This is a genomic window from Niallia laureatilytica (assembly GCF_046613985.1).
Lineage (GTDB): Bacteria > Bacillota > Bacilli > Bacillales > Cytobacillaceae > Niallia.
In genome coordinates, this window is the sequence record NZ_JBKKHP010000002.1 from 1 (window position 1) to 57,671 (window position 57,671).

The 57,671-nt window shown below is 38.9% G+C and carries 50 protein-coding genes, 9 tRNA genes and 1 riboswitch (1 of these 60 running past the window's edge); of the genes, 47 read left to right on the top strand and 12 right to left on the bottom strand.

Features of this window, described 5'->3' with window-relative positions; translation table 11 throughout:
- Window positions 1-18 precede the first annotated feature (18 nt).
- The 15 genes from ACLIJJ_RS05210 to ACLIJJ_RS05280 all read left to right on the top strand — a co-directional run bounded on the left by ACLIJJ_RS05210 (window position 19) and on the right by ACLIJJ_RS05280 (window position 10,106).
- Window positions 19-94 (top strand) — tRNA-Phe (locus tag ACLIJJ_RS05210).
- 8 nt (window positions 95-102) lie between these two features.
- Window positions 103-186, top strand: a tRNA-Tyr gene (locus ACLIJJ_RS05215).
- A gap of 9 nt (window positions 187-195) precedes the next feature.
- Window positions 196-269, top strand: a tRNA-Trp gene (locus tag ACLIJJ_RS05220).
- A gap of 13 nt (window positions 270-282) precedes the next feature.
- Window positions 283-358: transfer RNA gene (locus ACLIJJ_RS05225), tRNA-His, on the top strand.
- 44 nt (window positions 359-402) lie between these two features.
- A tRNA-Gln gene (locus ACLIJJ_RS05230) sits at window positions 403-477 on the top strand.
- A gap of 4 nt (window positions 478-481) precedes the next feature.
- Window positions 482-556 (top strand) — tRNA-Gly (locus ACLIJJ_RS05235).
- Between the two features lie 10 nt (window positions 557-566).
- Window positions 567-640: transfer RNA gene (locus ACLIJJ_RS05240), tRNA-Cys, on the top strand.
- A gap of 12 nt (window positions 641-652) precedes the next feature.
- Window positions 653-733 (top strand) — tRNA-Leu (locus ACLIJJ_RS05245).
- A gap of 595 nt (window positions 734-1,328) precedes the next feature.
- Complete coding sequence (locus ACLIJJ_RS05250) at window positions 1,329-2,186, top strand: type II toxin-antitoxin system SpoIISA family toxin (protein ID WP_233319443.1); 858 nt, start codon at window positions 1,329-1,331, stop codon at window positions 2,184-2,186.
- Between the two features lie 79 nt (window positions 2,187-2,265).
- Entirely contained in the window at window positions 2,266-2,487 is a 222-nt protein-coding gene (locus ACLIJJ_RS05255) for a hypothetical protein (RefSeq protein ID WP_251645037.1), read from the top strand.
- A 64-nt stretch (window positions 2,488-2,551) separates the two neighbouring features.
- The gene (locus tag ACLIJJ_RS05260) at window positions 2,552-2,704 is read left to right on the top strand and encodes a hypothetical protein (RefSeq protein WP_233319440.1); all 153 of its coding nucleotides are present in this window, start codon (window positions 2,552-2,554) and stop codon (window positions 2,702-2,704) included.
- Between the two features lie 341 nt (window positions 2,705-3,045).
- On the top strand, window positions 3,046-6,828 hold the full coding sequence (locus tag ACLIJJ_RS05265; RefSeq protein ID WP_411410636.1) for a SpaA isopeptide-forming pilin-related protein: 3,783 nt from the start codon (window positions 3,046-3,048) through the stop codon (window positions 6,826-6,828).
- 60 nt (window positions 6,829-6,888) lie between these two features.
- Complete coding sequence (locus ACLIJJ_RS05270) at window positions 6,889-8,379, top strand: SpaH/EbpB family LPXTG-anchored major pilin (RefSeq protein WP_411410637.1); 1,491 nt, start codon at window positions 6,889-6,891, stop codon at window positions 8,377-8,379.
- 60 nt (window positions 8,380-8,439) lie between these two features.
- Complete coding sequence (locus tag ACLIJJ_RS05275) at window positions 8,440-9,270, top strand: class C sortase (protein WP_233319433.1); 831 nt, start codon at window positions 8,440-8,442, stop codon at window positions 9,268-9,270.
- Entirely contained in the window at window positions 9,267-10,106 is an 840-nt protein-coding gene (locus ACLIJJ_RS05280; protein ID WP_233319432.1) for a class C sortase, read from the top strand. The genes ACLIJJ_RS05275 and ACLIJJ_RS05280 overlap by 4 nt, the downstream gene beginning before the upstream one ends.
- Before the next feature lie 14 nt (window positions 10,107-10,120).
- Here ACLIJJ_RS05280 and ACLIJJ_RS05285 read toward each other — a convergent pair whose 3' ends face one another.
- On the bottom strand, window positions 10,121-12,319 hold the full coding sequence (locus tag ACLIJJ_RS05285) for a choice-of-anchor I family protein (protein WP_411410638.1): 2,199 nt from the start codon (window positions 12,317-12,319) through the stop codon (window positions 10,121-10,123).
- A gap of 292 nt (window positions 12,320-12,611) precedes the next feature.
- Here ACLIJJ_RS05285 and ACLIJJ_RS05290 point away from each other — a divergent pair, with 292 nt between their 5' ends.
- Window positions 12,612-18,866 carry a lamin tail domain-containing metallophosphoesterase family protein gene (locus ACLIJJ_RS05290; RefSeq protein WP_411410639.1) on the top strand — a complete coding sequence of 2,085 codons (6,255 nt, stop codon included), beginning with the start codon at window positions 12,612-12,614 and terminating at the stop codon, window positions 18,864-18,866.
- 33 nt (window positions 18,867-18,899) lie between these two features.
- Here ACLIJJ_RS05290 and ACLIJJ_RS05295 read toward each other — a convergent pair whose 3' ends face one another.
- Entirely contained in the window at window positions 18,900-19,694 is a 795-nt protein-coding gene (locus tag ACLIJJ_RS05295; protein WP_233317389.1) for a formate/nitrite transporter family protein, read from the bottom strand.
- A 423-nt stretch (window positions 19,695-20,117) separates the two neighbouring features.
- Between ACLIJJ_RS05295 and ACLIJJ_RS05300 the strand changes: the two genes are divergently transcribed.
- Entirely contained in the window at window positions 20,118-21,593 is a 1,476-nt protein-coding gene (locus ACLIJJ_RS05300; protein WP_411410640.1) for an MFS transporter, read from the top strand.
- 234 nt (window positions 21,594-21,827) lie between these two features.
- A tRNA-Gly gene (locus ACLIJJ_RS05305) sits at window positions 21,828-21,901 on the top strand.
- Between the two features lie 199 nt (window positions 21,902-22,100).
- Here ACLIJJ_RS05305 and ACLIJJ_RS05310 read toward each other — a convergent pair.
- Window positions 22,101-22,766 (bottom strand): B3/B4 domain-containing protein, encoded by a 666-nt coding sequence (locus tag ACLIJJ_RS05310; RefSeq protein WP_237940739.1) that lies wholly within the window; start codon window positions 22,764-22,766, stop codon window positions 22,101-22,103.
- A 96-nt stretch (window positions 22,767-22,862) separates the two neighbouring features.
- Between ACLIJJ_RS05310 and queG the strand changes: the two genes are divergently transcribed.
- From queG to ACLIJJ_RS05355, 9 genes are all read left to right on the top strand, one after another.
- Window positions 22,863-23,996: a tRNA epoxyqueuosine(34) reductase QueG gene (queG, locus tag ACLIJJ_RS05315; protein WP_233317386.1), complete on the top strand. Its 1,134-nt coding sequence runs from the start codon at window positions 22,863-22,865 to the stop codon at window positions 23,994-23,996.
- A gap of 107 nt (window positions 23,997-24,103) precedes the next feature.
- Entirely contained in the window at window positions 24,104-24,976 is an 873-nt protein-coding gene (locus tag ACLIJJ_RS05320; protein WP_237940741.1) for an amidase domain-containing protein, read from the top strand.
- Window positions 24,977-25,050: 74 nt separating this feature from the next.
- On the top strand, window positions 25,051-25,536 hold the full coding sequence (gene trmL / locus ACLIJJ_RS05325; protein WP_233317384.1) for a tRNA (uridine(34)/cytosine(34)/5-carboxymethylaminomethyluridine(34)-2'-O)-methyltransferase TrmL: 486 nt from the start codon (window positions 25,051-25,053) through the stop codon (window positions 25,534-25,536).
- A gap of 130 nt (window positions 25,537-25,666) precedes the next feature.
- Window positions 25,667-26,416, top strand: a complete 750-nt coding sequence (gene nfsA, locus ACLIJJ_RS05330; protein WP_233317383.1) for an oxygen-insensitive NADPH nitroreductase — start codon at window positions 25,667-25,669, stop codon at window positions 26,414-26,416.
- A gap of 174 nt (window positions 26,417-26,590) precedes the next feature.
- Window positions 26,591-28,486, top strand: a complete 1,896-nt coding sequence (locus ACLIJJ_RS05335; RefSeq protein WP_233317382.1) for a PrkA family serine protein kinase — start codon at window positions 26,591-26,593, stop codon at window positions 28,484-28,486.
- Between the two features lie 238 nt (window positions 28,487-28,724).
- Complete coding sequence (gene yhbH, locus ACLIJJ_RS05340) at window positions 28,725-29,900, top strand: sporulation protein YhbH (RefSeq protein WP_233317381.1); 1,176 nt, start codon at window positions 28,725-28,727, stop codon at window positions 29,898-29,900.
- A 114-nt stretch (window positions 29,901-30,014) separates the two neighbouring features.
- Window positions 30,015-30,572, top strand: a complete 558-nt coding sequence (locus ACLIJJ_RS05345) for a sigma-70 family RNA polymerase sigma factor (protein WP_233317380.1) — start codon at window positions 30,015-30,017, stop codon at window positions 30,570-30,572.
- Window positions 30,565-32,121: a hypothetical protein gene (locus ACLIJJ_RS05350; RefSeq protein WP_411410641.1), complete on the top strand. Its 1,557-nt coding sequence runs from the start codon at window positions 30,565-30,567 to the stop codon at window positions 32,119-32,121. The genes ACLIJJ_RS05345 and ACLIJJ_RS05350 overlap by 8 nt, the downstream gene beginning before the upstream one ends.
- Window positions 32,122-32,160: 39 nt before the next feature.
- Window positions 32,161-32,496 carry a GNAT family N-acetyltransferase gene (locus tag ACLIJJ_RS05355; RefSeq protein WP_233317378.1) on the top strand — a complete coding sequence of 112 codons (336 nt, stop codon included), beginning with the start codon at window positions 32,161-32,163 and terminating at the stop codon, window positions 32,494-32,496.
- 58 nt (window positions 32,497-32,554) lie between these two features.
- Here ACLIJJ_RS05355 and ACLIJJ_RS05360 read toward each other — a convergent pair whose 3' ends face one another.
- The gene (locus tag ACLIJJ_RS05360; protein ID WP_233317377.1) at window positions 32,555-32,761 is read right to left on the bottom strand and encodes a DUF5348 domain-containing protein; all 207 of its coding nucleotides are present in this window, start codon (window positions 32,759-32,761) and stop codon (window positions 32,555-32,557) included.
- Between the two features lie 185 nt (window positions 32,762-32,946).
- On the opposite strand from ACLIJJ_RS05360, the gene ACLIJJ_RS05365 reads away from it, so the two are divergent.
- Complete coding sequence (locus tag ACLIJJ_RS05365; protein WP_411410804.1) at window positions 32,947-33,468, top strand: uridine kinase family protein; 522 nt, start codon at window positions 32,947-32,949, stop codon at window positions 33,466-33,468.
- Window positions 33,469-33,564: 96 nt separating this feature from the next.
- Here ACLIJJ_RS05365 and ACLIJJ_RS05370 read toward each other — a convergent pair whose 3' ends face one another.
- Both ACLIJJ_RS05370 and ACLIJJ_RS05375 read right to left on the bottom strand, forming a co-directional pair.
- A complete protein-coding gene (locus tag ACLIJJ_RS05370) occupies window positions 33,565-33,711 on the bottom strand; it encodes a hypothetical protein (protein WP_233317376.1) in 147 nt (48 codons plus the stop codon).
- A gap of 44 nt (window positions 33,712-33,755) precedes the next feature.
- Window positions 33,756-34,133 (bottom strand): hypothetical protein, encoded by a 378-nt coding sequence (locus tag ACLIJJ_RS05375; protein ID WP_233317375.1) that lies wholly within the window; start codon window positions 34,131-34,133, stop codon window positions 33,756-33,758.
- Between the two features lie 272 nt (window positions 34,134-34,405).
- Here ACLIJJ_RS05375 and ACLIJJ_RS05380 point away from each other — a divergent pair, with 272 nt between their 5' ends.
- Window positions 34,406-34,672, top strand: coding sequence for a DUF896 domain-containing protein (locus ACLIJJ_RS05380; protein ID WP_233317374.1), 267 nt, complete (start codon window positions 34,406-34,408; stop codon window positions 34,670-34,672).
- Window positions 34,673-34,734: 62 nt separating this feature from the next.
- On the opposite strand, the gene ACLIJJ_RS05385 is transcribed toward ACLIJJ_RS05380, so the two are convergent.
- Window positions 34,735-35,349, bottom strand: coding sequence for a cupin domain-containing protein (locus tag ACLIJJ_RS05385; RefSeq protein WP_233317373.1), 615 nt, complete (start codon window positions 35,347-35,349; stop codon window positions 34,735-34,737).
- Window positions 35,350-35,665: 316 nt separating this feature from the next.
- Between ACLIJJ_RS05385 and ACLIJJ_RS05390 the strand changes: the two genes are divergently transcribed.
- The 4 genes from ACLIJJ_RS05390 (at window position 35,666) to ACLIJJ_RS05405 (ending at window position 37,292) form a co-directional block, all read left to right on the top strand.
- Window positions 35,666-35,938 carry a CD3324 family protein gene (locus ACLIJJ_RS05390; RefSeq protein ID WP_233317372.1) on the top strand — a complete coding sequence of 91 codons (273 nt, stop codon included), beginning with the start codon at window positions 35,666-35,668 and terminating at the stop codon, window positions 35,936-35,938.
- A gap of 109 nt (window positions 35,939-36,047) precedes the next feature.
- Window positions 36,048-36,695: a FusB/FusC family EF-G-binding protein gene (locus ACLIJJ_RS05395; RefSeq protein ID WP_251645051.1), complete on the top strand. Its 648-nt coding sequence runs from the start codon at window positions 36,048-36,050 to the stop codon at window positions 36,693-36,695.
- A 92-nt stretch (window positions 36,696-36,787) separates the two neighbouring features.
- A complete protein-coding gene (locus ACLIJJ_RS05400) occupies window positions 36,788-36,982 on the top strand; it encodes a spore coat protein (protein ID WP_233317370.1) in 195 nt (64 codons plus the stop codon).
- Between the two features lie 16 nt (window positions 36,983-36,998).
- Complete coding sequence (locus ACLIJJ_RS05405; RefSeq protein WP_233317369.1) at window positions 36,999-37,292, top strand: spore coat protein; 294 nt, start codon at window positions 36,999-37,001, stop codon at window positions 37,290-37,292.
- 517 nt (window positions 37,293-37,809) lie between these two features.
- On the opposite strand, the gene ACLIJJ_RS05410 is transcribed toward ACLIJJ_RS05405, so the two are convergent.
- Window positions 37,810-38,049, bottom strand: coding sequence for a hypothetical protein (locus ACLIJJ_RS05410; protein ID WP_233317368.1), 240 nt, complete (start codon window positions 38,047-38,049; stop codon window positions 37,810-37,812).
- Between the two features lie 153 nt (window positions 38,050-38,202).
- Between ACLIJJ_RS05410 and ACLIJJ_RS05415 the strand changes: the two genes are divergently transcribed.
- The 5 genes from ACLIJJ_RS05415 (at window position 38,203) to ACLIJJ_RS05435 (ending at window position 41,729) form a co-directional block, all read left to right on the top strand.
- Window positions 38,203-38,790, top strand: coding sequence for a hypothetical protein (locus tag ACLIJJ_RS05415; protein WP_251645053.1), 588 nt, complete (start codon window positions 38,203-38,205; stop codon window positions 38,788-38,790).
- Between the two features lie 130 nt (window positions 38,791-38,920).
- Complete coding sequence (locus tag ACLIJJ_RS05420; RefSeq protein WP_411410642.1) at window positions 38,921-39,340, top strand: YbaN family protein; 420 nt, start codon at window positions 38,921-38,923, stop codon at window positions 39,338-39,340.
- Window positions 39,341-39,443: 103 nt separating this feature from the next.
- Window positions 39,444-39,920, top strand: a complete 477-nt coding sequence (locus ACLIJJ_RS05425) for a VOC family protein (RefSeq protein WP_237940750.1) — start codon at window positions 39,444-39,446, stop codon at window positions 39,918-39,920.
- Between the two features lie 70 nt (window positions 39,921-39,990).
- On the top strand, window positions 39,991-40,902 hold the full coding sequence (locus tag ACLIJJ_RS05430; RefSeq protein WP_411410643.1) for a phosphotransferase: 912 nt from the start codon (window positions 39,991-39,993) through the stop codon (window positions 40,900-40,902).
- Window positions 40,903-41,282: 380 nt separating this feature from the next.
- Window positions 41,283-41,729, top strand: a complete 447-nt coding sequence (locus tag ACLIJJ_RS05435; RefSeq protein ID WP_233317363.1) for a DUF6376 family protein — start codon at window positions 41,283-41,285, stop codon at window positions 41,727-41,729.
- A gap of 107 nt (window positions 41,730-41,836) precedes the next feature.
- On the opposite strand, the gene ACLIJJ_RS05440 is transcribed toward ACLIJJ_RS05435, so the two are convergent.
- Window positions 41,837-42,220: a helix-turn-helix domain-containing protein gene (locus ACLIJJ_RS05440; RefSeq protein ID WP_233317362.1), complete on the bottom strand. Its 384-nt coding sequence runs from the start codon at window positions 42,218-42,220 to the stop codon at window positions 41,837-41,839.
- Between the two features lie 173 nt (window positions 42,221-42,393).
- On the opposite strand from ACLIJJ_RS05440, the gene ACLIJJ_RS05445 reads away from it, so the two are divergent.
- The 8 genes from ACLIJJ_RS05445 (at window position 42,394) to ACLIJJ_RS05480 (ending at window position 54,659) form a co-directional block, all read left to right on the top strand.
- Window positions 42,394-42,621, top strand: coding sequence for a helix-turn-helix transcriptional regulator (locus ACLIJJ_RS05445; RefSeq protein ID WP_233317361.1), 228 nt, complete (start codon window positions 42,394-42,396; stop codon window positions 42,619-42,621).
- A 234-nt stretch (window positions 42,622-42,855) separates the two neighbouring features.
- Window positions 42,856-43,668, top strand: coding sequence for a pyrroline-5-carboxylate reductase (gene proC, locus ACLIJJ_RS05450; protein WP_233317360.1), 813 nt, complete (start codon window positions 42,856-42,858; stop codon window positions 43,666-43,668).
- A 234-nt stretch (window positions 43,669-43,902) separates the two neighbouring features.
- A riboswitch (cyclic di-GMP riboswitch) is annotated at window positions 43,903-43,986 on the top strand.
- A gap of 105 nt (window positions 43,987-44,091) precedes the next feature.
- On the top strand, window positions 44,092-45,708 hold the full coding sequence (locus ACLIJJ_RS05455; protein WP_233317359.1) for a GGDEF domain-containing response regulator: 1,617 nt from the start codon (window positions 44,092-44,094) through the stop codon (window positions 45,706-45,708).
- A 1-nt stretch (window position 45,709) separates the two neighbouring features.
- Window positions 45,710-46,759: a HEAT repeat domain-containing protein gene (locus ACLIJJ_RS05460; RefSeq protein WP_251645082.1), complete on the top strand. Its 1,050-nt coding sequence runs from the start codon at window positions 45,710-45,712 to the stop codon at window positions 46,757-46,759.
- A 61-nt stretch (window positions 46,760-46,820) separates the two neighbouring features.
- Window positions 46,821-48,173 (top strand): glycosyltransferase family 2 protein, encoded by a 1,353-nt coding sequence (locus ACLIJJ_RS05465; RefSeq protein WP_233317396.1) that lies wholly within the window; start codon window positions 46,821-46,823, stop codon window positions 48,171-48,173.
- Window positions 48,170-51,427 carry a glycoside hydrolase family 113 protein gene (locus tag ACLIJJ_RS05470; RefSeq protein ID WP_411410644.1) on the top strand — a complete coding sequence of 1,086 codons (3,258 nt, stop codon included), beginning with the start codon at window positions 48,170-48,172 and terminating at the stop codon, window positions 51,425-51,427. The genes ACLIJJ_RS05465 and ACLIJJ_RS05470 overlap by 4 nt, the downstream gene beginning before the upstream one ends.
- A 12-nt stretch (window positions 51,428-51,439) precedes the next feature.
- Window positions 51,440-51,808 carry a response regulator transcription factor gene (locus ACLIJJ_RS05475; protein WP_233317356.1) on the top strand — a complete coding sequence of 123 codons (369 nt, stop codon included), beginning with the start codon at window positions 51,440-51,442 and terminating at the stop codon, window positions 51,806-51,808.
- On the top strand, window positions 51,798-54,659 hold the full coding sequence (locus ACLIJJ_RS05480) for an ATP-binding protein (RefSeq protein ID WP_411410805.1): 2,862 nt from the start codon (window positions 51,798-51,800) through the stop codon (window positions 54,657-54,659). The genes ACLIJJ_RS05475 and ACLIJJ_RS05480 overlap by 11 nt, the downstream gene beginning before the upstream one ends.
- Window positions 54,660-54,706: 47 nt before the next feature.
- On the opposite strand, the gene ACLIJJ_RS05485 is transcribed toward ACLIJJ_RS05480, so the two are convergent.
- Window positions 54,707-55,279, bottom strand: a complete 573-nt coding sequence (locus tag ACLIJJ_RS05485; protein WP_233317355.1) for a YitT family protein — start codon at window positions 55,277-55,279, stop codon at window positions 54,707-54,709.
- Window positions 55,280-55,449: 170 nt separating this feature from the next.
- Here ACLIJJ_RS05485 and ACLIJJ_RS05490 point away from each other — a divergent pair, with 170 nt between their 5' ends.
- Entirely contained in the window at window positions 55,450-56,421 is a 972-nt protein-coding gene (locus ACLIJJ_RS05490; RefSeq protein ID WP_233317354.1) for a LacI family DNA-binding transcriptional regulator, read from the top strand.
- Window positions 56,422-56,449: 28 nt separating this feature from the next.
- Here ACLIJJ_RS05490 and ACLIJJ_RS05495 read toward each other — a convergent pair whose 3' ends face one another.
- Both ACLIJJ_RS05495 and ACLIJJ_RS05500 read right to left on the bottom strand, forming a co-directional pair.
- Complete coding sequence (locus ACLIJJ_RS05495; RefSeq protein WP_233317353.1) at window positions 56,450-57,448, bottom strand: inorganic phosphate transporter; 999 nt, start codon at window positions 57,446-57,448, stop codon at window positions 56,450-56,452.
- A 15-nt stretch (window positions 57,449-57,463) separates the two neighbouring features.
- On the bottom strand, window positions 57,464-57,671 hold the end of the coding sequence (locus ACLIJJ_RS05500) for a DUF47 domain-containing protein (protein WP_233317352.1). 410 nt of this gene lie beyond the right edge of the window; only the last 208 of its 618 coding nucleotides appear in the window; the start codon falls outside the window, past its right edge — the gene reads right to left on this strand; the stop codon is at window positions 57,464-57,466.

Genomic DNA, 57,671 nt, shown 5'->3' on the forward strand with positions numbered 1-57,671 from the left:
TTTCAAAAAAAGTATAAAGGCTCAGTAGCTCAGTCGGTAGAGCAAAGGACTGAAAATCCTTGTGTCGGCGGTTCGATTCCGTCCTGAGCCACCATTTATGTCGGAGGGGTAGCGAAGTGGCTAAACGCGGCGGACTGTAAATCCGCTCCTTCGGGTTCGGCGGTTCGAATCCGTCCCCCTCCACCATTTGAATACAGGGGTATAGTTTAAAGGTAGAACAGAGGTCTCCAAAACCTCCGGTGTGGGTTCGATTCCTACTACCCCTGCCAAATGAATAACATGGCGGATATGGCGAAGTGGTTAACGCATCGGATTGTGGCTCCGACACTCGTGGGTTCGATTCCCATTATTCGCCCCATATATATTTATAATAATTTTTGATAATCCTGAATATAATGTTATTGGGCTATAGCCAAGCGGTAAGGCAACGGACTTTGACTCCGTCACTCGTTGGTTCGAATCCAGCTAGCCCAGCCATTATGCGGAAGTAGTTCAGTGGTAGAACATCACCTTGCCAAGGTGGGGGTCGCGGGTTCGAACCCCGTCTTCCGCTCCATTATTGTCAAGGCGGCATAGCCAAGTGGTAAGGCCAAGGTCTGCAAAACCTTTATCACCGGTTCAAATCCGGTTGCCGCCTCCAAAAAATTATTACGCCGGTGTGGCGGAATTGGCAGACGCGCACGACTCAAAATCGTGTTCCTCTGGAGTGCCGGTTCGACCCCGGCCACCGGTATCAATTAAGTAAACCAGCTCCTAGTTTAATAGGATGCTGGTTTTTTTGTGTACATAAACAAGTAAACTAAATATACATACCTTCATAGAAAGAACGATCTTATTGTATATGACACTGAGCTTTCAGATTTTATTGCAAGAAAATGCAATGTCCTCAAGCTGACAAATCCAACTCCAATTTTTTCAGATCTTGTCCTTAAGATTATGTATAACACTTTGGAAAGGGTAAATGTCACGTCTCCAGAAATAAGAAAGCTGCATGTGGACGAATTGCAGAACAAGAAAAACTAAGCAGCAACTCATAAGAAAAAATTCTGTGTTTTGCTATCTTTAAACCTCTTTTTCGAATGTATCTACAGTCTGACAGAGAACACATTATTCCCTAATTTTTGTGTAATAAAGAATTCAGAAGATAATCTAGCAAATATGTCCTATTTTTGGTGTTTTTGGTTATAAAGGGCAGTTTTGGTTCCAAATAAATCCAGATATTTGGTAGAATTACTATAACACTATAAAGTTATTAATAACCTATACCGCTAGAGCACTATACTTGTCCAGTCTTCAATCACTGCTCAAAAGAGGGGAAGGAAACAGGGATGATGATTAGAAAAGATTCACAGAAGCAGATAATCAAGATTGCATTTCCGCTTGTTGTTTTCGCCCTTATAGTGTTGATGAAAAATTATTGGGGCAATGAGGCTGTTGCTTTTTTGCAAGGGAATAAATGGAGTTTATTAATTGGATTTACGGCTACTATGTTATATATTAGCTGGGCGTTTCCGATTTTTTTCCGAGAGTACAAGCAGAACTTGAGACGGACATGGTATTTTTTATTCATTGTTGGCATGATATTGCTGCTGATGGATATGGGATTTAAGGAGAGCGAATGGAGGAGCTACGCATTAATGGCTCTTATGTTTGTTTTTGTAGACTTGGCAATATTTATCACACCGAATATAAAACGAATCGGGGTAGCAGAAGTAGAAAGCATCAATGAAGTAGAAAGTATTAATGATGAAATGAAAAAGGTAATCATTCAGACGAAAAGCAGGAGTAAGCAGTTCACAACCATTTTAGACAGTATTGCCACCTATTCGTTTGGAACGCAGGATTGGACTGACATAGAAGACTATCGTATAAGCCTTGAGGACTTCCTGTATGCTTATGGCGAAGTATGCAGACAGGATATTACCGTTTTCTGCAAGGAGGATGATATCATCTTTTCTGCTGAAGTCGGGACCACTCTCGGGATAGAACTGGAGGAAGATCAGCTGAATCGCTTAAATGAAGAGACAATTGTGCAATTAGACAATAAAACGGTACTTATTCCTTTCACGAAATTAATCCATCCTGTCGTTATTTCTGTTGAATCGGAAAAGGAGCCCTTGCTGCAAATTGATTTTGACTATATCATTGACCTTGCAGTAATTCACTCCTGGTACAAAGAGCATTAAAAACGGGCGCTCTTATAGGTGGAAGATTCATGAATATAATGATAAAATGGAAGTATAAACAAGGAAAGGAACAGATATCATGGAGGACAAAGATTACTCGATGCCTGCAGTCAGAGAAGCTGGTCGGATAAGAAAGAAAAACCAATCACCTCTTATTGTTAAAAAATCAACATCATCTCTTCCACATGTTCCTACAGCATTATATACAAGGGAATTGTTCGAAAAGAGTGATGAAGTGGTCAATCACTTAAAATACAACAAGACTGCCAGAGGAACAAATATAATCCATCTGCATGATTAAGAAACACATATTTTGCCTATACAGTAAATATACTAAGCTTATGATAATAACAGCGTGGGGGAATATGATGACATCAAAGAAAAGAAAAAGTCCCTTTTTACTGGAAAAGCCAAGCGGAAAGCTGCCGAAAGGCGATCTTGAGCAGGATGTCTTATTGGAGCTTAATGCCGAGCTGAAATACAAATTACGACAACTAAAGATGAAAATACTTGATTAACATATAAATATCACAAGAAATAACAGCTTGACCTCAACAGGTTAAGCTGTTTTTTTGTATGTTAAAATTTCACTTCCTATTTTTGTCACAAAATATACAAGATTTTTGATCCCCCAAGTATCTATTTTTAATTAATTACATACTCACCTTGATTTTCCTTTATCTTCCTATTTTGAGATGGATAAAGACTATTATAATCAGCATTCTTCTATTACTATTCCAAAATAGAAACTGACCGTTCCACGAAAGAAACACATTAACTGAATAGCTCCTTTAAAATTTGCATGTATCTGTTATTTTTTTTGTGAACTTCTCCCTTTCATTAAAGCAAGGAGGCAGAAATGAAAAGAGCAATAATTTCAAATAAGTTATTTTCGCTGCTATTGATAATTTCGCTAATCATTACAATGATTCCGATGGAGATATATGCAGTTGGAGATATAAATGCTAGCAATGACCCTGCAGGCGAACAGCTGGAGACTGAAGGAACTGAAAATGACTTGAATCAAAATTCAAATGAAGCAGAACCGGTAGAGACAGATACAGATAAGGAAGAAAGGGAGAAAGAGCCAGCCGTTAATGCTGGTGATAATGCAGACGACAAAGAGCTTGTAAAGGAAGGAGAGAAAAAGGAACAACAGCCTACGGCACAACAAGAGGATGACGAACCCGCCTCAGAGCAAGAAACAGCAAAAGAGGAAGCACCAGTAGAAGAAACACCAAAAGAAGAAACACCAAAAGAAGAAACATCTGCACCAACAAACCCAAAAAGCTATATGCAAAGGGCCGATAATGGAACAGATGCAGGTTCATTCGGGCTGATTTACCTTACGAAGTTCACCAAAGTGAATGCTGGTGGATTTGGCGGAATGGCATTGGACTATGACAAAAACATCTGGACATGGGGATGGAATTATTTCTTCCAACTAGGCTTGAATATTTCTGATATGTTCAAGAGTGTGGGCGGAATGACAAAAATCACTGAGTTCATGAAGAATGGAAAGATAATAACCGATGTGAAATTCGATGATACGCTCTCCAATTGGCATACTCGTATTGCTTTATCCACTACAGGTGATGTGTACGTATGGGGATTGGGTGCAGCCGGGGAGATGGGAAATGGACAAGTAGGTATAGGGGTATCTATTCCTACTGCTGTAGAAAACCTGCCTAAAATTAAAACAATCTTTACTAATGCAGGCGTACATGCAACAACAATATTTGCAATAGCTGAAAATAATGAGCTGTGGTGCTGGGGTACAAATAAATATGGCCAATTGGGGATTGGCGACGCAGCGGAGATGCAGCCAACTCCTGTAAAGGTTCAGTTGCCTAGCGACATGGGGTCAATTGTCAAAATTATCGGAGGTGATGGTCAAACCCAAATATTGGATGATAAAGGCGACATTTATATGGCCGGTTGGAAATACGGAGGTAGACAAGGAGACGGCAGCGAGTACACAGAAAAAGATAAAGAGAATTCCCCACAAGTAAACATATTCACAAAGCTCGAAAAACCAGCTGGCATGGGTAAGATAACAGATATATCCTCAGCTGTTGGACTGAATACAGCTTTGGATGAAAATCACAAAGTATGGCAATGGGGTATGTTTGATTACAGTCGAGAAGATAATACTATCATACAAAAAATAATAAGTTTTCGTCCGGTAATTCTTGAAATTGATGAAGGAGAAGCTGGTTATACCCCTATTCCCCAATCGTTATCATCAGGTGACCTAGTTCATTTTTTTATTGATCAGTATGGAAAAACATGGGCATGGGGTTACAACTACTTTTATGGATTTGGAAAGGAAGGGAGCTCACTGACTTCAGAGGACGATCTTACAAAAGTGGCTCAGCAATGGCCGAAGCAAATTGGAGATGGCGATACACAGCTGTATGATTCAGATCCTAAGCTGCCAGTCTATCTTACTGGGGACAGTCAAACAGGTATTGCAGCAAATGATTATTTTGGGTATTCCATTCCTGATAGTATAAACCATCCTACCATTTATGATGAAAAATATATGCTTAAAGATTCTAAAGGCAATGTATTGGACAAAGATGGGATTACTAAAATTGCTTATCAGGCGGAAACAGAAGGAAGCTGGTTGAAAGGCTTTTATTATAAGCTGGACAGAAATGGAGACAAAACTACAGAGATTGGCACGCCGGTAGTCGATCCAGTGGAAAAACCATGGATTGACACAGCGTTTAAGGAAGTTCCTTATGTGCAGCAAATCGCCTCCTTTTTATCGCAATATATGATACTGGATCGAGATGGAAATATATTTACTTGGGGATCGAATGAAGGCAGGGGGATAATTTCTTGGGGTTCTGATTACAATCCCAAGTATGACAGAGGTGGCAGTGTAGAGGAAGTGCTTTATGAAGAAGCGGTACATGAAGTCATGTATATGCGCGGCCAGCCGAGAATGGGAATAGCAACTGTAAAACCATCTAAACCAGCTAAAAAGGTTTATAAGGAAGCAGGAGAAACCAATGTAGATACGGCAAAAATCACAGTTGATATACCGGCGTCATCCTTTAATGAGGAGCTGCCGTCATATGTTACTAACTCGATTACGAGCATCAAATATATCGTTGTTCCATATGAGAGGAATATGGATATGGATGATGAATTCAGTCCTGAAGAATTCAAGGAGCTGTATGCAGACAGCGAATTTGAAAAGGGAGAGTTACTTGAAGAACCGGTCTTAGCTGAGACGGAAGATACATCGAAGACTTTTGAATTGGAAATCACAGATAACAGCATGATCTATTTTCTTATCGAGGATGAGCGTTATCGAGTGACACGGGAAGACGGGTCGACACAACATCATATGACTACCTATATTCCAGCAACATATATTGCTGACAATATTTATACGAAAACAGTGCTGAAACATGTTGGATTGGGAACTGAAGATGGACAAGAGGATATCCAAGTTTATAATGCAACAGACGACCATGTCAGAAACGTTACGAACGATGAGGAGTTTTATGGTCTTCCCTTAGGTAAGGACGGTTATGTAATCGGCACAGATGAAGCTGGCAATACGATTGAATCAGAGAAGCCAACTTTTGGGTATGACAAAGTCAGGATTAAGAGTTATGAAGCCGCTGGCAATGAAGGCATCCCTGAAGGAGTTATGCCATACTGGACATTTATAAATCAGAATCAGGAAGCGGAATATACATTAAATCACCTGAAATACTTAAGCGCTGATGATAAATTTTTCATCCATGATTTTTATTATGAGAAGAATCTTGACTACTGGCCGGCAGTCAGCGGCAAGAAGGTTTGGGATGATGATAATGTTCCAGCCTTACGGCCTGAGAGTCTGCAATTGAAGCTGTATAGATATAAACGGGATATCAGTTTAAATGCTGACGGAACATTTACTGGCACTGGTGAACTTATGGAAGAATCAAAAGAATTGGTGGATGAATTGACCGTAGAGGAAAATGATAACGGCGAATGGCTATTTGACTTTGGCAGACATCAAGGCTTTCAATACGGCTATCGGGTCGAGGAGGATTATAACGGGCCTTATCAGCTAATGGGTATTGAATATCAAAATCTAGGTCCAAAAGAAGATCCAATTCAGGATTTGACTAATATTCTTATCACAAACGAGCTTGGCCAGTTTAGTACGATGAAGCTTCAAAAAACAGATGAAGAAGGCAGTTTAATAAAGGATGGCAATGCTGTATTTGAATTAAAAGCAGCCGGTGATGGGATAATTTTAGATGAAAATCAAGAGCTTGCTGACAGCTTAACACTGGAGACTGATAATGGAGTTATTCTCTTCCCGAAACAAGCTCCCGGCACTTACAGACTGAGGGAAACAGAATCTCCAGATGGGTTCAGGCTGCTTCAAGGAGAAATTACGATAGTGATAGATTCAGAGGGAAAGATGACAGCAGCATATGGTAACGAGACTATAGATGTGGTCAGTGAAACACAGCAGGACGGAAGTGTCATCTACTCCTATGATGTAATTAATTATCAAAAGGGCAGCTTGCCGTTAAGCGGAGGAATCGGAACAATCGCCTTCACGCTTGCAGGAGCACTGCTTATATTTGGTGCCATTTATTTTTCGCGAAGAAGAAGCACATAATCTCTTATACTAAAAAAAATCCTCGCGTAGTAAATTTATAAATTAACAGGAGGAATAAGAATGAAGAAAGTAATGAAGCTTATTTTCGCATCACTTATTATTACAGCATTAGGTTTAGGAGGCTTTACTGTTGATGCAGCGTCCACCATTGACCCGAATAAAACAGGTAGCATAACGGTTCATAAATTAAGCATGGGGGAAGAGTCAATAACGTTTCCGGGGACTGGGGTAGAAGGAGCGATTCCAGATGGAACAGAGCCGCTTCCTGGTGCAGAGTTTGAGATAGTTCAAACACATAAGCTAGATGAAGCTACAGGCAATATCGTAGCACTTGGGAATTCAGACACTTATACAGACACTCTTGTAACGAATAGTGAGGGGATTGTATTATTTGATGATCTGCCGCTGGGAAGGTATGAAATGAAAGAAATTTCGGCACCGCCTGGGCATGCAGCAGATACAACCACTTATCAAATCGACATTCCTTTAGTCGGTGAGGATGGAGATTTATTCTATCAAAATGGCGAACTTGTATATGATGTTCATATTTATCCAAAAAATGAACCATTTTCTGCAGATAAATCGCAAAGACCAGCTGGTGAAGGCGAGTACAGGGCACCGGAACAAAATAATCCAATGTCTATAGCTGTAGGTGACAGCATCGATTACAAAATTAATGCTAATGTACCTGCAGATATTGCTGGGAATGTTAAGGATGAGCAAGGAAATGACATTCGTAAATATAAGGAAGCATCTGTGATTGATATACTAGATTCGCGTTTGACATATGCAGAGAATACAGGAGTGCTTTCCATCATTAGAGATGGTGAAGCTATCGATCTGGTGCAAGGAAACGATTATTCTATTGTTTTTGACTCTGGTTCAAACACTTTAAAGGCAGTAATGAATGCTAATGGAATGCTGAAGTTAGCAGCAGGAGATCAATTGGAATTTAGCTTTTCCGTAAAGGTTAATGAACAGGCCATAGATGATATAAGGCCAATTGAAAACAAAGGTAATATTGTATTAACAATCCATGATGGAACAGAAAACACAGTAGATACAAATGGAGTATACACAGAAACACAAGAAGGCTCTATTGAGTTAAACAAAGTCGATTCTTTAAAGAAGGAACCTCTAGCTGGAGCCAAGTTTCAATTATATAAAGCACTTGGTGAAGATGAACAAGCTCCTGATGAGGCAATTACAATTGACGGCATAGTGGCGGTGCCATTAAGTGCTGAGCAAACAACAGATGGAAACGGAAAAATTAATTGGCGACAGCTTTCAATCGGCACATATTTTATTGTCGAAACAGAAGCACCGTCAGGCTATAACAACCTAACTGAACCAATTAAGGTAAAAGTAGAAAGAGAAAGTTCTGCTACTTCTGAATTAGAGCTTCACCCAACCCTGCAAGTAGAGAACGTCAAAAAAGGCATTATCCCGCAAACCGGCGGAATCGGGACAATCATTTTCACAGTCATTGGATTGGTACTTATGATTGGCGCAGCATTCCTTCTGAAAAATAGAAAAGGCGATACAGCTTAAAAGTTAAAAGAAGAATGTGGGAGCTGATTCTCTTGCATTCTTCTTTTTAGGAGGTGCAGCATGAGAAGAAAGCTCCTTGTAGCAATCATATTTTTAATCGGTGTGGGAGTTTTTACTTTTCCCCTTATTTCTAATTGGTATAATAACAGGCTTCAATACAATATGATTGAAGGCTATGAGGATAAGGTGGGCGGGTTATCTGACAAAATAAAAGAAAAACGCCTGCAAGATGCAGAGGCATTTAATAACAGATTAGCATCTGGAAGCATCGCTTATCTCGACCCATTTTCAGCAAGTTCCAAACAGAAGGAGGGAGGAGCTGTTAAGTATCCGGAAGGCTTTTTGGAAGGAGAAGTAATCGGCGCTGTTGAAATTCCGAAAATTTCTGTAAAGCTGCCGATTCTTTTAGGTGTGTCAGATAAGATACTGGCTAAAGGTGTCGGATATTTGCCGTCATCCTCTTTGCCTGTTGGCGGAAAAGGCGTTCATACTGTCTTAACTGGTCATCGAGGTTTGCCTACAGCTGAGCTGTTTCGCAATTTAGATAAGCTAAATAAGGGCGATGTCTTTTATGTGAAAAGCTTAGGAAGGACTTTAGCTTATAAAGTGGATCAAATAAAAGTTGTTGAACCGGAACAAGTGGAGGATCTTGCAATCATAAAAGACAAAGATTATACAACATTAATAACATGCGAGCCTTATATGATTAATACACATCGCATGCTTGTCAGAGGGCATAGAATACCATTCGTATCAGCAGATGAGGCAATGGATATCGAGTCATTTTTCATGCGCTATTTAGAGTATATTATCTCGCTGGCACTCATTTTATTGATCATTATCATTCTGATTATCAGGGACAGAAGAAAGGCAAAAAGGGATACGGAATGATGCTGAAAAAAATAATAGGAATGACAATATTTCTTGTTGGTTTATGTATTCTTTTATATCCGCAATGGATTATTTTCTATAACGACTTTAAACGTGATCGAGCAATAGCTTCCTATTATGAGCAAGCAGCAGTCAGCAAGTTTGCGGTGGAGAAGGAGTCTGCCAGTATATTAAATGCAGAGATGGAGAATTGGGGAGATGGGCAAATTGATCCGTTTGGTGAAGATAAAGCAGATCAACAAGGAGAAGCAGGAGATGAAATCATCGGTTATTTAGAACTGCCGAAAATCGGTGAGAATCTGCCGATTTATATGGGAGCGACAGATGATCATTTGAGCAAGGGAATTGGTATTATCCAAGGGACATCGTTGCCTTATGGCGGTGTTAATACCCATTCTGTATTAGCAGGCCATCGAGGCTATAAATATTCACGGTTTCTACGCAATATAGATGATATGGTAACAGGAGATATTTTCTTTGTTCATATATATGGAGAAAAACATGCTTATAAAGTTTATGAGAAAGAAACAATATTGCCGACGCAAACGGACAAGCTGGACTTAATTCCAGATAAGGATATTATAACACTATTAACATGCCATCCATACGGAAGCAGCACTTATCGCCTCTTAGTAAAAGGAGAACGCACAACGGTGGAAAAGGAAAAAATAAAGAAAGAAAACCAATATTTTGATAAAGCTGCTTTCTTTCAATACCGTCTGATGAACCGTGCAATAGTTGTGATTGGTACAATTATGATTGCGGCAATTTTTATCGCCTTTTTCAGGCTGATTTTTACCTCCATTAAAGAAAGGAAAAATCCCCCTTTGTCATAACAGGGGGATTGCGCTTATGCTAACTTTCGTTTTGCAATAAAGTAAAGAATTCCGCCGCCGGCAAGAATGATACCGCCATACAATAAGAAGCTGTAATTGCTTGTTGCTGTATCAGGCAGTGCATTGCCATCGTTGTTGTCGTCATTTCCAGCTACAGTCTCGACAACCTCTGTATTTTCAGACTCATTGCTGTTATTGTCACTGCTGTTCTCAGTGCTAGAGTTATCTTGATCGTTTTGTGAAGAGGTTTCTTCGTCAGGAATATTACTGCCAGTCTCAGTATCTGTGTCTGTATCTTGGTCAGCATCATTTTCATCATCAGCTACAACTGGTGCAGTAACTGTAATAACACTAGTTGCCTGGTGTTTTTTATCAGCCGTTTCTACAGTAATTGTCGCAGTTCCTGGCGCTACAGCTGTGGCTAGCCCTGTTTCATTTACTGTGGCAATATTTGCGTCAGAGCTTGTCCATGTTAATTCTTTACTCTCTGTTGTGTTTGCTGGTTTAACGGAAGCAGTAAGGGCTAAAGTTTTGCTAACTTCCAAGGTGGCTTCTGTTTCAGTTAGAGCAATCTCTTCAATCGGGATAACCTGTTCTGTTTGGTACTCGTTAACTGATACAGTACCACTTACCTCATTGCCGACAAGTACAAGAGGTCTGCCTGTAGGACTATCTGCTGCTTCAATAAACTCAAGTCCTTCTGGTGCCACATCTCCGGAAACAGCACTAGAGAAATCTCTCGTATTTAAATAGTTAGCAAAAGACGGGGAAGAAGGATTAGAGATATTATAGGTCATGTAACCGCCGATTCTTTCAAGTCCGATAAATGCATATAAATCATTACCGATCTGACCGACTTTAACATCTTCAGGCTCAGGTCCTTTTTTGGCACTTCTTTTCTCAAACACATTATCATCATTTGACCAGTTAAATACATCAGGATATTGGGCTGCTGTAATATCCTCAAAGTCGCTGCCGCTGTCGTATACTAGCTCCATCGTATCTGCTTTCCAAATGGAGAAGGAACGGCCGCCGAGTGTATATATTGCATCTGTGCCTCTGTCTGTTAGCACTTCTAACTTGTCATAGTCTCCTGAATCCTTCATATCCTGGAAGGCTGCTTCTGCTTCCTCTTTTGTAAAGCCTTTAAACAGGGAAGTATCCAAAGTAATGGAATCTTTTACTTTTTTGAAGTCTTCAATATTAACAAATTCTTCCCACTCTGTCGCGTCACCTTCATTTGCAGTAAGCAGATACTCTACACCGCCAATTTCTGTTTGTGCAATGGAGTCAGGCATATAAGCACCTAGAATCGGCAATTGTTTAATCTCAATTTTATCATTGCGGGCTGCATCCAAGCCATTTCCTTCTACGGAATGGTCTTTGTATCCTAGTGATTTAACAGATAGCACCTTGCCTGTTTTTACGTCGATGGATGCAACTGCGTTATTTTCTTGCAGAGTTACATAAGCTTTGCTGGCATCCTTATTCAAAGCAAGATATTCTGGCTCAAGATCATGGACTGCATCTGCTGTCGTTCCATTATTGCGGATATGTACATCTTGATCAATAACACTTGTATCGTTAAATTTTACTTGTTGTACTTCCTTTGTGTCGTAATTAACGATAGTGACAGAACCTTCTGGATCAACTCCGTTTTCAAGCCCTTGTCTTGGCTCTGCTTCGTCTGCAGTCAAGATGAAATTCCCATCATCTGAAATCTTAACCATATCAGGCTGTACACCAGCTTCAAATGTTTCCTGCACTTCTCCATCATAGTTCATGACAACGATTCGTCCATTTTTCGTATAATCCGCATCTTGAACGGCAGCAGCTATAATCTTTTTATCTGTGTTAATATCTATGCTTGTTAAATCTCCATATTGAAAGGAGTCTGAATTGACTACATCAGCAATGTTAATGGACTTTTCCTTTTGTAGGTTCTGTACTTCTGTGGAGTATAAACCTGACATGTTTACAACATCAATTGTCTGGGCTTTGCCATTAATAACATAAAATTTCTCATTATCTTTATTGTATTGGACGATTTCGGCAACGCCGCCATCCTCATCTGTAATGCCAGTACTGTAACTAGCAATTTTTTTCACGTCTAAGCTGCTGTCAGCAAGTGTGATGGATGGGTAGGCAGAAAACAACATTAAGCCTGTCAGTGATAATGTGGAAATTCCCTTTAATTTTTTTGATAGCTTCATTTTTCCTCTTGTTCCTCCTCTATATAATTGGGTCTAAAGATAGAATAGCTTTCTACTATGGTGTAAATATCTGAATTATGTAATTTTTTTGTTTTCATTTTGTAAATAGCGAATAACGCAGATGGGACATGGGGTTACTGCAGAAATTCGGTCAAAAGGAAAAACTCTGCTAACATTCCATTTACATATATCCCCTTTTCTTTACAATTATTCACAAATTGTTAAAAGCAGTTTAAAAACTTTTTATTATGATGGACGAGGGAAGGAAAATGAATAAGCAGAGGAGGCAAATATGATTAGTCGCAAGAGGGGAAAGACGAGTAAGAAATGGATGTTGCTTGTGCTCATGGTTGTGTTCTTTTTTTCTACTATTTTTACAAGCAGCCGCCCTGCAGTATCGTACGCAGCAGAACCTTTAGAACCTCAGCAAGCGCCATCATCACCTGATGAAGAATCAGAAAAAAGCACAGACAGCTCCAGTGAAACAATCGATAAGGAGCAAAATGAAGCACCTGCTAATTCAGAAGAAGAAATAACAGAAGAAAAGCCTTCAGAAGAAACGGAAACAAAAGCAGCAGAGGAGCCTGTTGTAAAACAAGAGGAAGAAACGAAAACAGAGACTCCAGCTGAAGAAGTAACAGAAAAGCCTGCTGCAGAAGAACCGAAGCAGGAGGATGTGGAACAGCCGCAAGCGGAAGCTTCTGAAGAAGATTTCAGTAAGTACCCCCAGCTGTTAATAACAGAAATTTCTCCTGATTCTAAAGGGACTGATTCCTATGAGTATGTGGAAGTGTACAATAATACGAATCAGACACTTAATCTCGGAAGCTATGCCTTTTACTATCAATTTACAGATGGCAGCCAAGGTGATAAACTTCTCAGTTTGCCTGACAAGACAATTGCCTCAGGAGAAACCCAAGTGATTTGGTTCAATAAAGATGATTTAAACATAAGTGATTTTAATAAGCATTTTCAAACAGCTTTAACAGAAAAGCAACTTCTTTCTTTTAAAGGTGATTTCACTGGATTTGCAAACGGTGGAAATCGTGCAGTTGCGATAAAGAGCCTTACAGGAACCGAAATCATTTCTGCGAACTACTTGCCTGGAGAAACTGACAATACCGGGTTAACAGTTGCATATCGTTATCCTGCTAGTGGTACAGTCATGGACAAGCTGAAAACGAAAGCTGCTCCAACACCTGGTACCTTATTGGAAGATCAAGTTCCAGCTAGTCAAGTGGAGATTAGTCCTCCAGCTGCTGATAATGAAGCTCCGCAAATTTCACATAGCGCAGTTAAAAGCAGCAAACAGGGTACAGCCATTAAAATTGCAGCAAATATCGCAGATAATATGAAAATTCCGTCGGCAACTCTTCATTATAAACAAGAAGGGGAAGACACTTATCAGTCTATGCTCATGAGCAAGGATGCCAGCAGCATCACCGGCTTTTCTGCCGTAATTCCAGAGGAAGCTGTCCAAGCCAATATTCATTATTACATAGAGGCGACAGATGGAACATCAACTGCCAAAACAGAGGAATATGTGATTGAAGTAGCTAAACAGGAAGATACATATAGCTCCATACCGCTTCTTCTAACTGAATTGGCACCGAACTCAAAAGGAAGCGGCACAGACTACTATGAATATATTGAACTTTATAACAATACAAACCAGCCAGTATCATTGAAGAACTACTCATTTGCCTACCGCTACACAGATGGCAGCAGGAAAGATGTTAGTTTTAAAGTGCCTGATGCAGTTATTAAACCGCAATCAACGGTTGTGCTTTGGTTCAATAATGGTGATAAAGCCTTGGCTGATTTTAACAGTCAGTACGGCACAAGTTTAACAGAAGAAAACCTGCTGTCCTTTACTCATTCTTTCCCAGGATTCGCAAATGGAGGTAATCGGGCGATCATTATCAAAGATCGTGGCGGAAATGAGCTTGTTTCTGCGTCCTATTTGGGAGATGAAACTAATAATGACGGCAAGGTAATCCAATACTTGTTCCCGAAAAGCGGAACGGAAATGGAAAAGCTTGAGGTTCTAGCAAGTCCTAACCCAGGCAGTTTGAAACAAGGCCAAGTGCCGACAAAACCAGTTGAGCTTGATCAGTCTGACGATTCGAATCCGCCAACTATCAGCCATGAGGCAGTCAGCAGCGGAGAAGCCTTCGCCGATATTTCTGTTGAAGCTGTTGTGAAGGATGATAAGTCAAAACCGTTTGTAACATTGTACTATAAGTCAGAATCACAGAATGAGTATCTTTCTTTATCTATGACAGAGGATACAAAGGAAGCTGGCAAGTATAAAGCAGTTATACCTGCTGAAGATGTAGATTCTAATATAACGTACTATATTGAAGCAAGTGATGGAGCAAACAGTGCGGAAACAGACAAATTTACCGTTGCGGTCAAAAAGGTTAGTACGGATTATTCGAAAGTACCAGAGCTGTTTGTGACAGAATTGGTGCCTGACAGCTCGAATGTTAATTCAGCAGATGGCTATGAATTTATTGAAGTCTATAACAATACGAATAAACCAGTAAACTTTAAAGATTATAAGATTCAATACCGATATGGAACAGATCCTGCAAGTGATGTTGTCTGGCCATCGGTTCCTGAGGATGTTGTTATTCCGGCGAAAGGGACATTGGTATTCTGGATCATTAATAATGCTAATGGAGATAAGACGGTTGCCGACTTTAACGCTAATTACGGGACTAATCTTATGGAAAACAAAGATATTGTCCGCATTCAGAGTGATGGAATGGCGAACAGTGATTTAAGGGGAATTGCCGTTGCAACAAATACACAAGAAGAGATTAGTGTAGCTTACTATAATGATGTTCTCGGTGTGGATGATACTGCCGCTAACAAGGGGATTTTGTATAAATATCCGCAGGACGGCTCCACAACTGCAATTAAGGTAAGCAGCGGTGAAAAGTTAGGAACTCCAGGAAGTGTGGAAGCAAGTCAAGTGCCTGGCAAGCCAGTTGCTGTGGAGGAAGATACAACACCGCCGACAATTGAAAATACGACAGCACTAACAGAAACAGGAATAGAGGATATTACAGTTTCCGCAAAAGCAAATGATAATAACGGGGTAAAAACAGTTGCTGTTTATTATCGGACAAATGGTGAACAGGAATATGAGCGCCTTCTGTTGAAAAAGGATGGCAATGATAATCTCTATACAACGAGCATTTATGCTGCCAACTTTATTGCTAAAGAGTATGTCGAGTATTATTTGACTGCATCCGATGGTGTGAATGAAGTGCAGACAGAAAAGCAGCAAATCAAGATTAATAACCCGGAAAATGCAGAAGAGCTTCGCCTTAATGTAAAGGATGGCAGCATTGTCAGCGGCAATGTTCTGCTGAAAGGAACGTCGAGTAATCATGACGCTGATAAAGTAAAGCTTTTTATTGATGGAAAAGAATTGTCAGCAGCAATGAACCCGTCACTTGAAACACAAGCCTATTTGGCTGTTGAAATAAGCGGTCTGAATATGTATTTCAAAAATGCAATCACGATGGGTGATGAAATTATCCAGCTGCTTGATAAGGATAATATGTCATATTGGAAGACGTTTACGATTCCGATTGATGCTGAAAAACTGAAGCAGGGAGTCAATGAAATCACAGTCCGTGCCGGAAATAAAGCATCGCCGTTCCAGCTCGAAGAAAGTGAAGAAAACAGGGATGATTATTCATTGCGTAATGTCAGACTTGTGCTTGCAGACGGAACTATTTTAAGAGACCCAGAGAAGAGTGATCCCAATAAGATTTATGATATGGGAGATGACGGAACGTATCGTCCTTTCGAGCATTTCCATTTTACACTTAATAGTGAGCAAACTAGCGCTGCTGCCTATAATTGGGACAGTAAAACAGTTGGTGATGGAAAGCACACGATAAGTGCGAAGGATGGACAAAATGAAAAGTCTGTTTCCATCTTGGTGGACAATACGGCACCTGCTATTGAAACAAACATGAAAAAGCAAGAATACAGAGGAGCCTTTACCATTAATGCCAGCGCAAGTGATGAAATTGCTGGAGTAGAATCGTTCCAGATGATGCTTGATGATGAAATAATCGAAGCTCCATATGAAACAGCGTCATCTAAGCTTTCTCCAGGAGAACATGTATTATCTGTTACGGCAGTAGATAAGGCAGGCAATATTGCCGAAAAACAAGTGACTTTTACAGTGAATGATGAAAATCCAACAAAGCCCGAGCTTGTATCACCTGCAGATAATGCAGAAACTGTAAAAGGCAATCCACTTTTAAAAGTGAAGGTTGCAGATCCGACGAACGATAAGCTGGATGTTTCCTTTTATAAGGGCTTTAAATATTCAGCAAGTAGCAGCAATGTAAAAGCCTTTCAGCATGCGAGTGACACAGAGCCGCCAGCCGAGCAAAAGCCAGCAGGTGAGAAAGCACTGTCTGACAATGAAATTGCGTCCGTTTCAACGCTTGACGGAAAATATTTGACGACAGATTCTGATACACAATTCCCATATCATCGTTTTGATGTCGAGCTGGATTCATCAGTAGGCGAGGAAGATTTAGTGGAACTAGAGTGGAGCGGAAAATCGCTTGAAGGCCGAAAAGTATCTATGTATGCGTGGAGTTTTGTTGAAAACAAATGGAAAATGCTCACATATAAGATAGCTGGCAGTGCTGACTTTGAATTAAAAGCAAATGTAGCTGTCAAAGAGTTTGCGAAGGATTCCAAAATTAATGTTATTATTCAGGATGAAATCCCAAGCTCTCCAGATGAGTATGATTATACGTTTGTATGGATGTCAGACACACAATATTATGCGGAGAGCTACCCGTATATTTTCAAGCGCCAGACAGAGTGGATTGCTGAAATGAAGGACCAGCTGAAAATAAAGTATGTGTTCCATACTGGTGACCTTGTTGATGAAGCAGATAAAGAGCAGCAATGGAAATATGCCGATGAATATATGCAGGTGCTTGATGACAACGGCATTCCGTATGGTGTTTTGGCAGGAAATCATGATGTAGACCAGCTGTCGAATGACTATAACGAATATTATAAATGGTTCGGTGCAGACAGATTCAGCAGCAAGTCTTATTATGGAGATTCCTACAAAAACAACAGAGGACACTATGATTTAATTTCATCTGGCGGCAATGATTTTATCATGCTGTATATGGGCTGGGGCGTTGATGATGAGGATATTGCTTGGATGAATAACGTCCTTAAGCAATATCCAGATCGCAAAGCAATCCTTAACTTCCATGAATATTTACTTGTTTCTGGGAACAGAAGCCCGATTGGTGAAAAGCTGTATGAAGAGGTTGTAAAACCAAACAAAAATGTACTCGCAGTATTAAGCGGTCATTACCATGATTCAGAAACACTTATCAGTGAAGTGGACGATAATGGTGATGGAACAGCTGACAGAGAAGTGTACCAAATGCTTGGTGATTATCAAGGAGGTCCTGAAGGAGGTCAAGGTTATTTAAAACTACTTCACTTTGATCAGGACAATAACCGAATTATTGTTAACACATACTCACCATATTTAGATGATTATAATTTCTATGATCCAGCAGAATATCCAGGTAAAGATGAGCTTGTTATAAACATGGACCTGGAAGCAGAGAAAAAGCGGGTTGCAACTGATTATTTCGCTGTTAATGTTTATACGAATGACGAAATCGGCAAACAGGAAAATGTCGACAGCGGCAAAACGGCAGAAGTCGAGTGGGAAGGGCTTGAAGAAGGCAAGGAATACGCCTGGTATGCTGTTGCAGCAGATGATTATACAGGAAAAGCTGTATCAACTATTTGGACTTTCATAAAAGGTGCAAAAGAGGACGATACAGGAACTCCTGAGGAACCTTCTGATGGAGATAACGGAGAAACGCCAGGAGACACAGACCCGTCTGATGGAGATAACGGAGAAGCGCCAGGAGACACAGACCCGTCTGATGGAGATAACGGAGAAGCGCCAGGAGACACAGACCCATCTGATGGAGATACTGGAGAAACGCCAGGAGATACAGATCCATCTGATGGAGATACTGGAGAAGCGCCAGGAGACACAGACCCATCTGATGGAGATACTGGAGAAACGCCAGGAGATACAGATCCATCTGATGGGGATACTGGTGAAATACCAGGAGATACAGATCCATCTGATGGAGATAATGGTGAAACGCCAGGAGACAATTCATCTGACGGAGATGTTGATGAAACACCAGTAAATGCAGATCCATCACATGGAAATAATGGAGCAGCCCCGCCAGCTGCTAATCCGTCCAATAATAATAGCAACATTTCAGGAAGCACAACTACAAGTGGAAATGTCAAAACGGACACAGATAATCACAAAGGAAGCAATAGCCAGTATGTAAGATCAGCGAATGATAACAGCGATAATTCCTGGCTGCCAAATACAGCTACGTCGAATTATACTATTCTTTTGATAGGCGCAGCTTTAGCTGCAACAGGCATAGTTATTTATGCACACATTAGAAGAAGAGCTAAAATCGTTCAAAATCGTTAAGAAAGAAAGCAAGCCTCATAAGCAGGCTTGCTTTTATTTTTCTTCTATATCTTCATCCATAAATGGCTTATTCACATAATAGTACATCACGCCCATAAAACCGACACCTCCGATTAGATTGCCTAACGTAACAGGGATAATATTGCGTATAATCCCAGGCAAAGTAATGGCAGGGTTTTGGTCAAGTATTAATGAAATAGAGAAGGTTGCCATATTAGCAATACTGTGCTCATATCCAGAGATGAAGAAGCAAAAAACGAATAATATCATGGCGAATATTTTCGCAATATCCTCCTTTAAAGCCATTGGAATAAAGAAGGCGAGACAGACGAGCCAGTTACAAAGAATGCCGCGAAAGAACAGCTCGCTTATAGGTGCTTCAATTTTCGTCTGAGCTGCATGCAGTAGAAATTCATTGACCTCATGGGATTTGAATAAACCTGTCAAATAAATAAATACTGCGAAAAAGACAGCGCCGCATATATTGCCGGCATAACTTGTTCCCCACACTTTGAATACATCAAGCCAGGCGATTTTTTTCCGCAATGCAGCATACGTATAATAGAAGGTATTGCCTGTGAACAAGTCTCCTCCACCATATGCTATCAGGATGATAGCAGCCCCGAAAACGAGTGCTGCAGCAGGATATGCGAAGGGTGAGCCTTCTGCATAAAAGAAATTTCCAGTCTTAAAGGCAACAATTACACCAAAACCGATAAACATGCTTGCTACAACAGCACGCATAAAAAATCGAAACTTGCTTCGCTTAAATATTTTCCATTTCTTTAGTGCCAGTTTTTCCACTTGATAAAGAGATGCGCCTTCCATCGCTGATTCCTCCAAATATAATCTGTTGGTATAGTATTAACACTATAAGTACGTTTGATAAACATATTATGAATGGTGCATAGTTAATTTACAATAGATATTTGTGAAAAAAATCACAATATATAATACTGTTCAAAGAATGTTCAATTTTATAAGAATAATAGGTGATTTTCAGGAAATAGTAGTTAATTTTATTCATATAAATATACAAAAAGTATGCAAAAGTTTTCTGAAAATAAAATTAATTCAATATAGTCATTTAATTGGAATGGCCCAAAAAACCTTGATATAGTAATATTTATAACGGTTGGCACATTTTGTCGATATTTTCATGTTATATTTTCTTACAAGTGTATAGACTTTATATTTATTCATGCCTTACAATATAAGTAAAGATATTTTGAGTAGGGGAGTGAAGAGCTGATGGCTTCTGATTATCGAATTTCCATGCTAGTTATAGATCAGCCGGGAGTCCTGGCTCGTATATCCAATTTATTTGGAGCACATGAAGTTAATATAGAAAGTATTCAAACAAAAAAATACAAAGAGGCGACTAGAATCAGAATCGCGAGCAATGCGGAAGAGCATCAGGTTCAGAATCTGATTGTAGGTCTGCAAGGCTTGATGGACGTTGTGGATATCGACGCTTCTGAATTGCAGAGGTCTGCCTTCCAGCAAAGACTGCTTGAACGCACTAGCTCTATTCAAGTGATGCGTGAGCAGCGCATGCTGAGCAGGAAGGTTTCCTTCTGGCTTGTTGCTTGCTGTTTGTTCCTGACGCTCTTTGGCACAAATATTCCGGCTTCCCTTTATACACTCTATCGCCAAGAGTGGGGATTATCATCCGGAATGATAACTTTAGTGTTTGCCATTTATGCGTTTACGGTTATCCCAGCCATTATCGTGGCCGGACAGCTCTCTGATCAAATTGGGAGAAAAAAGGTCCTTATACCAGGAATACTGTTTTCCCTGATTGGAACTGCGTGCTTTACGGTTGCTAATGGACTAGGCATGCTTTTGATTGCAAGACTGTTTCAAGGCTTATCTGTCGGAATATTAAATGGTGTTGCGGTTGCGGCGTTAACTGAATTAGACGAAAAGAGAGATAAAAAGAAAACGGCCCTTATTTGTGCCCTTGCTGTAACGCTTGGAAATGCGATTGGCCCGATTCTGTCTGGATTGCTTGGCGACTTTGCGCCATATCCTTTGCGATTATCATACTATGTGCATTTACTGTTTATCCTGCCATGCTTTGCAGCTTTATTCTTTTTGAATGAAAATGCACGCCCTGGCCTGCAGCCGGTTAAGCTGAAAAAGCCTTATGTACCGAAATCAATAGTGAAGGCATTTATTTTGGCATCATTTACGTCATTTATCGCTTGGTCTATTATCAGCATGTTTATGAGCTTAATTCCTTCTAATCTATCAAGCTTCACACATGTGTCTTCGCTGACTGTTTCCGGCATTGTTGTTGCATTAGGCTTAATCGCAGCAGCAGTAAACCAAATACTGCTGAAACAATTCTCATTGCGGACGATGATTTCAGTCGGTTATATATTATTGGCGTTAGGCTTAATTTTATTAGTAATTACTATCGCCTCAAAATCGCTGACATTGCTTCTTATTTCTGCTGTGCTGATCGGCGGGGGGAACGGACCTGCCTATGCAGGAAGCCTTGCGTTAATTAATGAAAGATCGCCTGCAAAAATTAAAGGCAATATCGTCTCAACTTTTTTTGTCATCACGTATTTAGGTGTCAGCCTGCCTGTAATCGGATTAGGCTTTCTGTCCCAGCAGTTAGGTGTGGGCGGTGCTGTTAATTTGTATGTACTCATTATGGGAGTGCTGCTGTTGTTGACAGTTGCTTTCGGATTAAAAGAGAAAAAGAATATATTTTAGGAATGTAAAATGACCGAACAAAAAATGTCCGGTCTTTTTCTTTATTTCTGGTACTAATTAAAGAATATCTTCATACTATAGTAAAAAGTTAGTCCTGATGAGTTAAATATTACGCATGAATGTAATCTTCGTAAAAAAAATGTCGAAAAGTGGTTGATTTTTTAAAACTGCAGTTATATAATAAAAAACGTGTTAAAAATAAGTTGTCTTTTTGTAAAGCAGCTTGTTAAAAATGCGGGTGTAGTTTAATGGTAAAACCTCAGCCTTCCAAGCTGATGTCGTGGGTTCGATTCCCATCACCCGCTCCATACATAGTCACAACGCAGTGTTTCGTTTCAAAGAAGAACGAAGCATTGCGTTTTTTCATTTTGGGGAGCTTTTTATTTTCCTGTGGATAACTCTCTGATTTATTTTAACTGTGGATAACTTTTTGTTTTTACAGATAAACTTTATGGTTAAACTGCAAAAGAGGTATGCACAAGGACTTTCCTTGAACATACGCCTCTATTATTCTACAATTTTAAATTGTGCCTGCCCTCCGTGAACTTGGACAAACATATCCATTAAGGAAGCAACCATACGCTCGGCTGTTTCCTTCGGGGTGGAGGCTTGAAGATAAACGAACTGGACAGCGTCTTTTGTATCGAAAGTCACTGGAGCTCTGTTTGAATCGACAAACGGGCTGCCGAAGGGACCTGCATCATCTGCGCTGATAATTAAGTTATCAAGAGAATTGGCTCTGCCGTTTAGACCTGTATACTGTTCACTTTCTTTTCCAATTCTAAAGGTAATATCGCCGGATAGCTTCGATAGGTCATAAATGCCAATCGGCACTCCATATTGAAGGGAAAAGAAATTGTTTAAATCGATGCTGCTGTTGATAGGCTGCAAATAATTCTGTTTATGTACCCGTCTGAATAGTGCTTCAGCAGAATGTCGGTAGCGGTTCGGATCTTTCCCGGCAGTTTTAAAGATTTGGCGCCATTCCTGAACGGACGGAATATCCTGGACTTTTTTCTCTAACAGATCAAAGTAGATGGATTCTTGGAAAAGCTGCAAGCGGCCCTTTACCATTTGCGGTGATTCACCGACTTCAATCTGGTTATAGAAAATAGCGCCAATTTTGAAACCAGCTATGAGGGAAGAGAGTTCTCTGTCAATTGAAATATCCAATAATAAGTACCTCCAATAAATAAAGTCTATATGTTATGCTATTATTTTAGCGATAAATGAGTAAAAAAACCAATGAAGAAGAAAGGAGGGAGCAGTATGGACTACGATCAACTGAAGCAGGATATCATTAATTACAGCAAAACAATTGGAATTGATAAAATCGGCTTCACTACTGCAAGTACCTTTGAAGAAATGAGAATCAGATTGATAAGGCAGCAGGAGCTCAATTTTCAATCAGGCTTTGAGGAGAAGGATATCGAAAAAAGAGTGAATCCCTCCCTCCTTTTAGATCAGCCAAAATCAATTATTTCCATTGCTTTAGCATACCCTTCCAAAATGAAGGAGCGTGTCTCCAGCAAAAAAGGAGCAAGACGAGGAATATTCTGCCGTGCTTCGTGGGGAACAGACTACCATGTTGTTTTGCGGGACAGGCTTTCTAAGCTGGAAAAATATATTATGGACAGAGTTCCTGATGCATTATGCAAATCAATGGTGGATACAGGGGAGCTTGTTGACCGGGCTGTCGCTCAGCGTGCAGGAGTCGGCTGGTCAGCGAAAAACTGTGCTATTATTACTCCTGAGTTCGGTTCGTACGTATATTTAGGCGAAATGATTACTAATCTGCCTTTCACGCCAGATACGCCAATGGAAGACCAATGCGGTGAGTGCAATAAATGCATCGATGCATGTCCAACAGGTGCGCTTATTCAAGGCGGGCAGCTGAATGCCCAGCGCTGTATTGCTTTCCAAACACAGACGAAAGGGTTTTTGGCCGAAGAGTTTCGGGAGAAGCTAGGCAATAGAATTTATGGATGTGACACATGCCAGACGATTTGTCCAAAAAACAAAGGCATGGATTTTCATAATCATATCGAGATGGAACCAGATCCTGAAATTGCCAAGCCGCTCCTTGTGCCGCTGCTGACTATCAGCAATAAGGAATTTAAGGAGAAGTATGGACATATATCCGGCTCTTGGAGAGGTAAAAAGCCAATTCAGCGCAATGCGCTTATCGCACTTGCCCATTTCAAGGAAGATAGTGCAGTTCCAGATATTATCGGCGTAATGAAAAATGACCCGAGACCTGTCATAAGAGGAACTGCAGCATGGGCGCTTGGGAAAATTGGCGGTGATGAATCACGTCAGGCTTTAACGACATTGAGCAATAAGGAAACAGACCCTGAAGTGCTGCAAGAAATGCAGGATGCACTTGCGCGGCTGTCATCATAAAGCAAAAGGAGTGACTCATTTTAGTCCTCCTTTTTTATTTACTGCATTTTTCAGGCAAGGTATTGCATCCTTTTTCATAAGTATAAGCATGGAAAGGAGTGTATAACTTGAGAACTCAGTTGCTAGAGTTAATGGAGAAAAGAATGCAGCAGTGCGTTGCTGATGCCAGGGGTTCTGTTTTGGATGAAAAGATGGAAAGAAAGACGAGGCTTTTTGATAAGCGCAAGGCTGAAATTGTTAATGTGAAGGCTCGTGGAAATATTTTAACTATTGAAAAGCAGGAAGAAACAGAGGAAGTGGACTATCTGGTACATTTTCAATACTTTATTAAACAAAAAGATCATTTCTATGTAGAGGAAGAAATCGAAAACAGGAAAGGGATCTTTTATAAAGGAATATTAATAGAAGATAAAGAAATAATCGCACCAATTCAAGCGGATGAAGCAAAGCTTTTAACAAATGAGCAAGAAGAGCGTGAAGGAACATGGAGATATACGTATGACAGGCTGAAAGCAGTCCAGTATGCAGAAAAATGGTGGAACAGCTATAATCCTGCTTATCATAAATTTGAGGTGGATTGCACCAATTATATATCACAATGTGTTCATGCAGGGGGAGCGCCAATGAGGGGCTATCCGAACAGAGGCAGCGGCTGGTGGATGCAGAACAACAGCTGGAGCTACAGCTGGTCTGTCGCAAATGCTTTTCCACGGTTTCTCGAATCATCCAAGCAAGGTCTTCGGGCGAAGGTCGTTAGTGATGCGTCTGAACTAAAGCTTGGTGATGTTATTTGCTATGACTTTGAAGGTGATGGTAAATATAACCACACGACAATCGTTACAGGGAAAGACAGTAATGGAGAACCGCTAGTTAATGCCCATACGTATAACAGCAGAATGAGATATTGGGGTTATGAGGATTCAACAGCATATACGCCAAATATAAAATACCGTTTTTTCTCGATTGTCGACGGACAATAAAGAAAGCAAAATCATTATTTTTTTGCCGGCAAGGTGTATAATAAACAATGAACTAATTGACAGAGGTGACAAGATTGGCTTTACATATTGTATTATATCAACCACAAATTCCATCTAATACCGGCAATATTGCAAGAACTTGCGCAGGAACAGATACAGTGCTTCATCTTATCAGGCCATTAGGGTTCTCGACAGATGACAAGATGCTGAAGAGGGCAGGCTTAGATTACTGGCAACATGTCGATATCCGTTACTATGATTCCATCGAGATTTTCTTTGAGGAAAATAAAGGCGGGGAATTTTTCTATTTAACGAAGTTCGGAACGAAGCCTCACTCTTCCTTCGATTACAGTGACAAGGACAAAGATTATTATTTCATCTTCGGCAGAGAAACAACAGGCTTGCCGAAGGATATCATCGAAAATAATAAAGACAGAGCATTGCGGATTCCAATGACTGACAATATCCGCTCCTTGAATTTATCGAACACAGCAGCAATCCTTGTGTATGAAGCGCTACGTCAGCAGGATTATCGTGATTTAAATAAGAAATATGAGTAATATTTGAGGGATAAGCCTTATGGTTTATCCCTTTTTTTATGGGCAGGCTAAGAGCAGATTATTATTAGATGTAGGTTTCTTTTATTATAATGAATATAGACGAAAATACAAAAAGATGGAGATGTATAGGATGAATAATGTTATTGAAACGATGCTGAACCATCGTTCTGTAAGAAAATTCAAGGATGAAGAATTAACAAAAGAACAAATTACAACGATTGTAGAAGCAGCTCAAAGTGCTTCAACATCAAGCTTCATTCAAGCATACAGCATTATCGGCATAACAGATAAGGAAAAAAAGAAAAAGCTTGCCGAGCTTGCTGGAAATCAGAGCTATGTTGCTGAGAACGGTCATGTATTCGTGTTCTGCGCCGATCTTCACAGACATAGTGTGGCTGCAGAAATGGAAGGAAAGGATGTATCAACTTCCCTTGAAAGCACAGAGAAATTTATGGTCAGCCTAATTGATGCAGCCCTTGCTGCCCAAAACGCAGCGCTTGCAGCAGAATCAATGGGACTTGGTATTTGCTACATTGGGGGAATCCGCAATCAATTGCCAGAAGTGGTTGAGCTGTTAAAAACACCAGACAGAGTGCTGCCATTATTCGCGATTGTCGCAGGTTACCCAGATCAGCATACAGATATAAAACCAAGAGTACCTTTCCATCATGTATATCATGAAAATGAGTATGAACAAGACTTGGACAAATACAAACAAGAGCTGGTGGAATACAACGACATCATTTCAGCTTATTATAAAGAAAGAACAAACAATGAAAGAAGCGATACATGGACTGCCCAAATGATAGGCATGCTAGATAAAAAATCCCGCCTGTACATGAAGGAATTCGTGGAAGGTAAAAAATTTGATTTGAAATAAAGATAAAAAAGGAATTCTTAGCCCGAGAATTCCTTTTTTTACGGGCATTTCTTCCCGTTAATATATGAGTCAAAGCTAGGCTTTAAAAACAAACCTTTCTTTTTAAGCATGTTCATTCTCCTGCCTGCATAGATTATATTAATCGTCTCTGATAAAGTGACAGGGGAGGTCCATATGAGTATATTAAAAAAAATCGAGATGTATAGACAGGAAGAAGACTTGCTTAAGTGGGAAGGAACATTTGCTGAGTATTTGGAGATCTTAAAGGAAAAGCCATGGGTAGCTCAATCAGCGCATTCACGTGTATACAATATGATCAAGGACGCTGGCATTGATGAAGTAAATGGGAAAAAGGAATATAAATTTTTCTCGAATCAGCTATTTGGTTTAGAGGATTCATTAGAAAGCTTAGTAGAAGAGTATTTCCATCCTGCGGCAAAACGTCTAGATGTCCGAAAACGGATTTTGCTGCTTATGGGGCCAGTCAGCGGCGGTAAATCAACACTTGTAACCATGCTGAAAAGAGGATTAGAAGAATATACGTACACAGACAGGGGAGCTGTATATGCAATTAAAGGCTGCCCAATGCATGAAGACCCTCTTCATATGATTCCGCATAATTTACGCAAAGACTTTTATGACGAATATGGAGTTCGCATTGAGGGGAATTTATCTCCATTGAATTTGATGAGACTGCAAGAAGAATATAATGGAAGAATTGAAGATGTTTTAGTGGAACGGGTTTTCTTCTCTGAAGATAAACGTACTGGTATCGGTACATTTAGCCCGTCTGACCCGAAATCTCAGGATATCGCTGATTTGACAGGCAGCATTGATTTTTCCACAATTGCCGAATATGGATCTGAATCTGATCCGCGCGCCTATCGCTTTGATGGAGAATTGAACAAAGCGAACAGAGGGATGATGGAGTTCCAGGAAATGCTTAAATGTGATGAGAAATTCCTATGGCATTTGCTTTCTTTAACACAAGAAGGAAATTTCAAAGCAGGCCGTTTTGCCCTTATTTCAGCTGATGAGCTGATTGTGGCACATACGAATGAAACGGAATACCGTTCCTTTATTGCCAACAAGAAAAATGAAGCATTGCATTCACGTATCATTGTAATGCCAGTGCCATATAACTTAAAGGCGTCTGAGGAAGAAAGAATTTACGAAAAAATGATTAGAGAAAGTGATGTTTCAGATGTCCATATTGCTCCACATACATTAAAAATCGCGGCAATCTTCACGATATTGACTCGCTTGAAGGAACCGAAGAAAGGCGATATTGATCTTGTAAAGAAAATGCGCCTGTATGATGGTGAAAGTGTGGAGGGCTTCAGCTCCGCGGACATTAAAGAATTGAAAAATGAATACGGCGATGAAGGCATGAGCGGGATTGATCCACGATATGTAATCAACCGGATTTCATCAACAATCATTCGCAAGGACATCACAACGATCAATGCTTTAGATGTGCTTCGTTCCTTGAAGGACGGCTTGGATCAGCATTCATCAATTACGAATGAATTGCGTGAAAAGTACTTGAACTGCATCTCCCTTGCCCGCAAGGAATATGATGAAATCGCGAAAAAAGAAGTACAAAAGGCGTTTGTTTACTCTTATGAGGAATCAGCTAAAACGCTTATGGATAATTACTTGGATAATGTGGAGGCATATTGCAACAAGAATAAACTTCGTGATCCGCTTACAGGGGAAGAAATCAATCCTGATGAAAAACTAATGCGTTCAATTGAGGAACAAATCGGGATCTCTGAAAATGCGAAAAAATCATTCCGTGAAGAAATTCTTATCCGCATTTCTGCATATGCCCGCAAAGGGAAAAGATTTGACTATAATTCTCATGACCGTTTGAGAGAAGCAATTCAAAAGAAATTATTTGCTGACTTGAAGGATGTCGTTAAAATTACGACTTCCACTAAAACACCTGATGAGCAGCAGCTGAAAAAAGTGAATGAAGTTATTGCACGCCTGATTGATGAGCATGGCTACAATTCTACATCTGCTAATGATTTGCTGCGCTATGTCGGAAGTCTATTAAATCGCTGATGATGATGAAGGAGAAGGAACGGGCAATGGACTTGTCTGTTCCTTCTTTTATCCATATAGAAAAAAGTTATATTGTCATTCGACCAAATTAGCGAATTATCTAAATTATTAGTAAATTATTTAAGCGTCATGCATAGGATAGAGTAATCACTAATTTTTTGGAAGATGGTGCCCGAATTAGTTTATGCATGAAACCAGAAAATGGTGCTGAAAAAATTTATTTTTAGGAGGGGTAAGGATGACAAAACATGAAAATAATCACCAGTTTGTAATTTCCCAAGAAGATTGGTCCCTCCATCGTAAAGGCCATGACGACCAGCAAAGACACCAGGAAAAAGTGCAGGAGGCTATCAAAAATAATCTGCCCGACTTAATTACGGAAGAAAACATCGTGATGTCTAATGGAAGAGAAGTAGTGAAAATACCAATACGTTCTTTAGATGAATATAAAATCCGCTATAATTATGATAAAAATAAACATGTTGGGCAAGGAAACGGAGACAGCCAAGTTGGCGATGTTGTGGCTCGCGATGGAAATGGCGGCCAAAAGGGACCTGGCAAAGGCCAAGGAGCCGGCGATCAGGCAGGAGAAGATTACTTTGAAGCTGAAGTGTCCTTAATGGAGCTTGAGGAAGCACTCTTTAAGCAATTAGAGCTGCCTAACCTAAAGCGAAAAGAGCAGGATCAGATTGTTGTCGAAAACATTGAATTTAACGATATTAGGAAAACAGGGCTGATGGGGAATATTGATAAAAAACGGACGATGATGTCTGCCTTTAAACGGAATGCAATGAACAACAAGCCAGGCTTTTATCCAATATACCCTGAAGACTTAAAGTTTAAGACATGGAATGAAGTTACAAAGCCAGAATCAAAGGCAGTTGTCCTTGCAATGATGGATACGAGCGGCTCGATGGGACTTTGGGAAAAATATATGGCGAGAAGCTTTTTCTTCTGGATGACAAGATTTCTCCGCACAAAATATGAGACGGTGGAAATTGAATTTATCGCCCATCATACAGAAGCAAAAGTTGTAACAGAAGAGGACTTCTTCTCTAAAGGAGAAAGCGGTGGTACTATTTGTTCTTCTGTATACAGGAAGGCCCTTGAATTGATTAATGATAAGTATGATCCAGGCAGATTTAACATTTATCCATTCCACTTCTCAGACGGCGACAACCTCACATCCGACAATGCCCGCTGTGTCAAGCTTGTCGAAGAATTGATGGAAGTCTCCAATATGTTTGGATATGGAGAGGTGAATCAATACAATCGCCACAGCACGTTGATGTCCGCCTACAAAAATATCTCAAACGAGAAGTTTCGTCATTACTTGCTGCGACAAAAGGCAGATGTCTTCAATGCGATGACGAGCTTTTTCCGCAAAGAAGAATCTGGAAAGATGTATGCGTAATGGATTAACACAGCTCTTTTTGGGAGCTGTGTTTTTTGCTGTAAATGTAGCAGAAATAAAAAATCTGCAACCATACCTTTTCAGCATCGTCTAAAGTTTGAAAGGGTGTAAAGAATGTTAGAGAAAAATAATAAAGATAATCTGGATGGGAAACATTCCAGCAGGGGGGAAATAATCGAGTGGTTAATGAACGAATATGGTCAAAGTGTCGTTAGGTTAGCATTCACCTTTGTGAAAAAGCAACAAATCGCTGAGGATATCGCACAGGAGGTATTCATTAAATGCTATCAGAACCTGGATACTTTTCGAAAGGAATCTTCCTATAAAACTTGGATTTATCGTATTACAGTGAATTTATGCAAGGACCGGTTACGAAGTTGGAGTTTTAGAAACATAGTGTTAACAGAACTGCTTTCAAAAAGTTCGATCACTAATCATACTCCAGAATCAGAAATACTGCATGTGGAAAACAGGCAGGAATTATCAACGAAGGTATTATCACTGCCAATTAAGTACCGTGAAGTTATTATTCTATATTATTATGAAGAGTTTTCCTACAATCAAATATCAGAATTGCTTGGTATTAGCATACAGACAATAAAATCGCGATTACATAGGGGACGGCTTTCTTTAAAGAAAATGATAGGTGAAGGAGGAAAAATCGATGGATAAAATGTTAAAGGATTTAAAAGAAACGATGGATAACACAGTCTTGAAAGAATTAGACTTTACAGAAATAAATAAGTCTAAAGTAAGGAAAAAAATCTCCAACGCTAACTTTGCAAAAGCGAAAAATACGAGGAGTCTATATCCGCGAATTTTGAGTCTTAGTTTTACTTGCATTTTTCTAATAGGTATAAGTTATTTTATGATACATACACTTAACCAAAGGGAAGAACCTATATCCAGCCACAGTGATAAAAATAATGTTGGTAAAAATAATTCCATTATTACTCCTCCTCATCAAGATGAAAATTATGAAGATATGAAAAAAGAAGATATATTAAGTAAACTTTTAAATACAGTAGATAATTTTCAAACGGCTTCCGGTGCATATGAGATGTTTGATAGATATTATGACGGTTCAACTAGTAACAATAACGTGGAATATAAGTTTAGTCTAAAAGAAGAAATTGGTGGATATGAAAAAATATTTAATATTCCTGATGAGTTTATAACAGATGATCCAATTACAACGAACGAAATCTTTTTTAATGACGAAACCATTTGGAATATAGATAATGATCGGAACACATACAGTACAAGTAATTATGAAGTGACACCAAAGAGGGAGACAGTTGAGCCGAAAGATGTATTTTCGATTCCAATAAATAAGCTATATGATTCTGAAGAGAAATTTAGAGAAATTCCAGCAATAGGAGATGTATCTCTGTTTCCATACGAGATAGCAGCGGAATATTTAAGATCTAGTAATGTTTGGGAAATTGAGAGGCAAAATGAAGAGCTGCTTGGTCATAATACGATTGTTTTGCATGGAGAAATAAATGAGGCTAATAAAAATATTATGCAGCCAGATAAAAAGAGCTTTCGTTTTTGGGTGGATAAAGATACAGGAATCTTAGTAATGTATGAATTTTACGATGAAGAAGGACAATTGATCAGTTATCTTCATCCGAAAGAATTATCAGTAAATGTAACAATTGATGCAAAAGAGTTTATACCTAAGTTAGAAAATTATAATTCTATGCAACATTATTCGGATATTCAATATGAGGACCCTAAAGAAAAAGATATTAGTATTGTAGAGAGTGCTGATACCAATGTGGAAGAGGTTGAGTCCGTTTTAGTCACTTTGCGGTCAGAGGTGCCTTTTCTGTATGAATTTACGAGTTCAGATGTAAAGATTTTCTCAGCAAGTTTGGAAAGATATAAAGAATTTAATCAAGCGTATTTAACTTACAGTTATAAAAAAGTAGGAAATGACCTTGGCTCTGGATCGCAAGTGCTATATGTAAGAGCATATCCTGAAGAATCAGTTGTAAGTTCATTAAATGATTTTAATACAGAGAAGGGCAATAAAATCGATTCGTTTACTTTGAACGAGATTAAATGGGAAGTGTATGAAATTAAAGATTCTAAAGAGGCGCATTTTATAGGCGTGTCGGGAGATTATGAATACGAAATGATCACTCAGGATGTTTCTGTTGCGGATGCAAAGCGTTTACTGAAAACTTTCAAAAAGAGTGCACCAAATGAATAGATGATTTAAAAAGCTAATAAGACTTGGAGGATAATAGAGTTGGATATCGAAATAAAGACCTTTACGGAAAGAAAAATCAAACCGATTGATGTTTTGAGCCTGTATAACGAAACAGGCTGGCTGCAAGGAAGACTGGATTTAGATATGGAAGAGATATTACACAAAGTGCCATCAGTTGGTGCTTGGAAGGGTGATACGCTTATTGGCTACGCTAGAGCAGTCTCAGATGGGCATTATAAAGCATATATTGAGGATGTAGTTATACATCGTTTATATATGAAGAAAAGTATTGGGATCAAGTTGGTTTCAAAACTATTGGACGAGCTTTCATGCAATCAGTTTATCTTGCGAAAAAGATTAACTGCCTTTTTATAAATAAACGGTTTTAAACTAGGCACCTAATACTAGTGCCTAGTTTTTTTAAAAACACAAATTAAACTACATTAGGATACTTAGCCATTAACCCTTGCAAAGCAATATCTGGATAACCGACTAAATAATAGTCCTCATGATTATGATGAACAGTTGTTTTTACCCATTGGTTTTGAATGAAAGCTTCAATGTCGTCATCTGTTGTGAAATATTCTCCATTAGGAAGTGCGTATCTGCCTTGTTCATTCTTCGATAATTCTGCATACATAAATATCACATCCTTTTTGCTATCAGCATTAACAATTTATTCGCTTCATAAACTAACAGTAACGGCGGGTTTTTAACATGATGAAAAGTGGTGATACAGTGATTTTTTATACTAAAAACGGTGAATTCAACAAATATAGACAGCTGCTAACGATAATTGATTCTACACCAAGAAAACAATCCACAATGTTAATAGGAATAGACGGTTGTGGAGGATCAGGAAAAACTACCTTTGCAAACTTGATGAAGGAAGCTTGTTCGTCTGTAACAGTTGTACATATGGATGATTTTTATTTACCATCCTCACAAATAATCAAAGCACAACCTGCTAATAAGCCAATTGGTGCCGACTTTGATTGGAAACGTGTATTAATTAATATCCTTATACCTGTTAGTCGAAACATAGAAGGAGCTTATCAACGATACGACTGGGAGACAGATAGTTTGGCAGAGAGGCATAACGTGCCCGTCGGTGGCATTGTCATCATAGAGGGAGTTTATTCCATTCGCAAGGAACTAGCCAATATATATGATTTAACTATCTGGGTTGATTGTCCCCGTGAAATCAGGTTAAGACGAGGACTTAATAGAGATGGTGAAGAGGCTAGACAGTTATGGGAGAATAATTGGATGGTTGCAGAAGATTTATATGTTAAGCACCATCAGCCGATGGAAAGAGCGGATATTGTGGTTAAGGGTTTTAAGTAAATAACAGTAATGCAGACAAGCATGCTAACGCTATGTAAATATTGCAAAAGAACCTTAGTGAAAAATCACCAAGGTCTTTTTTGCTATGAAAGGCTATTACTTCTGTTTGCCTGTTTTAGCTGCTTCTGTATTCGGAACAGACTGTGGAGAATGGGAATTTGCAGTACCTCCATTTGGCGGCCCATATGTATGAGCTTTATCAGTGATTTTAGCACCTTCAGAGAAATCATCCTTTGTTTTCATTTCTTTCACCTCCGTTTTTATTATGTGATTTCCTCCTTAGATTATTAATTGGATTTATATTCCGCATGATAAGAGTTTGCTCCTGCGTGAACTGATAATAAGGTGTCAGCATAACCCACCAGCCTGTTGATTACTTCGTCTGCGATTGCATACACAAGTGGGTGAAGCTCATTGTTAAAGAGTTTATCATCATCAAAAATAATAGTTGTATTAATAAATATTTCTTTATTTCCGTATAAGTTATAATGAATAATGGCTTTTCCTGCAGCTCCGCCAGTATTAGGATCAGCATAGTTTTTCATAAATAAATACCATTCTTCAGCAGTAGCAGAGCGGAAGTTTTTCGTGAACTTTAAGGAGTCTAGTTCCTCCTCTATTTCTTTTTTCAAGTGCAGGTCTACGACCGTATTTTCTTCTTTCATTTATAATCCCCCTTCTTACAGACCTTCAAAATGTTTCCCCTCATAGTTTGATCATTAACTTTCGACTTTAGTATGGATGGTTTGTACAAAGGGAGTCATAATTTAATTGAAGGAATATATTGACAAAACATTATTTGTATTATAAGATTATCTTGAATTCGAGATAATATAAAAATGTAACCAAATAAGAATACTTTATTTTTTGTATTTTATCTTGAATTCAAGATAAATGTTAAACTAACATTAATACATCAAATCTGGAGGTTAAAAAAATGCGAGAAACTTTGAATAGAATAAATGAATTAGCTAAAATCTCTAAAACAAGGAATTTAACACAAGAAGAAACAAACGAACGCCAAGGACTTATTAATGAATACATTAAAACGTTTCGTGGCTCTATGGACAGCATTCTTTTAAATACAACGATTATAGATCCATTAGGAAATGATGTAACACCAGAAAAATTAAAAGAAGTGCAAGCACAAAACAAAGTGGCAATCAGTAATGAGCAGACAATTGGCAGAATATATTCAAACTAAAGTAAACAGCTGCCAGCAGGCAGCTGTTTTATTAATGGTATCTATATTAACATTTTTTTAGTTTATAATTTTACATTCTTGCCGCTAATATTGATAACAATTTCTTCTTGTTTTTGTTTGGTTCTCTCCAGTTTAGGTGGGCCAATTTCAACAGCCTCTTTAATAGGACTTAAAACATCTTCTATTTTTTCAGCATTAACTCCATAGGATAGTTCATAAACCTCTGGCGGGGTAAGCCGTAACATATTTGATCCTAATGCTGTTTCAAATTGGTCATTGTTAAAGAAGAGATGCATATGCAAATTTTCAGAAGCTGCAGTAATCCAATGCCACCAGCCCATTGGAATAAACACAACCTGACCTGGTTTAGCATTATAGGTATGGAGTTTATTAGTATCTGGATCAACAATGGAAATTTGTGCTTCACCAGAAATGATAACATCCAGCTCCCAAGCATTTGGATGCCAATGTGGTTCGCGAATATTTCCCTTTGAAAGATAAACATCTGCAAAAGCACCGCCAACCATAGCAGGCAGCTGGGTGGAAGTTACTTTATAAATAATATTATCTTGGTTTTTTTCGTACTCCACATTATTTTTTGAATCAAAAAAGAGATTAGGAGTTCCGCTTGTTTTCTTAATATTTGTATTATCAGGGACAAGTCCTGACTTTCCCATTTCTACTACCTCCTCTGCAAAAAAAGGCTACTGTAAAGATATGTGCAGTGAAGATAAATGGTGATTGTCCGAATTAAAAAAACAGAAACAAACCAAACGCCTATTGAAATCCGTTATAATAAGGTTTAAAGGGAGGTGCTTACATATGGATAATCATAAAAAATTATCTAGTACTTCATCCACTCATGCAAAGCCTGTTATTGGGAAGGCGATTCTTTGCATGGGGCGAAACATTTAATTATATCGCTTAACACGCTTTTCTAATATTATGGCTTTGCACCTTATTTTTTCAATATCAATAAGGGGTGGAGCACAAATGAAATATACGAATGCGAACAAAGTTTTACCTGAAAAGCTTCTCTTAGAGATCCAAAAATATGTTCAGGGGGAAACATTATATATACCTAAACAGGAAACTGAGTATCAAAAATGGGGAAGTTCAAGCGGAGGAAGGCAACATTTTGACCGCCGCAATGCTGAAATAAAAAACTCGTTTAGGAATGGCAGCAGTATTGCTCAACTGGCCGAGGCATATTATCTTTCCACTGAAACGATTAAGAAAATTGTTTACTCAAATAAACGGCACTGATGATTTTCATCAGTGTTTTTTTATGTAACAAATGCTTCTAAGTTATTCTTTCCATTTTAGAATTCTGCTTTTTTCTATAAAATAAACAAAAGAAATGGAGTGAACATAAATGGAACCGTTTATTAATAATGAACAGCTGAACTTTATAAAAAACCAGGTTGCTTTAATTAATGACAGTATGAAAAAAAATGTCCCAGCAAAGGTTTTAGCTGCTGTAGTTGATGTAGCCAACAGCAAAATTCACAGCCTTTTTCCGAGTGCTTCATTAGAACAACAAAGCATGCTTAATCTTTCCAAATTAAAGACAGACAAAGAGTTTGACCGATATATTGAGCAGCTTTCAGCCTGCTTATTAGCATTTCCAACTGTGCAAGAGCAGGAGCTGAAAAAAATGTTTCCAAAGCAGAAAAAGTTAAAGCTGCCTGATTTATCTAAAATAGACTATAGCCGACTAACATATTTAAGCTGGAATGATTTACGATCGAATAAAAAATTTATTGTTTATGAGTTAGATGGAAAGCTGGTCGGTATAGAAGGAAGATTTATACCAACTAATAAAAAAAATCTTTGCTCCTTTTGTAATTGTTTTGGGGAGATTTCCTACTTCTCTACTATCACTAAAGCCAAAAAATCTAAAAATCCAGATTACTACAAGGCTATTGGTAATTTTGTTTGCACAGACAGCATGGTTTGCAATCAAAAAATCACAAGTACCGAATACTTGACCACTTTCCTTCACGAATCGTTAAGAGCATAAAACAGTAAATATATTTATGGGAAAATAGTTTATGCTCAGCTCCTTCCGGTTATATCAAATATATAAGACAGGATGAGGGAGGAGGAGTAAACATGGCTTCAGAAAAATTAGCAGTACATGAAACGCTAGAATTACATGAAGTGCTTACTTTGAAACAAAGCTGTCTCGTGAAATCTTATGCATTGCAATCCCTTGTGGAGGATGACACCTTAAAAATGATTTTGAGCAATGATGTGTCCAGTTCTGAGAAAGCAATTAAGGAGCTGCAAGCTATCTTATCAAAATAAAGGGAAGGTGATTAGAATGGGTATAGTTGATAAATTAAAAACTGCAGGAAAAATGCGTGATGAATTGATTGCAACAGAGCTGCTGGTTTCAGCTAAATCAACTGTCAGAACGTATGCCGTGGCCTTAACAGAAACTGCTTCGCCGGAAGTACGGGAAGTATTAAAAAAGCAGCTAGATGAAGCAATTGATAACCATGCGAAGATTGCCAATTATATGATGAAAAATGGTATGTATTATGCCCATGATGTAAATAAACAGCTTGAGCATGATAAAGAAAAAATAGAAAAATCACTGGAACTAGTGAATTAAAAATATGGAAAGACCCATGACTGCATTGGAGCAGACATGGGTCTTTTTAATTGTTTAAATTGATTGCTGTATATGGATAAATGTAGAAATATGTCGAAGATTATATCTATCCTAAAAATATCAAGAGGGACCGAGCTGTCGTCCAAAATGAAATCATAAGTTCCTTCAGGCAGTTCCTCGCCAACCATATAGTGTATAAATCCTATCTCCCTTTGAGAGTTAAATTGGAACTTCTATTCCTGCCTTTGTTTTTTGGTCCCACTGTATTGATTCAATCGGTTCACCGTCTGCATTGCGAATATCTAACAAGATTGATGTAGAGAATAATCAGAGAGAGGATACTCCTGTTACATTAAAAAAGGTAGATGAAGAATCTACCAATTGAAGCTGAATTTTAAAGCCTCTGATGACGAAAATCATCAGAGGCCTTTTTAAATGGAGTATTATTCATATTGTAAAATCCTTTATTTCTCTTTAGAAACTCACTTCACATGGAGAAGTAAGGTCTATTACTTCTTTACTGTAACCAAAAAGAAACAAGGACAAAAACAAGCATAGCTGCTAGAAAGGAGCCGAGCAAATAGCCAGCATACCGAACAGGCTTTGGAAACGTGCTTACATCATAATCTTTCACAGGAAAACGATCACCAGTAGCTCTCTGTGCTTCCTTTAATTCATAAGGAACAAATATCTCATCGTTATTAACAGTATTAATATAGTTTGTTTCATCCATTTGTGTCTCATGGATTTGTTTCATCTTATTGCCTCCATTCTAAATAAGGAAATGGAAATAACTGTGCCTTAATTGTGACAGAAAATCTATATTATAGCAATTATCTTCCTTCTAAGGGTGTATTTAGGTGGAGATTGGGGATGTTAATGACAAAAAGTATAATTGCAGGTGGTATAGATGAAGCTTGAGCAACAGCAGATGGTTGATAAAATGAGGGAAATGACAAACAAGGCGGATGCATTTCATACAGAGTACTGGAGTAAGTTCGCTGATTTTCAGGATTGGCATTTTTGGCTGAATATTGTCTTTTTAGTAGGACCGCTTATTGTATTGCTCATATGGCTTGATCGGCAATGGATTTTTCAAATTTTATTTTTTGGTTTTGCGATACATGCTATGATGAACTATTTAGATTCTATTGCAGTTGTAAAGGGCCTCGTGACTCACCCTTATCCGCTGATGCCATTGATGAATATTAACTTGTCTATCAACACTTCCTTTATTCCCGTCACATTTATGCTGACATATCAATATTGTATAAACAGAAAGAAAAATTTGTATATTGGCGGATTATTCGCAAGCATTGGGACAGGCATTGTGCTTGGTGGCTTTGCTCAGGCAATTGATTATCTTCAGATGTATAAGTGGATGAATATTTGGTTTGTATTTGTATTTGATTATTTACAGTTTGTCACAGCTGTATTGCTGGTAAAGTTTTTTCAGTACTTGCGTGATAAAAAGAAAAAGGAAAGCTACCGCTTTTGAATTTCCTTATTTATCCACATAAATGTGAAATTTTCGTATACATTAAAAAAGAACAGTTAAGACAAGGCTATGCCTGCACTATAATAAGGGTATAGAGGTAGAAAGCTGTCTTGCATAATTCTGTAAGCTATTGAAAGGAGTTAAAGAGAAGAAATTGAAGCAATTATATAAATGGATTTATATTGTATTAGGTACCGTTTTTTTAGGGATTGGCCTTGTCGGCATCTTTCTCCCTTTACTTCCGACAACTCCATTTCTGCTGTTGACTTCCTTTTTCTATACACGAAGCTCAGAACGGCTTAACGCCTATTTCCGCTCAACAAGATTTTATGAGGAATATGTAAAAGGGTTTAAAAAAGGTGAGTTGACGAAGAAACAAAAAATAAAAATACTGGTCACCTGCTATATCTGTATTGGGATAAGTGCTTATTTCGCTCCGCATATGTATATGCGCATTATTCTCGGCTGCATTGCAATTGTCCAATTAATCTCTATGTTCATTATTAAAACTAAGACAGTTGAACCGAAGGATATCATCATAAAAAAATAGATGTTAAGAGCTGAGAAGAGTAAGATTCCAGCTCTTTTTTGTTTTAACAATAATCGTATGGGAATAAATAGAAATAAATACTTGTAAAAAAGGGGAGATAATAATGGCTGTAATTACCCATATCGGCCTAGCTGTAACAGATTTAGATAAAGCGATTGATTGGTATGAAAAGGTTCTAAATTTTAAGCTGATTGCCGGTCCGTATTCCTTTCAGCAGGAGAAAGAGGATGCTTATAATATGACAAATGACTTGCTCGGAAACCATATAAAAAAAATGCGCAATGCTCATTTAATAGGAGAAAACCAAGTTGGGATAGAACTGTTTGAGTTCCAGGTGCCGAAAACAATAAAAAGGGAAAGAGATATTCAGGAAGCTGGCTTTTTTCACCTTTGTATTATTGCTGATAATGTAAAGGAAAAGGCTGCTGAAATACAAAAGAGCGGCGGAAAGATCAGGAGCAGTATGTGGAATACTTGGGCAGGCAAGCCGTATTATTTAGTTTATTGTGAAGATCCATTTGGGAATATTATTGAACTTTATTCCTATAGTACGGAATTGATGTATGGTAACAAAGATTAGATATTTAGTGGATTATACAATAAACTAATAGTACAAGAATTTCTAAGGCGATATCTTTTGAGGTGAAAAAATGGGGAATATTTGGGCTCCTGAGGTTGTGGTTGAAAAAGAGCTGGCAATTGCTTTAATTAATAAACAGTTTCCTGAGTTATCTATCCAAAGCATTAAGGAAATAGGTGAAGGCTTCGACAATACGATATATGCAGTGAATGACATATATGTCTTTCGATTTCCACGCAGGGAAATCGCGGGAGAGCTAATGGAAACAGAGGCTGTCCTGCTGCCAAAAATACAGCAATTATTGCCGATAAAAATACCAGTGCCGGTTTTTTTCGGACAAAAGTCGCAAGACTACAGATGGTCCTTCTTAGGTTACAGCTATCTTGAGGGCAAAATGCCGCATAAATTAACACAGGAAAACCGAACTAAGCTCATCGGGCCACTAGCAGCGTTTTTAAAGGCACTACATTCTATTTCTATCAAGGATTTAAAGGGAGTGCCAGTTCCATATGATAAACTGGGCCGTCTGGACATAGGGAAACGGAAAGCTGGAATGATGGAAAAACTCGAGGATTTGTGTCTGCTTGATAACAGTCAAGTTTTTGAAAAGGCGAGAGACTATTGCCAAGGAATAGAGCATATTGAAGTCCCATGTGAGCATGTGCTAGTGCATGGTGATCTACATTTAGGTAATATGCTTGTAAACGAAGGTAAGGAGCTGACAGCCATTATCGATTGGGGCGATGTCCATATTGGCCACAGTGCAGTTGACTTAGCGATTGTTTACAGTCTTATACCAGCAGAAGAAAGGGAGGCTTTTTATGCTGTCTATGGCAAAACAGACAGTGTCACATTGGAGCTTGCCAGATTTAAGGCTGTGTATACACTTGTGTTACTGCTCGCATATGCTTTAGATAAGAAGGAACTATTATTATATGAAGAAGCAAAAACAAGCCTTGCTATCGCATTGAGCTCATCCTAAAACCTTGCCTTATTTGACTGGTAACGCAGAAATATTATATAATTAAGCTAATAATTGAATGAAAGTAACCTTTTGTCAAAAGGGGAGTAACTGTACAATAAAGTCGTCAATACAGGTCAGCAGACCTCGGCTTTATTGGCAACATATGTTGTTTGTGAGACCTTTGCCATTTATTTGGTGAGGTCTTTTTGCTGTGCCTTTTTAACTGCTCCAAACAAAACGATGGTTAGGGAAGGAGGCGGGTCTGCATGTCGACGCTAAAAAAACTTATGAAAAATTATCTCCAAAAAGAAGGAGTGAAAATTCTTAAGAAAAAAGGCTTACCTTTGTTAAAGAAAGAATGGGAAAAAAGAAAAGGAAAAAAATAAGGAGTGATTTTTATGAAAAAATTATTGCTGGCTCTCCCGATCATGCTGTTGGTAGCAGCAGGATGCTCACCAGTGGAAGAGACGAAAAATACTATTAATTATGTTAATGAAGCAACAGAGTATGCTAATGAAGCAGCGGCGTTCGCAGAAGACCTTCCGGCTAAGGCGCAGGAAGCAGTTACAAATCCGGAAACAGTTGAACAGCTGGAAAGCACATTAACTGATTTTGAAAAACAAATCAGTGAGTTCAATCAAGTGGAAGTGCCGCAAGTGATGGAAGATTTGCATGGACAAATTAGTGAGCAAAATGAAAAAATCCAAACTCAAATTGAAGAATATACAAAAGCAATTGAAGATGGTACCTTCCAGCCAGAATTCCTTCAGAATAGCGAGTTGCTAAACTCGCTGCAGGATATACAAAATATTTATGAAAATATCCAAAAGCTTGGTAATGAATAAAATGAAAGAGGTGCAGTCGAGCGACTGCACCTCTTCTTCTTTTTTGTTAGAGAGAAAAGGATAAATATTTTGAGGGATAAAGAGGGAACTCCAACTTCTTCTGAGGGCTATTGTTTTTTTTCTTCCTGCATAAACGACCAAAAGCGGTATAGTTGGCCGGCCACTTTTGCTGGTTCTTCCTGAAGTGCTTTATGGAGGGCAGGGTGTCTTTGAATGGCGGTAATTATATTATAATCTTCTACAGCTACTGCCAAGCGGTTATCGCTGCCGTATCGCGAAGCTGTTTCCATAACGGCAGATCTTCCTAGAAGGTAATCTGTGCTGACATCAAAAAAATCAGCGAGTTTTTGGAGTGTCTCTGTGTCTGGTTTGCGATTGCCGGTCTCGTATCCAGAAATGGACACTTTTGTCACGTTCATTGCATCCCCTAAAGTTTGCTGTGATATATTAGCCGATTTTCTTAAAGCTCTTAATCTTTCAGAAAAACTCAAATTATTCTCCCCTCCATTTCCATATGATGGTTCTATTATAAGTTAACTTATTGCTAACAGTAAATGTTCAAAAATAAGTTAACTAAAAAGATAGTAAAAGATTGAAGTTAACCTTAGGTTTACGTATAATAGAGATAAAGATAACGGTTTCGACTAAGAAAGAGGTGAGAGGGTTGACTAGACTTAAATTGCGGTATGTTAGAAAGGAGCATGGCTATACTTATCAGCAAATGGCCAGCAAACTAGGCATCACGAAGTCCTACTATTGGCAAATAGAGAATGGCAAAAGAGGTTTATCGTATGAGAATGCGATAAGAATAGCTAAAATATTTCATAGAAAACCAGATGACATATTTCTTCCAGAGAACAATCATGTAAGCCGTCTAGCAAGTGATGACTAAAGCTTATGACAGGTTAGTAGACTTTCTTTGGTGGAAATATGTTTTTTTTTATTTATCGAGCTCGTTTATTTTATTATTGCATGAATCTGTGCATTTTTGAACCATTTACTTGCATAATATCATCATTAAATAGCCACCTTTCCTCTTCTTATCACAATTTTCCGAATGGGATTGATTTTCTCTCTTTACTGTGTAAAAGTATAGAGTATAAATAGAGGAGGACGGTTCGTAAACATGAATAATAAGAAGATTAGTTTCATTGGCAGCGGCAAAATGGCGCAGGCTATTTTTGGCGGTATGCTAAAGTCAGGATTTACAAGACATGAGGATTTAATTGCAAGTGCAAAAACGGCTGCTACGTCGGAAATGATATCTAAACAATATGAGATCAAAACAACAATTGATAATAAGATTGCAGCATCGTATGGAGATATTGTCGTTCTTGCGGTGAAGCCATATTTATATACAGAGGTATTACAGGAAATCAAGGAATCTATACAGGAGAATGCTATCATCGTGACGATTGCAGCTGGTGTTGATCTTGCTTATATGGAAGAGCAATTATCAAGTGAAAGCAAGATTATTAGAACAATGCCAAACACACCATCTCTTGTAGGAGAAGGAATGAGTGTTGTTTGCCCGAATGGCAATGTCACGGAAGAAGAAGTACAGTATATTGTTGACTTGTTCTCTTCCTTCGGCAAGGTAGAGGTAATGGAGGAGCGCTTGATGGATGCTATTCCAGCTATTAGCGGTTCATCGCCAGCATATGCCTTCCTTTTTATTGAAGCATTGGCAGACGGCGGTGTCAGAAGCGGAATTCCGCGAGATACATCCTACAAGCTCGCGGCCCAGGCTTTATTAGGGGCTGCAAAAATGGTGCTGGAAACAGGTAAGCATCCTGGCATCTTGAAAGATGAGGTATGCACACCTGGGGGAACAACCATTGAAGCGATAGCTACGCTAGAGCAAATGCAGTTCAGGGGAGCAGTTATGGCTGCAATGGACAGATGCACCGAAAAAAATAAAGAATTGCAGAAAAAATAAATGTCAGGTCGTTCGGAATAGGTAATATGTTGTTCTTCTGGACGAACATTTAATTAGAAATGCCAAGGTGGTGAGTCTTTACTAACTTCTTGGCATTTTTTCGTATAAAAAATAGGTCATTATTCCTTAATATTTTCCATATTTCAGCCTTTAAAGTTAGAATCTCATTCTGTATAATAAACATTAATCATTATCAACAATACCAATATTACTAGCTTATTTATGAACATAATAGACCATTTGGACCGCGAAGAAAAACAGCTTTTATTTGGGCACTTAAGCTGTTTGGAGCGATTAGTGCAACCGGCCTTTATTCATGAGTTGGGCTGGTTTTTTTTTGCTTTTGAGGGGAAAGCTAACCAGATAAAAATATAGAGATAACAGGAGAATGCGTAAGGGAATATTTTTAAAGAGGTGTGGCAAATGATTTTTGATAAATACAAAGGAATATTACTTAAGAAAATGAAGGATCAGCTTACAAGCTGGTTTGATAATAACGAGATAACATTGATTGAAAACAGAGATGTATACAGGTTTTTGCATTCAATCAAAGGGACGTCTGGCACGTTGGAGCTTGATATGCTTTACGGTATTGCTTCAGAGCTGTTGGCAAAAGTAGAGAATAGAAAAGACTCATGGTCCATTCAGGAACTAAGGGATTTCTTGAGCGGGCTGATGGAAATCAGTTATGAATATGAGCATTTCCATGAAGAAATTGGCAAGCCTCCTGCTTTACGTGAAGGGGACGCACCGCTTATTCAAATTATTGATGATGATATTTCTTTGCTTATTTTCCTGAAGGATAAGCTCGAAAGCAAGGGCTGGATGGTTATTGCAAACACGACAGCGGATAAGGCAATTGAGCAGTATTATAATATGCATCCTGATTGCATCATCATTGATATCAACCTTCAGGATCAATCTGGTTACGATGTGCTCAGTGTTATCCAAAATCATACAAACCGGGCATTTATTCCGAAAATTATGTGCAGCATTAAAACAGACAGAGACTCAAGAATTGAAGCATATAGAAATGGCGCAGATGATTTCATGGAAAAACCGATTGATGTGGAAGAATTTTTAATTCGTGTGGAACGCCATCTCGAAAGGAAAAAGATATTTGATCAATCGGTTTTGATAGACGAATTAACCCAAGTTTATAACCGCAAATTTCTTAAAGATTCGTACAATCGTTTTATCAGTGATATGGGAAGGCTGAATGCAAATGGAACAATCGCTGTGATTGATATCGATTATTTTAAACGAGTTAATGATACATACGGGCATATTGTCGGTGACAAGGTGCTGATGGAGTTCGCTCAATTTCTGAAAAAGAGTATTAGAAGTACAGATACACTGTTCCGTTATGGCGGGGAGGAATTTGTTATTCTGTTCCAGAGAGCGACAGAGACGGAAATAAAAGACGTATTGGAGCGCATGCTTGATAAGTTCTCACAAGTTGAATTTACAGACGGAGAGAAAACCTTTAGTCTCACATTTTCAGCAGGAGTGTATCGAATTGAAAATACAGAGATTGGTTTGCAGGCAGCAATAAAAACAGCAGATGAAGCTTTATATTTGGCTAAGGAGAATGGCAGGGCGAGGGTTGAAACAGCTAATAAACGCATTATTTCAAAAGCAACAAAGCTTTTGAATGTATCCATTGTTGATGATGATACACTGATTCGCTCCATCTTAATTAATATTTTCAGTTCTTTGGAGCTTGATAATATTACCCTTGATGTAAAAGCCTATGAAGATGGGATGCAATTCCTTGATTCTGACAGGCTCGCACAAAACGGCATTCATTTCCTAGTTCTTGACGGCATCATGCCAGTCATGGATGGTCTGGAGATACTGCAAATCGTGAAAAAATCTCAGTACCGTAACAATGTTAATGTGCTTATGCTGACAGGCAGAAAGAGTGAAAATGATATTGCGGAAGCATTGAAGCTGGGAGCGGATGATTATGTAACAAAGCCTTTCAGTCTGACAGAACTTCAGGCAAGGATTGTCCGCCTCATTAAAAGGATGGTTTAAAGTGGCAAAGGAAATTATGTTATTAGTTGTTGTTGCAGTTGGTTCCATCAGTATTTTGCTAATCCTCCTTGCTTACTTAATAGCAAGGAAGCTTCTTGAAAACAACAGGCGGCAGCAAATAAATGATTTAAAGGAAAAAATAGCCCAGGATGTCTTCCTGTTCTTACAGGACAGAAGCTATGAGCTGTCCTTCTCTGCTGATTCAAACATAGAGAAGGAAGCACTTGAGGAGCTCCTTACAAAGTATTCAGACATACTCGAGGGAGATCAGGAAAGACAAAGCTTAAGAATTCTTGCAGCAGCTAATCTGACAGGTTATTACCGAAAAAATGTAAATGCAAGGAAATGGAGCACTCGTATGAACACACTGTATCATATTGAGAGCTTTCAGCTGGTGGAGCTGAAAGAGGAATTAATTAAGTTGGCTGAACAGGAAAAGAAGCGGTCGAAAGAGGAAAAAATCCAGATTTACCGCATCCTTGCTTCTTTTCAATATACCGATATTTTTATGCTGATTAATAAGCAGGAATACTTAGCAGAAAAGGATTATCGAAGCATATTAACAAGACTGGAAGCACCAATTTTTGAAGAGATGATTGCCCGGTTTGATGAATGTGTGGAAGAGCTAAAACTGGCAATTCTCGATGTGATGGGTGTTAAAAAGGATTTGGAGCATATTACTTTTTTAGAAAATGTTTTTCAAACCTATGAGGGAGAGCTGAGGCTGAGAAGCTTAAAAGCAATTTCGAACATAGGGATTGTTCCTAATATTGATAACTATCTTCCTTTATGCCAATCAAGTGTGTGGCAGGAAAGAATGATGGCGGCAAGACTGCTTGGCTTTGCCAAACAAGAAACAGCCTTGAAGCTATTAAAGGAACTGCTGCATGATCAGTCATGGTTTGTAAGATCTCAGGCGGCAGAATCAATTATGAAATATAAAGATGGTACAAAAGTGCTTGAAGAGGTGCTTCAGCATTCAAAAGATGCCTTTGCTCGGGATATGGCCTGGGAGTGGGTCAATAAAGGAATTTTAAAAGGAGCTAATTAAGTTGGTTTTAGAATGGTGGAAAAATGCGGTATTGTTTTTTGGCGGTTTTATTTCTATATATATGATTATTATCATCACGTTTTACACAGCTATTCTTATCGTATCAATGATGCAGCTTAGACGAGAATATCAGCTTAATAGAAAGCAGTCTTTTGAGGATATTGCTGACGGTCTGTATACAAAGCCTGTTTCGATAATTGTGCCTGCATATAATGAAGAAGCAGGAATTATTCCGAGTGTCCGCTCCTTATTGAGCATTGATTATCCGCAGTATGAAATCATTGTTGTAAATGATGGCTCTAAGGATCAAACTTTGCAAAAAATGATTGAGTATTATGATATGGAAGAGGTTCAAAAGGTAGTCCGCAAACAGGTGGAGACGAAGCCAATTAAGGCTATCTACCAGTCAAAGCTCTTGCCGAGACTATTTCTTATCGATAAAGATAATGGCGGAAAGGCTGATGCTTTAAATGTCGGCTTGAACTTTTCGAACTATCCTTATATATGCTCATTGGACGGAGATTCGGTTTTAGAAAGTGATGCTTTCCTGAAAGTTATGAAGCCGATTATGGACAGCAATGAGGAGGTAGTTGCTTCAGGAGGAAGCATCCGAATTGCAAATGGCTGTAAGATCAAGGACGGAAATATATTGGAGATCGGTTTATCGAACCATCCCCTTGTTATTATGCAGATTATTGAATATTTAAGAGCATTTTTAATGGGCCGCATTGGGCTTAGCAGGCATAACCTGCTGTTAATCATATCAGGTGCCTTTGGTGTATTTTCGAAGCAATGGGTGATTAAGGCTGGAGGTTACCAAACAAATACAGTAGGGGAGGATATGGAGCTTGTTGTCCGTATTCACCGAATTATAAAGGAGTCTAAGGTCAATAAAAGAATTGTCTATGTGCCTGATCCTGTCTGCTGGACAGAGGTTCCAGAGGATATAAAGTTCCTGAGGAGACAGAGAAGAAGATGGCATAGGGGATTGTTTGAAAGCCTTTGGAATCATCGCAAGCTGACATTTAATCCGAAGTATGGAAGCATCGGAATGATTTCCTTCCCTTATTTTTGGCTGATAGAGTTTTTAGGTCCAATCGTAGAAATATTAGGATATCTATATACGGTAATCGCGATTTTCTTTGGCGGGATTTATTTGGAATTTGCGATTCTTATATTTTTGCTTTCTTGTATTTATGGATCGATTTTTTCAATGGCAGCAGTCTTGCTCGAGGAATGGAGTCTTCGCAAGTATCCAAAAGTGTCCCATTTATTGAAGCTGTTTTTCTTTTCCCTGACAGAATCTTTATGGTACAGGCCGATGACAGTATTTTGGCGCTGTGAAGGGATTTGGCAGCTCATTAAAGGTGAAAAATCTTGGGGGGACATGAGTCGTAAAGGAGTATCTAAATGAAAAGAAGGAATACATTGCTTTTTTTTCTGTTTGTCATGATTGGGCTTGCGGTACTATTAAGTCCTTTTTGGCTCTGGCAGTTTAAAGGGACAAAGGAACTGAATGTGCTGATTATGGATAAGACTGTTCCTGATAAGACATACAGGGAGCATAACGGCCTTGTTTATATATTAAACAATCAGAAATATGTGAAGGCTAACAAAGACAAATACTTCAGTCAAAGTGATTATAAAGGCTTTAAACCGAGCGGAGACAACAGCTATAAAATCAGCGAACTCCCTGATGATTTAAGTGATTATGATGTTTTGTATTTGACAGATCAGTATGGAGTCTATGAAGAAGAATTTTATGGAAGCAATAATCTTGGGGAGAGATCGGATAAATTATATGGCGGATTGGAAATAGAGGATGCAGAAAAAATAGAGAATGCTCTTTTCCAATCAGACAATAAAACACTTATTGCTGAATTTAATACGTTTGCAAGTCCTACAAGTGATGAGGCAAGGGAGAAAATCACCAATCTGCTTAATGTATCGTGGAGCGGCTGGATCGGCAGGCATTTCGACGATTTAGATGGTGATGAGGTACCTGTTTGGGTAAAGGATAACTATAAAAACCAGAACGGCAAGGAATGGAGCTTTACAGGCTCTGGACTTGTACTGATTAATAAGGATGATTATATTGTCGTCTTAAATAACAAGGACTTAACAGACAGTGGTGTCGCATTTTCCACTACCGAAAAAGGTCAATCTGTCTTAAAGGAAGAGCTGGCATCCACTTATGATTACTGGTTTGATATTATCGCAGCAAAAGATCAAAAAGAGGTGCTGGCCCAATATAAGCTTCCAGTTTCAGAGACTGGTAAAGAAAAGCTGGAAGGTTACGGAATTCCAAGCACTTTCCCGGCAATCGTGCAAAATGCCAATACACAATACACTTCCTATTATTTTGCAGGAGATTATGCTGATGAAGCAGAAGTTCCAAGTTTATATCAAACAGTCGGCTTTGATTTATGGAAGAAATATGTCACATACAGAAATTCCTTTTACTGGAATACTTATGTGCCGCTTATGAAAAACCTGCTGAAGGATGGACTTCACAATAATAATACAGAAGGCAGTACTATAGAGACAGTAAAGGCTGACGGAATGGTAACGAACAGTCGGACAAATGCTGAATATATTCAAGTTCAAAAGGATGGGAAATGGGAAAATCTCATTATTAAAGGGGTAAATATGGGGATTTCAAAACCAGGCTCCTTTCCAGGTGAAACATCCATTACAAAGGATGAATATTACCGCTGGTTCAAAGAAATCGGTGCGATGCATGCTAATACAATCAGGGTGTACACGCTTCATCCACCAGGTTTTTATCAAGCCTTGTATGAATATAATCAAAGTGCAAAAGAGCCTCTGTATCTTATCCACGGTTCTTGGGTGAATGAAGATGTTCTTACAGAAAAGCAGGATGCTTATTCAGAAGAAGTAGTAGCAGATGCGCAGTTAGAAATTAAAAACATGATTGACATTATTCATGGAAATGCAGATTTGCCAAAAAGGGCTGGGCATGCTTCAGGAAAGTATGAGTATGATGTTTCCAAATATGTGCTAGGATTTATGCTTGGAACAGAGTGGGACCCTGATGTTGTTAATCATACCGATGAAGAACACAGTGGCTTAGGACAATACAAAGGCACTTATTTCGAGACAAAAGCTGCATCTCCGTTTGAGATTTGGGTTGCAAAGTTAATGGACTATGCAGCAGATTATGAAGCTAAGCAATATAAGTGGCAGCATACGATGAGCTTTACGAACTGGGTGACAACAGACTTGCTTGACCATCCTGCAGAGCCGAGTGAGGATGAAGATAAGGCGGTTGTTGATCCCAACCATATAACTAAAACAGATGATTTTCATGCTGGCCTATTTGCGGCTTATCATGTTTATCCGTATTATCCAGATTTCTTGAACTATGAAAAAGGCTATTCGACATATAAGAATAAACAAGGCGAGCAAAGCAATTATGCAGCCTATTTAAATCAATTGCGAAAGGTTCATAATATGCCAGTGTTAGTTGCAGAGTTCGGAGTGCCAGCATCTAGGGGCAAAACTCATGAGAACGTTAATGGCATGAATCAAGGCTTTATTTCAGAAGAAGAACAAGGAAATATGGATGCGAGTCTTTATCAGACGATTCTTGATGAGAAGTATGCAGGCGGACTAGTGTTTACATGGCAGGATGAATGGTTTAAGCGAACATGGAACACGATGGATTATGATAATCCGAACAGAAGACCGTTTTGGTCCAATATCCAGACAAATGAGCAGCATTTCGGTCTGTTAAGCTTTGATCCTGGTAAATATGAGCCAACCATCTATATTGATGGCAGCACAGAGGATTGGGAAAAGCTGAATGTGTCGCCACTGTATACTACTGCTAATGCTGATAATAAGGAAGAAAATGATATTCAAGATGTGAGTGTCACGTCTGATGAACAGCAAATCAGCTTTAAATTCACTTATAAGGAGCCGGTTGACTTAAACGTTGATCACACATATCTTCTATTAGATACACTTGCAGATCAAGGGCAAATGAGCACAGTTCTTGATGGCAAGGAAAAAGTGAACACAGATTTTGGTGTCGATTTTGCTGTTAAGATTGGGGAACAGGATGATTCGCATATCCTGATTGACAGCTACTATGATTCTTATTATTTCCACTATGGGCACTTGCTGAATATGATAAAAAAAGAAAGCTATGCAAGTAAAAAGAACAACGGTGTGTATCATCCAATCAGACTTGCGCTTAATAAAGAGCTGGAAATACAAGGGGAAAAAATTCCGTTTAACTCCTATGAAACAGGAAAATTATTATACGGAAACGGCAATCCGGAAAGTAAAGATTTCAATAGTCTGGCCGATATTAGTGTAAGTAAAGATAAGAAAACAATCGAGCTTCGCCTGCCGTGGGCTTTATTAAATGTGAAAGACCCAAGTCAGAAGGAAGTATTGGCAGACTTATGGAAAAAGGGCATGGAAGGCAGCGAAACCATTGACGGCATTTATTTTGCGGTTGTAATGGAAAAAGATAAAAAGATTGTGCAAACATTGCCTGAAAGAGGCAGTGACAACACTATTCATCAAGAAGACACTAAACTGTTTGAATGGGAAAGCTGGGAAGAACCAGCCTATCATGAACGATTAAAACAATCCTATTATATACTGCAAGAGGCCTTCTCCAAAATAGGGAATTAGGGAGAGAGAAATATGAAAAGAATATTATTAGCTGAAGATGAAGATGTATTGAGAATGCTGATAGTAGATACACTGGAAGATGAAGATTACGTGGTCGATGAAGCACCAGATGGAGAAGAGGCTCTCCAGCTTATCGCAAAAAATGACTATGATCTGTTAATACTTGATTATATGATGCCGATTATGACAGGGCTGGAAGTAATCCAAAAGGTTAGAGCGGACGAAGAGAAGAAGCATCTGAAAATAATGATGCTGTCAGCAAAAAACCAGACAAATGAACAAAACCATATATTAGAAGCTGGAGCAGATTACTTTATGGCAAAGCCTTTCAGTCCGCTCGCACTATTAGACAAAGTAGGGGATATTCTTGATGAAGATTAATTCCTATATAAGAAAAAGCATATCAAGGCAATTTATGGCCTTAATATGCTTTTTCATTCTACTGTTTATTATTGGAGGGCTTGTGCTGGTTTATTGGCAAAACTCTGTAAACAATGAGTATGTAAGTAACCGAGAAGAGCTTGTTGAAAAACAAGCGTTAGTCAGACAGCTAGAAACAAGGCTCAATGATGCAATGTTTAATGTGAGAGGATATTTCGCTTACAATAACACAGCCTTAAAAGAATCGGCAGAAAGTCAGCAGGCTGAGATCGAAAAGCTGATAGAGCAGTTTGACCAAAGGCTTGAAACAGAAGAAGACACACTCTTTTCAACAGAGCTGGCGTCGTTTTATCGGTTTTATTTTGATGAAACAATGCCAGAAGCAATAGCTTACTTTGAAAGCGGAGATAGAGAGGAAGTTGCTGCTATTGCCAATAATGGTGCGACTGAAAGGGTTAATTCTTTTCAAGGAGAAATGGCTGATTACCTACAGTCTGTTTCGAACTCGCTGAGCGGTGAGGTAAGCAAGCTGACTACTCATATCGCCATCCTGCAAGTCGGTTTTCTAATTTATATCATTCTAGTTCTTATCGCAGTATTGCTTATCGGCAGAGTGATGGTCAAGAGGATTGGGAAACCATTGACTGATTTTGCAGTTGCAGCCAATGAAGTGGCAAAGGGAAATGAAGCAGAAATTAAGCATGATAAGAAAAGGCAAGATGAGCTGGCTACATTATCTGTTGCCTTTGAGCGGATGTATCTGAGCATACAAGAGAAAGAGCAAGATTTGCTTGCACAGAACGAAGAGCTCGTTGCACAGCAAGATGAACTGCAGGCACAGCAGTTTGAATTAGAAAAAATGCTGGAGACTGTACAATCCAATGAAGATGCTTTATTGCGCAGAAACAAGCTTATTAACGGCCTGTCGAGCTCTCTTGATAAGCAGAAGGTGCTGGAGAGCATCATCATAAATATGTGTGATGTTATTAAGGCAGACAGGGGTATTATCGTAGAAGCAGACAGTGGAGATTTTGCTGCATTTGGCATATCAAATGAAGGAGCAGAGCAATTTAAGAACCATCTTCATACAGGGATGTATCATCGTCTGGAAAAGGAAAAGCTTAGCTTTACAATCATCAGAGATTTAGATGTGTCAGAAAAAGGCTATCATCTTGAAAAAGGCAGGGTGCATGATCTTTATATCCCAATCTTGTCTGCTGCCGGCAGTATTACAGCAATCATGATGCTAAGCAGGTTTGCTTGCGGCTTTACAGAGCTGGAAATGGATGAATTCAGCACATTAGCTAAACAGATTGAGATATCATTGGATAAGATTCACTTATTCGAACAAACAGAGAAAGACAGATTGCTAAACACAGATATTTTAAATAATGTTCAAGAAGGAATTCAATTAATAAGTCCAAATGGCGATATTATCCATGCTAACAGCAAGTTCTATGAGATCATGACAGGCAAGGGAATGCTTGATATATTTGTCGGCCAAAAGTGGCAGGAATGGACAGGGCAGCTGAAGGAAAAATTAGAGGAAACAGACGATCTGATTGCTTATATTAGTAAGTCTATGAGAGATTCTTCTGCAGAGTCATTCACCTATAAATTGAAGGAAGATAAGATAGTTAAGGTTTATAGTGAACATTTATACAGAGGCGATGAGAAATTCGGGACTGTTCTCGTATACAGAGATATTACAATGGAATATGAAGTAGACAAGATGAAGTCTGAATTTGTAAGTACGGTCAGTCATGAGCTGCGCACACCTCTTGCGAGCATTTTAGGTTTTACAGAGCTCATTATTAATCGTGATTTGAAACCAGAGCGTCAGAAGAAGTATTTGAACACAATATACGGAGAAGCGAAAAGATTAACAGCATTGATTAATGACTTCCTTGATGTACAGCGCATGGAAGCAGGCAAGCAGACATATGAGAAAAAATATATTGAAGTGCTGCCAATCATGGAAAGAGTTGTGGAAAACCAAGCGGTCAATGCAACTAAACACCATATAACAATTCATAATACGGAAAAGAATTCGTTCATACTAGGAGACCGGTCTAAAATCGAGCAGGCTTTCACTAATATTGTGAGCAATGCCATTAAATATTCTCCTGAAGGCGGAACTATTGATATCAGCCTCTATCAGGAAGATGGCATGCTGAAAGTAGCTGTGAAAGACCAAGGGTTAGGAATACCAGAGTCAGCCCGTGATAAGCTGTTTACAAAGTTCTACCGTATTGATAATTCGGACCGCCGCAAAATTGGCGGAACTGGATTAGGTCTTGCGATTGTAAAGGAAATCATGCTAGCACATCAAGGAGATATCACAATAGACTCAGAATATGGAAAAGGCAGCACCTTCACAATGAGCTTTCCGATTGTGGAATGGAATATGGGAACTTCGGAGAAGGACGCAGTCGCAGATGAAAAGGTCCGTTATAAAGTTATGGTCGTAGAAGATGATTACAGCTTGGCTGAGCTGATTATTCAGGAATTGCAGGAAAGCGGCTTCCAAGTTTATTATTCCAAAAATGGAATGGATGGAATTAAGAAAATGGAGGAAGTACAGCCAGATGCGCTCGTTCTAGACATAATGCTGGAAGACAGCAGGATGGACGGATGGGATATCATGAAAGCAATGAAAGATTCTGAGTATCTGAAAAACATTCCAATTGTCGTTTCTACTGCCTTGGATGAGAAGGAAAAGGGCATTGCATTAGGCGCAATTGATTACTTGGTGAAACCTTATCCGCCAAGTCAGCTTTCCCGGGCTATTATGCAAACATTGCTCAAAATGGGCAAGATTGGGCAAGTGCTTATCCCGGAAGAACAATAAAGTTTTAAAAGAAGCCTGCACATATGTGTGCAGGTTTCTTTCCATGCTTAAACAGTTTTCACTTTCTTAGTTAGCAAACTAGTAAATAGGGCCACAGAGATAATTGTTAAAAACGAAGCGGCTAAAATAGGAAGACCGACGATTCTTAATCCACCTAATAAAACAAGACCATCAATAATAAAGATGATAATGCCGACAGGGAATTTAAAAATACTAGACAGCATTTGGGCAAGCATGTCTGTTCCGCCTGTACTTGTATCGAAGCGAAGCATAATGCCAATACCCACTCCAATGATACTGCCGCCAATCACAGAACTGACTAAAATATTGGTGGAAAATGTGTCGCGCATAAAGGAACAAACGTCAATCATTCCAGAGGAGATGAGAAAACCCAATAAACCGTAGGCGATATATTGCTTATTATAAAACCAAATAATGATATAAATCGGGATGCTGATAAGTATCATAGATAAGCCTGTCGGGATATCATAATGATAATGTAAGATGAGGCCAATGCCAATAAGACCCCCATCAAGAAGATGATGAGGGACTAAAAAGCCGTTAACACCAATCCCGATAAGAAGGCTGCCGATTAATATGGCGCTGATTTTTTCTGTCATTTGAAAATCACCCTAACTGCGTTCATACTATTAATAAAATATATGGACGAGTTGTCTGAAATAGAAGGGGAACTTCTGAAACACATTAAAATCCCCATTGAAAATTTCAGCTAGCCTTGGTATTTTATAGGTGACCGTTTAGATCAAATTGTATGGGAGTAAGAGAACGAATGGGAAATATAAAAAAAATCGCAGAATTATCAGGAGTGTCTGTTACAACCGTATCAAGAGTATTAAATAATCATCCTTATGTTAAAGAAGAAAAAAGAAAAGCAGTTTTAGAGACAATTGATAAATTAAATTACAGCCAAAACTTGAATGCTGTTCACCTGTCGCGAGGAAAAACAAGCATGATAGGTGTAATGGTGCCATATATTACTGTTCCATACTATGGAAGCCTGCTTGACGGTATCGGGGAAGAGGCGCTGAAAAATAACTATAGCATCAATTTATTTCAGACGAACTATGATGTGAACAAAGAAAAGGAAGCGCTTGAAAAACTAAAAAGCAAACAAGTGGACGGGATGATTATCGGCTCCCACACTGCTAATATGGACATTCTCCGCAAATATGCAAGTGACCATCCGATAATAGTCTGTGAAAAGGTAACAGAGGAAAATATCGCTGCAGTCTATATTGACCATTACAGTGCATTCAGGCAAGGTTTAGACTTTTTGCATAGCAATGGATACAAGCACATAGGCTACTGTGTCAACAGGGCGACAAGCGCCAACAGCAGGCTGAGGGAAAAAGCCTTTTATGAAGGCTTGCAGAAGTTAGGTTTGGCTGCAGAGAAGGAATGGGTATTTGACAGCTGCCTGTCAATTGAAGATGGAAAAAGAGTCGTTAAAAAACTGTTGGAATTAAAGGATAGACCGGATGCTTTGCTTGTATCGAGCGACCAAGTAGCAGCAGGCATAATGACAGAAGCAAGAAAGCAGCAGATGAACATTCCAGAGGATTTGGCATTATTAAGCTATGATAACCATCCAATATCTGAAGCCCTCGAGCTTACGACAATGGATTTGCCTATTGTCGAAATGGGCAGGCGTTCCTTTCAGCTTTTTCAGCAGCTGCAAGACAAGAAACAGGAAATGCCAATTGAACTGAAGGCCAAGCTTGTCGTTCGTTCAACTGTATAGAAAAAGAGGTCCATATCGGACCTCTTTTTTATAGGAACAGATTCAAAACATAATAACATAATGCTGCAACAGTTGCGGAAATCGGAAGAGTGATTACCCAAGTGATCAGCATTCTTTGAGCTGTACCCCATTTTACCCCTTTAAGACGGTGTGATGCACCTACCCCAAGAATAGAAGAGGAGATAACATGTGTTGTGCTGACTGGCAGGTGGATGTATGTCGCTCCAAAGATGATCATCGCACCAGTAATGTCTGCTGCAACCCCGTTTACAGGACGGATTTTCATAATGTTTCCGCCGACAGTTTTGATGATTCTCCATCCGCCGACAGATGTTCCTAGACCCATTGCTGCCGCACAGGCGAATTGAACCCAATGTGGGATATCGCTTGTTGTTAAATAGCCGTTAGCAATAAGAGCCATTGTGATGATACCCATTGCTTTTTGGGCATCGTTCGTACCATGTGTATATGATTGCAATGCCGCAGTGAAGATTTGGAAAATCCTAAATCTGCGGTTCGTTTTTGTTAAGTTAAGATCCTTAAAGAAGATCTTGAATAATGTATAGACGATATAACCCATTACAAAAGCGATAATTGGCGAAAGAATCAGGGCTTGAATAATTTTCATAAATCCATTATAGTTAAGGGCTTCAAAGCCAGATGCGGCAATCGCTGCACCAGCGATGGAACCGATAATTGCATGGGAGGAACTGCTTGGTATTCCGAAGTACCATGTCAATAGATTCCAGAAAATCGCAGCGATTAAAGCTGCCAATATTACAGTCGAACCATTTTCTAATTGGAAAGGATCTACAATATCCTTCGTGATAGTCTTTGCTACACCAGTGAATGTCATCGCACCAACGAAGTTCATTATTGCCGCCATGATGATGGCATGCTTTGGCTTTAACGCTTTTGTCGATACAGAAGTCGCAATTGCGTTTGCTGTATCATGGAAGCCATTGATAAAATCAAAAGCCAATGCAAAAAAGACAATCAAAATTGTTATAAATAAAATCATATCCATTTTTGTTAGGACTCCTTACGCATTCTTCATAATGATGCTTTCAAGTGTGTTGGCAACATTTTGGCAGTAGTCAGCAATGTCTTCTAAGTTTTCGTAGATTTCTTTGTATTGAATGATGCGAATTGGATCTTTTTCTACTGAGAACAAATGCTTAATTGATTGGCGAAGGATGCCGTCACATTTTGATTCTGTATCTTTAATACGAATTGCATATTCTCTGATT

Excerpts from the sequence above, each read along its gene's own strand:
- ACLIJJ_RS05250 (WP_233319443.1), top strand. The coding sequence starts at position 1,329 with ATGATGATTAGAAAAGATTCACAGAAGCAGATAATCAAGATTGCATTT.
- ACLIJJ_RS05255 (WP_251645037.1), top strand. The coding sequence starts at position 2,266 with ATGGAGGACAAAGATTACTCGATGCCTGCAGTCAGAGAAGCTGGTCGG.
- ACLIJJ_RS05260 (WP_233319440.1), top strand. The coding sequence starts at position 2,552 with ATGATGACATCAAAGAAAAGAAAAAGTCCCTTTTTACTGGAAAAGCCA.
- ACLIJJ_RS05265 (WP_411410636.1), top strand. The coding sequence starts at position 3,046 with ATGAAAAGAGCAATAATTTCAAATAAGTTATTTTCGCTGCTATTGATA.
- ACLIJJ_RS05270 (WP_411410637.1), top strand. The coding sequence starts at position 6,889 with ATGAAGAAAGTAATGAAGCTTATTTTCGCATCACTTATTATTACAGCA.
- ACLIJJ_RS05275 (WP_233319433.1), top strand. The coding sequence starts at position 8,440 with ATGAGAAGAAAGCTCCTTGTAGCAATCATATTTTTAATCGGTGTGGGA.
- ACLIJJ_RS05280 (WP_233319432.1), top strand. The coding sequence starts at position 9,267 with ATGATGCTGAAAAAAATAATAGGAATGACAATATTTCTTGTTGGTTTA.
- ACLIJJ_RS05285 (WP_411410638.1), bottom strand. The coding sequence starts at position 12,319 with ATGAAGCTATCAAAAAAATTAAAGGGAATTTCCACATTATCACTGACA.
- ACLIJJ_RS05290 (WP_411410639.1), top strand. The coding sequence starts at position 12,612 with ATGATTAGTCGCAAGAGGGGAAAGACGAGTAAGAAATGGATGTTGCTT.
- ACLIJJ_RS05295 (WP_233317389.1), bottom strand. The coding sequence starts at position 19,694 with ATGGAAGGCGCATCTCTTTATCAAGTGGAAAAACTGGCACTAAAGAAA.
- ACLIJJ_RS05300 (WP_411410640.1), top strand. The coding sequence starts at position 20,118 with ATGGCTTCTGATTATCGAATTTCCATGCTAGTTATAGATCAGCCGGGA.
- queG (WP_233317386.1), top strand. The coding sequence starts at position 22,863 with ATGGACTACGATCAACTGAAGCAGGATATCATTAATTACAGCAAAACA.
- nfsA (WP_233317383.1), top strand. The coding sequence starts at position 25,667 with ATGAATAATGTTATTGAAACGATGCTGAACCATCGTTCTGTAAGAAAA.
- ACLIJJ_RS05335 (WP_233317382.1), top strand. The coding sequence starts at position 26,591 with ATGAGTATATTAAAAAAAATCGAGATGTATAGACAGGAAGAAGACTTG.
- yhbH (WP_233317381.1), top strand. The coding sequence starts at position 28,725 with ATGACAAAACATGAAAATAATCACCAGTTTGTAATTTCCCAAGAAGAT.
- ACLIJJ_RS05345 (WP_233317380.1), top strand. The coding sequence starts at position 30,015 with ATGTTAGAGAAAAATAATAAAGATAATCTGGATGGGAAACATTCCAGC.
- ACLIJJ_RS05350 (WP_411410641.1), top strand. The coding sequence starts at position 30,565 with ATGGATAAAATGTTAAAGGATTTAAAAGAAACGATGGATAACACAGTC.
- ACLIJJ_RS05360 (WP_233317377.1), bottom strand. The coding sequence starts at position 32,761 with ATGTATGCAGAATTATCGAAGAATGAACAAGGCAGATACGCACTTCCT.
- ACLIJJ_RS05365 (WP_411410804.1), top strand. The coding sequence starts at position 32,947 with ATGTTAATAGGAATAGACGGTTGTGGAGGATCAGGAAAAACTACCTTT.
- ACLIJJ_RS05370 (WP_233317376.1), bottom strand. The coding sequence starts at position 33,711 with ATGAAAACAAAGGATGATTTCTCTGAAGGTGCTAAAATCACTGATAAA.
- ACLIJJ_RS05375 (WP_233317375.1), bottom strand. The coding sequence starts at position 34,133 with ATGAAAGAAGAAAATACGGTCGTAGACCTGCACTTGAAAAAAGAAATA.
- ACLIJJ_RS05380 (WP_233317374.1), top strand. The coding sequence starts at position 34,406 with ATGCGAGAAACTTTGAATAGAATAAATGAATTAGCTAAAATCTCTAAA.
- ACLIJJ_RS05385 (WP_233317373.1), bottom strand. The coding sequence starts at position 35,349 with ATGGGAAAGTCAGGACTTGTCCCTGATAATACAAATATTAAGAAAACA.
- ACLIJJ_RS05390 (WP_233317372.1), top strand. The coding sequence starts at position 35,666 with ATGAAATATACGAATGCGAACAAAGTTTTACCTGAAAAGCTTCTCTTA.
- ACLIJJ_RS05395 (WP_251645051.1), top strand. The coding sequence starts at position 36,048 with ATGGAACCGTTTATTAATAATGAACAGCTGAACTTTATAAAAAACCAG.
- ACLIJJ_RS05400 (WP_233317370.1), top strand. The coding sequence starts at position 36,788 with ATGGCTTCAGAAAAATTAGCAGTACATGAAACGCTAGAATTACATGAA.
- ACLIJJ_RS05405 (WP_233317369.1), top strand. The coding sequence starts at position 36,999 with ATGGGTATAGTTGATAAATTAAAAACTGCAGGAAAAATGCGTGATGAA.
- ACLIJJ_RS05410 (WP_233317368.1), bottom strand. The coding sequence starts at position 38,049 with ATGAAACAAATCCATGAGACACAAATGGATGAAACAAACTATATTAAT.
- ACLIJJ_RS05415 (WP_251645053.1), top strand. The coding sequence starts at position 38,203 with ATGAAGCTTGAGCAACAGCAGATGGTTGATAAAATGAGGGAAATGACA.
- ACLIJJ_RS05425 (WP_237940750.1), top strand. The coding sequence starts at position 39,444 with ATGGCTGTAATTACCCATATCGGCCTAGCTGTAACAGATTTAGATAAA.
- ACLIJJ_RS05430 (WP_411410643.1), top strand. The coding sequence starts at position 39,991 with ATGGGGAATATTTGGGCTCCTGAGGTTGTGGTTGAAAAAGAGCTGGCA.
- ACLIJJ_RS05435 (WP_233317363.1), top strand. The coding sequence starts at position 41,283 with ATGAAAAAATTATTGCTGGCTCTCCCGATCATGCTGTTGGTAGCAGCA.
- proC (WP_233317360.1), top strand. The coding sequence starts at position 42,856 with ATGAATAATAAGAAGATTAGTTTCATTGGCAGCGGCAAAATGGCGCAG.
- ACLIJJ_RS05455 (WP_233317359.1), top strand. The coding sequence starts at position 44,092 with ATGATTTTTGATAAATACAAAGGAATATTACTTAAGAAAATGAAGGAT.
- ACLIJJ_RS05465 (WP_233317396.1), top strand. The coding sequence starts at position 46,821 with ATGATTATTATCATCACGTTTTACACAGCTATTCTTATCGTATCAATG.
- ACLIJJ_RS05470 (WP_411410644.1), top strand. The coding sequence starts at position 48,170 with ATGAAAAGAAGGAATACATTGCTTTTTTTTCTGTTTGTCATGATTGGG.
- ACLIJJ_RS05475 (WP_233317356.1), top strand. The coding sequence starts at position 51,440 with ATGAAAAGAATATTATTAGCTGAAGATGAAGATGTATTGAGAATGCTG.
- ACLIJJ_RS05480 (WP_411410805.1), top strand. The coding sequence starts at position 51,798 with ATGAAGATTAATTCCTATATAAGAAAAAGCATATCAAGGCAATTTATG.
- ACLIJJ_RS05485 (WP_233317355.1), bottom strand. The coding sequence starts at position 55,279 with ATGACAGAAAAAATCAGCGCCATATTAATCGGCAGCCTTCTTATCGGG.
- ACLIJJ_RS05490 (WP_233317354.1), top strand. The coding sequence starts at position 55,450 with ATGGGAAATATAAAAAAAATCGCAGAATTATCAGGAGTGTCTGTTACA.
- ACLIJJ_RS05495 (WP_233317353.1), bottom strand. The coding sequence starts at position 57,448 with ATGGATATGATTTTATTTATAACAATTTTGATTGTCTTTTTTGCATTG.